General features: G+C 39.9%; 64 protein-coding genes, 9 tRNA genes and 3 pseudogenes. 35 read left to right on the forward strand and 41 right to left on the reverse strand.

The window, feature by feature from the left end:
* Positions 1-600: 600 nt before the first annotated feature.
* A pseudogene (locus ONT18_RS04820) lies at positions 601-880 on the forward strand (hypothetical protein); the annotation flags it as partial.
* A gap of 241 nt (positions 881-1,121) precedes the next feature.
* Here ONT18_RS04820 and ONT18_RS04825 read toward each other — a convergent pair.
* Positions 1,122-1,196 (reverse strand) — tRNA-Thr (locus tag ONT18_RS04825).
* A gap of 5 nt (positions 1,197-1,201) precedes the next feature.
* Positions 1,202-1,274, reverse strand: a tRNA-His gene (locus ONT18_RS04830).
* A gap of 222 nt (positions 1,275-1,496) precedes the next feature.
* On the opposite strand from ONT18_RS04830, the gene ONT18_RS04835 reads away from it, so the two are divergent.
* Entirely contained in the window at positions 1,497-2,660 is a 1,164-nt protein-coding gene (locus tag ONT18_RS04835) for an IS4 family transposase (RefSeq protein WP_118192664.1), read from the forward strand.
* Positions 2,661-2,738: 78 nt separating this feature from the next.
* Here the strand turns inward: ONT18_RS04835 and tet(Q) are convergent, their stop codons facing one another.
* Positions 2,739-4,664 (reverse strand): tetracycline resistance ribosomal protection protein Tet(Q), encoded by a 1,926-nt coding sequence (tet(Q), locus tag ONT18_RS04840; protein WP_004291466.1) that lies wholly within the window; start codon positions 4,662-4,664, stop codon positions 2,739-2,741.
* A gap of 153 nt (positions 4,665-4,817) precedes the next feature.
* Between tet(Q) and ONT18_RS04845 the strand changes: the two genes are divergently transcribed.
* The gene (locus ONT18_RS04845; protein ID WP_118192664.1) at positions 4,818-5,981 is read left to right on the forward strand and encodes an IS4 family transposase; all 1,164 of its coding nucleotides are present in this window, start codon (positions 4,818-4,820) and stop codon (positions 5,979-5,981) included.
* Positions 5,982-6,020: 39 nt separating this feature from the next.
* Here the strand turns inward: ONT18_RS04845 and ONT18_RS04850 are convergent.
* From ONT18_RS04850 to ONT18_RS04930, 16 genes are all read right to left on the reverse strand, one after another.
* Positions 6,021-6,091: transfer RNA gene (locus tag ONT18_RS04850), tRNA-Gln, on the reverse strand.
* Positions 6,092-6,098: 7 nt separating this feature from the next.
* Positions 6,099-6,180: transfer RNA gene (locus tag ONT18_RS04855), tRNA-Tyr, on the reverse strand.
* Positions 6,181-6,189: 9 nt separating this feature from the next.
* Positions 6,190-6,262, reverse strand: a tRNA-Phe gene (locus ONT18_RS04860).
* 9 nt (positions 6,263-6,271) lie between these two features.
* Positions 6,272-6,342 (reverse strand) — tRNA-Gln (locus ONT18_RS04865).
* Positions 6,343-6,348: 6 nt separating this feature from the next.
* Positions 6,349-6,434: transfer RNA gene (locus ONT18_RS04870), tRNA-Ser, on the reverse strand.
* A gap of 7 nt (positions 6,435-6,441) precedes the next feature.
* A tRNA-Arg gene (locus tag ONT18_RS04875) sits at positions 6,442-6,516 on the reverse strand.
* Between the two features lie 6 nt (positions 6,517-6,522).
* Positions 6,523-6,607, reverse strand: a tRNA-Ser gene (locus ONT18_RS04880).
* A gap of 345 nt (positions 6,608-6,952) precedes the next feature.
* Positions 6,953-7,627 carry a hypothetical protein gene (locus ONT18_RS04885; protein ID WP_264904396.1) on the reverse strand — a complete coding sequence of 225 codons (675 nt, stop codon included), beginning with the start codon at positions 7,625-7,627 and terminating at the stop codon, positions 6,953-6,955.
* 461 nt (positions 7,628-8,088) lie between these two features.
* Positions 8,089-8,418: a helix-turn-helix transcriptional regulator gene (locus ONT18_RS04895; protein WP_264904397.1), complete on the reverse strand. Its 330-nt coding sequence runs from the start codon at positions 8,416-8,418 to the stop codon at positions 8,089-8,091.
* 2 nt (positions 8,419-8,420) lie between these two features.
* A complete protein-coding gene (locus tag ONT18_RS04900; RefSeq protein ID WP_264904398.1) occupies positions 8,421-8,759 on the reverse strand; it encodes a type II toxin-antitoxin system RelE/ParE family toxin in 339 nt (112 codons plus the stop codon).
* 290 nt (positions 8,760-9,049) lie between these two features.
* Positions 9,050-9,556, reverse strand: a complete 507-nt coding sequence (locus ONT18_RS04905; RefSeq protein ID WP_264904399.1) for a hypothetical protein — start codon at positions 9,554-9,556, stop codon at positions 9,050-9,052.
* A gap of 140 nt (positions 9,557-9,696) precedes the next feature.
* The gene (locus ONT18_RS04910) at positions 9,697-10,041 is read right to left on the reverse strand and encodes a hypothetical protein (protein ID WP_264904400.1); all 345 of its coding nucleotides are present in this window, start codon (positions 10,039-10,041) and stop codon (positions 9,697-9,699) included.
* 5 nt (positions 10,042-10,046) lie between these two features.
* A complete protein-coding gene (locus ONT18_RS04915; RefSeq protein WP_264904401.1) occupies positions 10,047-10,799 on the reverse strand; it encodes a ParA family protein in 753 nt (250 codons plus the stop codon).
* 172 nt (positions 10,800-10,971) lie between these two features.
* A complete protein-coding gene (locus ONT18_RS04920) occupies positions 10,972-11,553 on the reverse strand; it encodes a hypothetical protein (protein WP_218413442.1) in 582 nt (193 codons plus the stop codon).
* A gap of 20 nt (positions 11,554-11,573) precedes the next feature.
* The gene (locus ONT18_RS04925) at positions 11,574-11,924 is read right to left on the reverse strand and encodes a hypothetical protein (RefSeq protein WP_264904402.1); all 351 of its coding nucleotides are present in this window, start codon (positions 11,922-11,924) and stop codon (positions 11,574-11,576) included.
* 432 nt (positions 11,925-12,356) lie between these two features.
* The gene (locus ONT18_RS04930) at positions 12,357-12,734 is read right to left on the reverse strand and encodes a single-stranded DNA-binding protein (RefSeq protein WP_006846538.1); all 378 of its coding nucleotides are present in this window, start codon (positions 12,732-12,734) and stop codon (positions 12,357-12,359) included.
* 1,155 nt (positions 12,735-13,889) lie between these two features.
* On the opposite strand from ONT18_RS04930, the gene ONT18_RS04935 reads away from it, so the two are divergent.
* From ONT18_RS04935 to ONT18_RS04990, 12 genes are all read left to right on the forward strand, one after another.
* Entirely contained in the window at positions 13,890-15,215 is a 1,326-nt protein-coding gene (locus tag ONT18_RS04935) for an AAA family ATPase (protein WP_264904403.1), read from the forward strand.
* Between the two features lie 5 nt (positions 15,216-15,220).
* Positions 15,221-15,862, forward strand: a complete 642-nt coding sequence (locus ONT18_RS04940; protein WP_176452280.1) for an RloB family protein — start codon at positions 15,221-15,223, stop codon at positions 15,860-15,862.
* A 1,020-nt stretch (positions 15,863-16,882) separates the two neighbouring features.
* Positions 16,883-17,815 (forward strand): helix-turn-helix domain-containing protein, encoded by a 933-nt coding sequence (locus ONT18_RS04945; RefSeq protein ID WP_153082826.1) that lies wholly within the window; start codon positions 16,883-16,885, stop codon positions 17,813-17,815.
* Positions 17,816-17,939: 124 nt separating this feature from the next.
* The gene (locus ONT18_RS04950) at positions 17,940-19,022 is read left to right on the forward strand and encodes a site-specific integrase (RefSeq protein ID WP_118119345.1); all 1,083 of its coding nucleotides are present in this window, start codon (positions 17,940-17,942) and stop codon (positions 19,020-19,022) included.
* Positions 19,023-19,350: 328 nt separating this feature from the next.
* Entirely contained in the window at positions 19,351-19,563 is a 213-nt protein-coding gene (locus ONT18_RS04955) for a helix-turn-helix domain-containing protein (protein ID WP_118119347.1), read from the forward strand.
* Between the two features lie 42 nt (positions 19,564-19,605).
* Positions 19,606-20,454: a hypothetical protein gene (locus ONT18_RS04960; protein ID WP_264904404.1), complete on the forward strand. Its 849-nt coding sequence runs from the start codon at positions 19,606-19,608 to the stop codon at positions 20,452-20,454.
* Between the two features lie 34 nt (positions 20,455-20,488).
* Entirely contained in the window at positions 20,489-20,983 is a 495-nt protein-coding gene (locus ONT18_RS04965; RefSeq protein WP_264904405.1) for a hypothetical protein, read from the forward strand.
* A gap of 621 nt (positions 20,984-21,604) precedes the next feature.
* Positions 21,605-22,045 (forward strand): hypothetical protein, encoded by a 441-nt coding sequence (locus ONT18_RS04970; protein ID WP_217762295.1) that lies wholly within the window; start codon positions 21,605-21,607, stop codon positions 22,043-22,045.
* Positions 22,046-22,075: 30 nt separating this feature from the next.
* Positions 22,076-22,471 (forward strand): hypothetical protein, encoded by a 396-nt coding sequence (locus ONT18_RS04975; RefSeq protein ID WP_264904406.1) that lies wholly within the window; start codon positions 22,076-22,078, stop codon positions 22,469-22,471.
* A 160-nt stretch (positions 22,472-22,631) separates the two neighbouring features.
* Complete coding sequence (locus tag ONT18_RS04980; RefSeq protein WP_153085949.1) at positions 22,632-23,270, forward strand: hypothetical protein; 639 nt, start codon at positions 22,632-22,634, stop codon at positions 23,268-23,270.
* Positions 23,271-23,347: 77 nt separating this feature from the next.
* On the forward strand, positions 23,348-23,518 hold the full coding sequence (locus ONT18_RS04985) for a hypothetical protein (protein WP_264904407.1): 171 nt from the start codon (positions 23,348-23,350) through the stop codon (positions 23,516-23,518).
* Positions 23,519-23,551: 33 nt separating this feature from the next.
* On the forward strand, positions 23,552-24,172 hold the full coding sequence (locus tag ONT18_RS04990) for a CatA-like O-acetyltransferase, family 2 (RefSeq protein ID WP_117678571.1): 621 nt from the start codon (positions 23,552-23,554) through the stop codon (positions 24,170-24,172).
* Between the two features lie 718 nt (positions 24,173-24,890).
* Here ONT18_RS04990 and ONT18_RS05000 read toward each other — a convergent pair.
* The 4 genes from ONT18_RS05000 to ONT18_RS05015 form a co-directional block, all read right to left on the reverse strand.
* Positions 24,891-25,637: a hypothetical protein gene (locus ONT18_RS05000; protein ID WP_264904408.1), complete on the reverse strand. Its 747-nt coding sequence runs from the start codon at positions 25,635-25,637 to the stop codon at positions 24,891-24,893.
* A 32-nt stretch (positions 25,638-25,669) separates the two neighbouring features.
* Positions 25,670-26,620: a relaxase/mobilization nuclease domain-containing protein gene (locus ONT18_RS05005; RefSeq protein ID WP_264904409.1), complete on the reverse strand. Its 951-nt coding sequence runs from the start codon at positions 26,618-26,620 to the stop codon at positions 25,670-25,672.
* The gene (locus ONT18_RS05010; RefSeq protein WP_264904410.1) at positions 26,617-27,030 is read right to left on the reverse strand and encodes a MobC family plasmid mobilization relaxosome protein; all 414 of its coding nucleotides are present in this window, start codon (positions 27,028-27,030) and stop codon (positions 26,617-26,619) included. Before ONT18_RS05010 ends, ONT18_RS05005 begins: the two co-directional genes overlap by 4 nt.
* Before the next feature lie 184 nt (positions 27,031-27,214).
* Positions 27,215-27,697 carry a DUF3408 domain-containing protein gene (locus ONT18_RS05015; RefSeq protein WP_153085319.1) on the reverse strand — a complete coding sequence of 161 codons (483 nt, stop codon included), beginning with the start codon at positions 27,695-27,697 and terminating at the stop codon, positions 27,215-27,217.
* A 397-nt stretch (positions 27,698-28,094) separates the two neighbouring features.
* Between ONT18_RS05015 and ONT18_RS05020 the strand changes: the two genes are divergently transcribed.
* Both ONT18_RS05020 and ONT18_RS05025 read left to right on the forward strand, forming a co-directional pair.
* On the forward strand, positions 28,095-28,406 hold the full coding sequence (locus tag ONT18_RS05020) for a helix-turn-helix domain-containing protein (RefSeq protein ID WP_008656559.1): 312 nt from the start codon (positions 28,095-28,097) through the stop codon (positions 28,404-28,406).
* An 82-nt stretch (positions 28,407-28,488) separates the two neighbouring features.
* Positions 28,489-28,797, forward strand: a complete 309-nt coding sequence (locus tag ONT18_RS05025) for a helix-turn-helix domain-containing protein (RefSeq protein WP_008145366.1) — start codon at positions 28,489-28,491, stop codon at positions 28,795-28,797.
* 241 nt (positions 28,798-29,038) lie between these two features.
* Here the strand turns inward: ONT18_RS05025 and ONT18_RS05030 are convergent, their stop codons facing one another.
* The 3 genes from ONT18_RS05030 to ONT18_RS05040 are packed head-to-tail and all read right to left on the reverse strand — an operon-like array spanning position 29,039 to position 31,882.
* The gene (locus tag ONT18_RS05030) at positions 29,039-29,401 is read right to left on the reverse strand and encodes a hypothetical protein (protein WP_264904411.1); all 363 of its coding nucleotides are present in this window, start codon (positions 29,399-29,401) and stop codon (positions 29,039-29,041) included.
* Entirely contained in the window at positions 29,398-30,621 is a 1,224-nt protein-coding gene (locus ONT18_RS05035) for a site-specific integrase (RefSeq protein ID WP_153133674.1), read from the reverse strand. The genes ONT18_RS05030 and ONT18_RS05035 overlap by 4 nt, the downstream gene beginning before the upstream one ends.
* Before the next feature lie 31 nt (positions 30,622-30,652).
* Positions 30,653-31,882, reverse strand: a complete 1,230-nt coding sequence (locus tag ONT18_RS05040) for a site-specific integrase (protein WP_218413639.1) — start codon at positions 31,880-31,882, stop codon at positions 30,653-30,655.
* Positions 31,883-32,172: 290 nt separating this feature from the next.
* Here ONT18_RS05040 and ONT18_RS05045 point away from each other — a divergent pair.
* The 5 genes and pseudogenes from ONT18_RS05045 to ONT18_RS05065 all read left to right on the forward strand — a co-directional run.
* Positions 32,173-32,337, forward strand: a pseudogene (locus ONT18_RS05045) (tyrosine-type recombinase/integrase); the annotation flags it as partial.
* A gap of 163 nt (positions 32,338-32,500) precedes the next feature.
* Positions 32,501-33,295, forward strand: coding sequence for a hypothetical protein (locus tag ONT18_RS05050; RefSeq protein WP_264904254.1), 795 nt, complete (start codon positions 32,501-32,503; stop codon positions 33,293-33,295).
* 98 nt (positions 33,296-33,393) lie between these two features.
* Positions 33,394-33,762 (forward strand): helix-turn-helix domain-containing protein, encoded by a 369-nt coding sequence (locus ONT18_RS05055; RefSeq protein WP_153139956.1) that lies wholly within the window; start codon positions 33,394-33,396, stop codon positions 33,760-33,762.
* Positions 33,763-33,773: 11 nt separating this feature from the next.
* Positions 33,774-35,168, forward strand: a complete 1,395-nt coding sequence (locus ONT18_RS05060; protein ID WP_118120312.1) for a YfjI family protein — start codon at positions 33,774-33,776, stop codon at positions 35,166-35,168.
* An 85-nt stretch (positions 35,169-35,253) separates the two neighbouring features.
* On the forward strand, positions 35,254-36,324 hold the full coding sequence (locus tag ONT18_RS05065; protein WP_264904412.1) for a DUF6371 domain-containing protein: 1,071 nt from the start codon (positions 35,254-35,256) through the stop codon (positions 36,322-36,324).
* A gap of 294 nt (positions 36,325-36,618) precedes the next feature.
* Here ONT18_RS05065 and ONT18_RS05070 read toward each other — a convergent pair whose 3' ends face one another.
* The 4 genes from ONT18_RS05070 to ONT18_RS05085 all read right to left on the reverse strand — a co-directional run bounded on the left by ONT18_RS05070 (position 36,619) and on the right by ONT18_RS05085 (position 39,700).
* Positions 36,619-37,650 carry a hypothetical protein gene (locus ONT18_RS05070; protein WP_142990522.1) on the reverse strand — a complete coding sequence of 344 codons (1,032 nt, stop codon included), beginning with the start codon at positions 37,648-37,650 and terminating at the stop codon, positions 36,619-36,621.
* 61 nt (positions 37,651-37,711) lie between these two features.
* Complete coding sequence (locus tag ONT18_RS05075; protein WP_233400592.1) at positions 37,712-38,200, reverse strand: ORF6N domain-containing protein; 489 nt, start codon at positions 38,198-38,200, stop codon at positions 37,712-37,714.
* 638 nt (positions 38,201-38,838) lie between these two features.
* Positions 38,839-39,234, reverse strand: a complete 396-nt coding sequence (locus ONT18_RS05080; RefSeq protein ID WP_264904413.1) for a hypothetical protein — start codon at positions 39,232-39,234, stop codon at positions 38,839-38,841.
* Between the two features lie 253 nt (positions 39,235-39,487).
* Positions 39,488-39,700, reverse strand: a complete 213-nt coding sequence (locus ONT18_RS05085; protein WP_264904414.1) for a DUF4248 domain-containing protein — start codon at positions 39,698-39,700, stop codon at positions 39,488-39,490.
* A gap of 26 nt (positions 39,701-39,726) precedes the next feature.
* On the opposite strand from ONT18_RS05085, the gene ONT18_RS05090 reads away from it, so the two are divergent.
* The gene (locus tag ONT18_RS05090) at positions 39,727-39,858 is read left to right on the forward strand and encodes a hypothetical protein (protein WP_264904415.1); all 132 of its coding nucleotides are present in this window, start codon (positions 39,727-39,729) and stop codon (positions 39,856-39,858) included.
* Positions 39,859-40,473: 615 nt separating this feature from the next.
* On the opposite strand, the gene ONT18_RS05095 is transcribed toward ONT18_RS05090, so the two are convergent.
* On the reverse strand, positions 40,474-40,938 hold the full coding sequence (locus ONT18_RS05095) for a hypothetical protein (protein ID WP_264904416.1): 465 nt from the start codon (positions 40,936-40,938) through the stop codon (positions 40,474-40,476).
* A 212-nt stretch (positions 40,939-41,150) separates the two neighbouring features.
* Between ONT18_RS05095 and ONT18_RS05100 the strand changes: the two genes are divergently transcribed.
* Together ONT18_RS05100 and ONT18_RS05105 are read left to right on the forward strand one after the other, a co-directional pair.
* Positions 41,151-41,300 (forward strand): hypothetical protein, encoded by a 150-nt coding sequence (locus tag ONT18_RS05100; RefSeq protein WP_264904417.1) that lies wholly within the window; start codon positions 41,151-41,153, stop codon positions 41,298-41,300.
* A gap of 190 nt (positions 41,301-41,490) precedes the next feature.
* Positions 41,491-41,649, forward strand: coding sequence for a hypothetical protein (locus ONT18_RS05105; RefSeq protein WP_233906044.1), 159 nt, complete (start codon positions 41,491-41,493; stop codon positions 41,647-41,649).
* 87 nt (positions 41,650-41,736) lie between these two features.
* Here the strand turns inward: ONT18_RS05105 and ONT18_RS05110 are convergent, their stop codons facing one another.
* From ONT18_RS05110 to ONT18_RS05140, 7 genes and pseudogenes are all read right to left on the reverse strand, one after another.
* Complete coding sequence (locus ONT18_RS05110; protein WP_117664305.1) at positions 41,737-42,117, reverse strand: hypothetical protein; 381 nt, start codon at positions 42,115-42,117, stop codon at positions 41,737-41,739.
* 70 nt (positions 42,118-42,187) lie between these two features.
* Positions 42,188-42,556 carry a hypothetical protein gene (locus ONT18_RS05115; protein ID WP_264904418.1) on the reverse strand — a complete coding sequence of 123 codons (369 nt, stop codon included), beginning with the start codon at positions 42,554-42,556 and terminating at the stop codon, positions 42,188-42,190.
* A gap of 81 nt (positions 42,557-42,637) precedes the next feature.
* Entirely contained in the window at positions 42,638-43,120 is a 483-nt protein-coding gene (locus ONT18_RS05120) for an energy transducer TonB (RefSeq protein ID WP_194252904.1), read from the reverse strand.
* A 766-nt stretch (positions 43,121-43,886) separates the two neighbouring features.
* Positions 43,887-44,579: an XAC2610-related protein gene (locus tag ONT18_RS05125; RefSeq protein WP_264904419.1), complete on the reverse strand. Its 693-nt coding sequence runs from the start codon at positions 44,577-44,579 to the stop codon at positions 43,887-43,889.
* Between the two features lie 29 nt (positions 44,580-44,608).
* Positions 44,609-44,782 (reverse strand): annotated as a pseudogene (locus tag ONT18_RS05130) (recombinase family protein); the annotation flags it as partial.
* Positions 44,783-44,817: 35 nt separating this feature from the next.
* Complete coding sequence (locus ONT18_RS05135; RefSeq protein WP_264904420.1) at positions 44,818-45,618, reverse strand: pilus assembly protein N-terminal domain-containing protein; 801 nt, start codon at positions 45,616-45,618, stop codon at positions 44,818-44,820.
* A 304-nt stretch (positions 45,619-45,922) separates the two neighbouring features.
* The gene (locus tag ONT18_RS05140; protein ID WP_245403052.1) at positions 45,923-46,048 is read right to left on the reverse strand and encodes an Abi family protein; all 126 of its coding nucleotides are present in this window, start codon (positions 46,046-46,048) and stop codon (positions 45,923-45,925) included.
* 443 nt (positions 46,049-46,491) lie between these two features.
* Between ONT18_RS05140 and ONT18_RS05145 the strand changes: the two genes are divergently transcribed.
* Positions 46,492-46,932, forward strand: coding sequence for a hypothetical protein (locus ONT18_RS05145; RefSeq protein WP_235305293.1), 441 nt, complete (start codon positions 46,492-46,494; stop codon positions 46,930-46,932).
* A gap of 101 nt (positions 46,933-47,033) precedes the next feature.
* On the opposite strand, the gene ONT18_RS05150 is transcribed toward ONT18_RS05145, so the two are convergent.
* Both ONT18_RS05150 and ONT18_RS05155 read right to left on the reverse strand, forming a co-directional pair.
* Positions 47,034-47,834 carry a KilA-N domain-containing protein gene (locus ONT18_RS05150; protein WP_006846641.1) on the reverse strand — a complete coding sequence of 267 codons (801 nt, stop codon included), beginning with the start codon at positions 47,832-47,834 and terminating at the stop codon, positions 47,034-47,036.
* Positions 47,835-48,100: 266 nt separating this feature from the next.
* A complete protein-coding gene (locus ONT18_RS05155) occupies positions 48,101-48,241 on the reverse strand; it encodes an N-acetylmuramoyl-L-alanine amidase (protein WP_118082056.1) in 141 nt (46 codons plus the stop codon).
* Between the two features lie 1,136 nt (positions 48,242-49,377).
* Between ONT18_RS05155 and ONT18_RS05160 the strand changes: the two genes are divergently transcribed.
* Both ONT18_RS05160 and ONT18_RS05165 read left to right on the forward strand, forming a co-directional pair.
* Complete coding sequence (locus tag ONT18_RS05160) at positions 49,378-50,052, forward strand: DNA-binding protein (RefSeq protein ID WP_218435473.1); 675 nt, start codon at positions 49,378-49,380, stop codon at positions 50,050-50,052.
* Between the two features lie 95 nt (positions 50,053-50,147).
* The gene (locus tag ONT18_RS05165; protein ID WP_153072405.1) at positions 50,148-50,243 is read left to right on the forward strand and encodes a smalltalk protein; all 96 of its coding nucleotides are present in this window, start codon (positions 50,148-50,150) and stop codon (positions 50,241-50,243) included.
* Between the two features lie 182 nt (positions 50,244-50,425).
* Here the strand turns inward: ONT18_RS05165 and ONT18_RS05170 are convergent, their stop codons facing one another.
* Positions 50,426-50,845, reverse strand: a complete 420-nt coding sequence (locus ONT18_RS05170) for an HTH domain-containing protein (protein WP_147350880.1) — start codon at positions 50,843-50,845, stop codon at positions 50,426-50,428.
* Positions 50,846-51,169: 324 nt separating this feature from the next.
* Between ONT18_RS05170 and ONT18_RS05175 the strand changes: the two genes are divergently transcribed.
* The 7 genes from ONT18_RS05175 to ONT18_RS05205 all read left to right on the forward strand — a co-directional run bounded on the left by ONT18_RS05175 (position 51,170) and on the right by ONT18_RS05205 (position 55,420).
* A complete protein-coding gene (locus ONT18_RS05175) occupies positions 51,170-51,970 on the forward strand; it encodes a YqiA/YcfP family alpha/beta fold hydrolase (RefSeq protein WP_218459052.1) in 801 nt (266 codons plus the stop codon).
* 2 nt (positions 51,971-51,972) lie between these two features.
* On the forward strand, positions 51,973-52,272 hold the full coding sequence (gene trxA / locus ONT18_RS05180) for a thioredoxin (protein ID WP_022121765.1): 300 nt from the start codon (positions 51,973-51,975) through the stop codon (positions 52,270-52,272).
* A gap of 39 nt (positions 52,273-52,311) precedes the next feature.
* Positions 52,312-52,605 carry a DUF1294 domain-containing protein gene (locus ONT18_RS05185; RefSeq protein WP_218459053.1) on the forward strand — a complete coding sequence of 98 codons (294 nt, stop codon included), beginning with the start codon at positions 52,312-52,314 and terminating at the stop codon, positions 52,603-52,605.
* 14 nt (positions 52,606-52,619) lie between these two features.
* Positions 52,620-52,859, forward strand: a complete 240-nt coding sequence (locus ONT18_RS05190; protein WP_153126210.1) for a hypothetical protein — start codon at positions 52,620-52,622, stop codon at positions 52,857-52,859.
* Positions 52,860-53,600 carry a YczE/YyaS/YitT family protein gene (locus ONT18_RS05195; RefSeq protein WP_264904421.1) on the forward strand — a complete coding sequence of 247 codons (741 nt, stop codon included), beginning with the start codon at positions 52,860-52,862 and terminating at the stop codon, positions 53,598-53,600.
* 366 nt (positions 53,601-53,966) lie between these two features.
* Positions 53,967-54,593 (forward strand): type IV toxin-antitoxin system AbiEi family antitoxin domain-containing protein, encoded by a 627-nt coding sequence (locus ONT18_RS05200; RefSeq protein WP_117728316.1) that lies wholly within the window; start codon positions 53,967-53,969, stop codon positions 54,591-54,593.
* Positions 54,590-55,420, forward strand: a complete 831-nt coding sequence (locus ONT18_RS05205; RefSeq protein ID WP_238405716.1) for a nucleotidyl transferase AbiEii/AbiGii toxin family protein — start codon at positions 54,590-54,592, stop codon at positions 55,418-55,420. The genes ONT18_RS05200 and ONT18_RS05205 overlap by 4 nt, the downstream gene beginning before the upstream one ends.
* The last annotated feature ends 136 nt before the right edge of the window (positions 55,421-55,556 follow it).

A 55,556-nucleotide genomic window follows, 5' to 3' on the forward strand; every position in this document is an offset into this window, starting at 1 on the left:
TCGTGGGCACCTTCCGACTGAAGGACTATGCACTTACGTTAAGCTCTGCTGACATAACTGCATAGTCTATCAGGTGGAACTCCAGTAGCGTCCTTCATGGTGTGGGGCGAAGCATTATCAGAGAAAATCAGCCGATTATCACCATGAGAACAGCTCATTTTGGTTAAAATCCGCATGTTTATACCATTTTTTTGCTGCTACGCAAAAAGATTTCGCACTATTTTTGTATCTTTGCACCCGAATTAGACAAATAAAAAGTAAAAATATAAAAATCCTATACGGAAATGAATTTAAATATGCACATAACATCACAATCATTCGTTCAGAGCTATCGACGCTTTGAACGGAATAGTTATGTACATACATCAAGTACATCAGATACAGCCGGTATAGGATTCCCACATCATTATTCGCATAGTTATTTCTATCGGGCATCGTAGCAGCGTGCCCCACAGAGAACAAAGATAATACGAAAGAGTTGGAGTTTCCTTGCCGGGAGAATCCAACTTTTTCTTTTAGTCAACTGCTTGCATCTGCTCTGACATGACGAGAAAAAGTTGGATGAAATCCAACCATTTTTTACGTTTAAATGAAAGAACTATGCCAGCAAATAAGAATGCCTTAATAAGGTACAAAACTATAGACAACTGTTTAAGAAACAGATACAGAAGATGGACTCTCGATGATCTCGTGGAAGCATGCAGCGATGCTCTCTACGACATGGAGGGAATCACCAAAGGAGTATGCGCCAGAACTGTACAGATGGACATACAGATTATGAGATCTGACAAACTGGGCTACAATGCTCCTATCGAGGTTTATGATAGAATATACTACAGATACGCTGATCCAGACTACTCTATCACTGAAATGCCTTTATCCATAGAGGACTGCAAGCTGATAAAGAAGGCTATCATTCTTCTTGAAAACAAGAAGGATAAGAACAACGAAGACACCATCCAGGTGCTCAACAAGGTACAGGACAGACTCAAATCTATTCTGAACTTTGTGTAAGGATAAAGGAGGAAAAATATGAATGAACATCAACGAGACATCGTCTTACAAGAAAGCTAAAAGGCTTCTTTTCAAGCAAAACTGCCTGAAGAGAAGCCTTTTTTATGTGGAGCTTCAAGTAGGATTCGAACCTACGACCTGCTCATTACAAGGGAGCTGCACTACCACTGTGCTATTGAAGCATTTGGGAGTTTGATGGGGATCGAACCCATGACCACCAGAGCCACAACCTGGCACTCTACCAACTGAGCTACAAACTCCATATAAACTCCAGATGGATTCGAACCACCACCTCCAGATCTGAAATCTGGTATGCTACCAATTACACCATGGAGTTGTTTTTTTAACTTGTCGCCCCACTACTGTCCCGTTAAAGTGGACTAATCGCTCTTTGAATTAATTGAAATACAGTCTATTAGGTGGTGTTTGGGAATGAAACGGACTTGATTTCGTAACTTTGCAGTCAAATTAAAATGACTGCTATGTTCCAAGACAAATACGTTTTTGCCCAGCTCACCGCTTTTTTGAACAGAACTCAGTTTAACAACTATGTTCGCAAGTATGATGGAAACCGCTATGTGAAGCATTTCACATGTTGGAATCAGTTGCTTGCTATGATGTTTGGTCAACTGAGTAATCGAGAGAGTTTGCGAGATTTGATTGTTGCTTTTGAAGCACATAGAGCAAAGCAATACCATCTTGGATTAGGGCGTAAGCCTATTGCGAAAACGACATTTGCTTCTGCCAATCAGAATCGTGACTACCGTATCTTTGAAGACTTTGCTTTCTATATGATGGAGCAAGCCAGGAAGAAACGAGTAACGGATATCTTCAAGTTGAAAGGCAATGTATATGCTTTCGACTCAACGACCATTCCATTGTGTTTGTCGGTCTTCTGGTGGGCAAAGTTCCGTAAGAAGAAGGGAGGAATAAAAGCACATGTGCTATATGACCTCGAATCTCAGGTTCCAGCTTTCTTCCATATCTCTACAGCATCAGTTTACGACTCAAAGGCTATGAAGGAAATTCCTTATGAATCAGGTTCTTACTATGTTTTCGACCGTGGATACAATGCATTCAAGGAGCTTTTCAAAATACATCAGCATGAATCGTTCTTTGTTGTGCGAGCCAAGAAGAATCTGCAATACAAATGCTGTAAATGGAGGCGCAGGTTGCCAAAGAATATATTGACAGATGCTGTGATTGAATTCACTGAATACAATTCATACCGGAAGTATCCAGAGAAACTCAGACTCGTCAATTTCTATGATGAAGAACAAGGTAGGGAGTTTGCCTTCCTGACAAATGCTTTTCATCTAACAGCTCCTGAAATCGCCAACCTTTACAAGAACAGATGGCAGATAGAGCTGTTCTTCAAATGGCTAAAGCAGCACCTCAAGATCAAGAAGTTTTGGGGTACTACAGAGAATGCTGTGAGAATCCAAATCTCATCGGCAATCATAGCCTATTGCCTTGTTGCTATCGTACAACATGATTTGCAACTTAAGCGATCAACTTATGAGGTTCTTCAGATTCTAAGCATTTCTCTTATGGATAAGACACCACTCGTAGATCTCTTCGAAAGGACTGATTTCAATAATTTCAAAGAACTCGATTGTCCCCTCTTTCCGGGGTTATTTGATTAATATTTAACTGGTCCCGATTTTAACGGGACACTAATGATCCCAACCGTATTGCCTTATAGAAATTTCCTGACCGCTCCATTATTTTAATGACATTGATTTTTGGAACATGAATAAAAGTTTATCTTTTTCGTTCATGCGGATATTATCAGAATAACCGTCTTTTGTTATTTGATACCCACATGGCTTAACCATAAAAATGCCTAAGCCCTTAGTGTACGAACTTACTTCTGAGGCATAGTCTTTACTTGTATTTAATGGAACTTTCCCTTTAATATGACACCACTCATTATTACAACTGATGTCTTCAATCTCAGACATCAGTTTTTGCAAATCTGTAATAGCTTTGGAACTCGCTACTTGGGGTATCTGCAACTCAAAACAGAGCATCGGTTCGAGAATGTCCACACCTGACTGTTGCAAAGCCAGCCTGAAGACATAAGGGGTCAGCTGTCTGAAATCAGCAGGTGTACTTACCGGGCTATAATACTCGGCTTGAGTAAAAGTTACTTTCAGATCTGTCACTTCCCATCCATGTAAACCAGATTGGCAAGACATACGAATCCCTTCAAAAACGGCATTTTGAAAAGAATGGTTCAGATAACCATAGGAGATGTCACTTTCGATTTGCAACCCTGCCCCTAACGGTAAGGGTTCAAGAGTCAGCCCTATTGTGGCCCAGTAAGGGTTGGGTGGTACTTCGATCTGAATAATCTTATTGACCTTTTTTATAGGTCGTTCTTTGTAGATAGTCTTGATCTCATCAAAATGGACCTTTACGGAAAATCGTTCTTCCAGCAATGTCTGTATGATTTCCTTTTGGGTCAAACCATATAACGAGATTTCCAATTCATCACTATATGAGTTTATGGAAAAGGACAAAGACGGGTCTTCAATCCACAATGTATTCAGAGCGGATATCACCTTGCTTCTCTCTTCGGGCTTATTTGGCCGGACGGAGGATTTGAGAGCGGGATGCTGATGAGATAATCCTTGAATCAAACAAGGTTTAGCACCTAAATAATCTCCGATTCGAAAATCTTCTATATCTTCTACAATCGCGATATCATTGGCACCCACTTCATCAACATTTATCTCTCTGCCCTGATAAATAGTCTTTAGATTTTTAATCTTGATGAATTTTTCCGAATCGTTGATTCTTACAACGTCTCGAAGTCTCAGACTTCCGTCAATTATTTTAAGAAAACTTCTTTTATGCCCTTTGGGGTCATGCTCTATCTTATAGAGATAAGCTGAAAGTCTGTTTGAGACTGATGCCGGAGGAAGTATAAAAGAAGAAATGGCGTCCAACAACTCATTGATACCGATATTGAACATTGCTGATCCATGTAGCACCGGATAGACTTTGGCTTTTGCCACAAGAGCGATTATCGTATTCCAATAATCAGCCGGTGAAATTTCGCTATCCGCCAAATATCGTTCTAATATATCGTCGTCATGGTTGCATACAAATTCTTTGTATTCTTCCTTTATATATGTTTGGGAGCAAACCGGATAAACCGATCCATCGACAACAGTTTGCATAAACAGGACATCTTGCGACAGATTTGTTTTTATATCCATATACAAACGCTCCAAATTCACACCGGCACGGTCAATCTTATTGATAAATATAATTGTCGGGATTTGCAGCTTTTGTAAAGTACTGAACAGCAACTTTGTCTGCGCTTGTATGCCTTCCTTTGCGGATAAGATGAGGACTGCTCCATCAAGCATTTTGAATGTCCGCTCCACTTCCGCAATAAAATCCATGTGTCCCGGAGTGTCAATGATATTGCATTTCACTCCATTCCAGATAATAGATGTCGTAGAAGCCCGGACAGTAATTCCTCTACGTTTCTCTATATCCATAGAGTCCGTTATGGTGTCACCATTATCCACACGGCCGCACTTTTCCGTTGCTCCACTGGCAAACAGCAGATTCTCGGTTACGGAAGTTTTTCCTGCATCAATGTGAGCAAGAATTCCTAAATTTATAATATTCATTTGCACTACAATTTATAATATTCATTTGCACTACTGTCCCGTTAAAGTGGACTAATCGCTCTTTGAATTAATTGAAATACAGTCTATTAGGTGGTGTTTGGGAATGAAACGGACTTGATTTCGTAACTTTGCAGTCAAATTAAAATGACTGCTATGTTCCAAGACAAATACGTTTTTGCCCAGCTCACCGCTTTTTTGAACAGAACTCAGTTTAACAACTATGTTCGCAAGTATGATGGAAACCGCTATGTGAAGCATTTCACATGTTGGAATCAGTTGCTTGCTATGATGTTTGGTCAACTGAGTAATCGAGAGAGTTTGCGAGATTTGATTGTTGCTTTTGAAGCACATAGAGCAAAGCAATACCATCTTGGATTAGGGCGTAAGCCTATTGCGAAAACGACATTTGCTTCTGCCAATCAGAATCGTGACTACCGTATCTTTGAAGACTTTGCTTTCTATATGATGGAGCAAGCCAGGAAGAAACGAGTAACGGATATCTTCAAGTTGAAAGGCAATGTATATGCTTTCGACTCAACGACCATTCCATTGTGTTTGTCGGTCTTCTGGTGGGCAAAGTTCCGTAAGAAGAAGGGAGGAATAAAAGCACATGTGCTATATGACCTCGAATCTCAGGTTCCAGCTTTCTTCCATATCTCTACAGCATCAGTTTACGACTCAAAGGCTATGAAGGAAATTCCTTATGAATCAGGTTCTTACTATGTTTTCGACCGTGGATACAATGCATTCAAGGAGCTTTTCAAAATACATCAGCATGAATCGTTCTTTGTTGTGCGAGCCAAGAAGAATCTGCAATACAAATGCTGTAAATGGAGGCGCAGGTTGCCAAAGAATATATTGACAGATGCTGTGATTGAATTCACTGAATACAATTCATACCGGAAGTATCCAGAGAAACTCAGACTCGTCAATTTCTATGATGAAGAACAAGGTAGGGAGTTTGCCTTCCTGACAAATGCTTTTCATCTAACAGCTCCTGAAATCGCCAACCTTTACAAGAACAGATGGCAGATAGAGCTGTTCTTCAAATGGCTAAAGCAGCACCTCAAGATCAAGAAGTTTTGGGGTACTACAGAGAATGCTGTGAGAATCCAAATCTCATCGGCAATCATAGCCTATTGCCTTGTTGCTATCGTACAACATGATTTGCAACTTAAGCGATCAACTTATGAGGTTCTTCAGATTCTAAGCATTTCTCTTATGGATAAGACACCACTCGTAGATCTCTTCGAAAGGACTGATTTCAATAATTTCAAAGAACTCGATTGTCCCCTCTTTCCGGGGTTATTTGATTAATATTTAACTGGTCCCGATTTTAACGGGACACTAATGTTGTCGCCCCAGAAGGAATCGAACCTTCGCTAACAGGACCAAAACCCGTTGTGCTACCATTATACCATAGGGCAAGTTGAGTTCGGGAGGTAGGACTCGAACCTACGAAGTCATCAGACAGCGAATTTACAGTCCGCCCTCGTTGCCACTGGAGCACTCCCGAATTTTCAAGTGGAGCCTCGTGGAGTCGAACCACGTTTTCGGGATTTTCAGTCCCGCGCATACACCAAGTCTGCCAAAGCTCCTTACTGATGTTGCCCCAGATGGAATCGAACCACCACTTGCAGATCCAGAATCTGCCGCACTACCGTTATGCGATAGGGCAAGTTTGCGGAGGCTAAAGGATTCGAACCTTTGAGACGTTGCCGCCTGCCGGTTTTCAAGACCGGTGCAATAGACCAACTCTGCCAAACCTCCAATATTGTGACTCGTGAGAGACTCGAACTCCCGACACCGACGTTCGTAGCGTCGTGCTCTGATCCAACTGAGCTAACGAGCCAATGTGCGGAAGCAGAAGGATTCGAACCTTCGGAACCTTTCGGTTCGGCACGTTAGCAGTGTGCTGGTTTAAGCCGCTCACCCATACTTCCTTGTTTTGACGATGCAAAGGTAGTAAGGGAGAGTGAAGTCTTTTTTCGTAGCAAGAAAAAAGTTTCAAAAAAGTTGTTTTTTGAGTGATTTTTCCAGAAAAAATGAATCCGAACAGAAGAAAACGGGGTGTTCTGTTCGGATTTTTATGTTTTAAACAATTTCTTACGCAGTCTTTACGTTGTTCACGTATCTTATCTTTAGTGTCCTGTTAAAATTGGGACAAGTTAAACATAAATCAAGTAACCCCGGAAAGATAAGACTATCAAATCCTTTGATATATATTCTCCGTAAGAAGTATTCTGTATATCTATCTATAATTCAAGGACGTAGTGTTAAGTAGTAACTTATTTCAAATCATGAAAATCATCCATTACTACATCAAGGTAAACGTCTGGTAATCCTTCATAATCTTTAGGCTTAGATAAAAAATCCGGAAGATTTAAAACTAAAGTTTTTTTCGGACGTTCTTTATCTTTACATTTCTTCAAGTACTTTCTTTTGCGTATGTACTCTATCAATTCGTCATAATCAAGACCCTTTTGAGATTCATCCCAAAGAAATTCAGTATATCCTTGGTCTGGAATATATAAACACTTTGTACATCCCAAAATATTGCTGATTTTTTTTATATAGTTTCTGTATTTTATCAAGATTTCAAGATAATCTGGGGTATCTTTATTCCAAATACAAGTCTCAAAACCATGCCATCTAAAGGGTGATTCTGTAAGATGCAGATCAACATGATAGGGGTATACGTCAAAGGAAGTATCTTGTTTATTATCAATACTAACTTCATATAACCTCTTATATTCATCAGTAATTACTTTCATTATAATTGAAATATCATGTTGGGCATTTTCGTGATGCAATCTAAACATCTCTATGATATTGTAATCTTCATCTTCCTTTTTCATAATGATATTAGCAGAAAATCGCTTGCTTATATCTTTGGCAAAAGCTTTTGGCGAAGATATGTCCAATTTATGCTTGTATGCCAACGGAACTATGTCTATTCCCATAACATTATATTGTTTGATTATTAACTATTTTACTTCATAAGTGTCCAGTTAAAAGCAGGACCTGTTAAACATAAATCAAATAACCTCGGAAAGATGAGACTATCAAGTCCTTTGATATTATTGAAATCTGTCCTTTCGAAGAAATCTGTGAGTGGAATCTTATCCATGAGCAAAATGTTTAGAATCTGAAGTACCTCATAAGTCGATCGCTTAATTCATTGTGCAATATCATTAATAACTGCAAAAGTACAAATTCAAATCGTCGTCCCCTTTGAACCACTTGCAAAAGACAGAATTTCGATTAATTCAAAGAGCGATTAGTTCACTTTATCGAGACAGTAGTGATATCATATAAATAATATGTACCACATAGCACCCCGATATGAAGGTTCAACACCGGAGGATTAAATGTTAAAAGTCCTCTCTGTTTTTAATACCAAAGAGGACTTCGCTATGAAGTTTTACCACAATGCCACTTTTCCTGCAATACCTAAATCAACAGTTGCAGTTACTACACCAAGAGCCTTGAATACTCTTCTCATAGTAGGTATAGTTATGCTGTAACCTTTTTCTAATCGAGAGATTTGTGCTCTTTTCACACCTATACGCTCACCCAGTTGTTCTTGGGTCAAGTTCTGCTCTAAACGAGCTTTTTTAATGGCTTCTCCCAAACGGTAAGCATGTAAAGCTTCGTCCACATCACTTTCAAAAGCGTCACGTTTTGGAGTGCCAACTTTTCCAAAGTGCTTGTCAAGCACATCGTCCAATGGAGTAAGATTCATCTGTGCCATAATCATTTGTTTTTAAAATATTCTTTTCTAATAGCTTCTGCTTTCGCAATTTCTTTGTTTGGTGTTTTTTGAGTTTTCTTGATGATGCCATGTGTGGCAATTACCAATGTATCTTTGTCTTTGTCCCAAAAAGCAAACAAACGATAAGCAGTTTTGTTGTACAATGTACGAAATTCCCATATCTCCGAATTTTCCAACTTCTTGAAAAGTTCCTTGTTGCGTTCTCCACCTGCAACACGCTTGATGTTGTAGTAGATTTTATAGGATACCGCTTCGGGTAAACTTTCAATAAAGTTCTGTGCCTCGTCAGTCAAGACAAGTCGAAAAATATTATGTGCCATACATATTCAATTTATTTGCAAAGATAAGCAAAATGTTTCATAATCAAGAAACAAATTGCGTTTAAATGAGTTATATATCCCATTTTTAACATTTCCATAGCAAGTAATTACGCATAGGAAACTTATATAATGGGTAAATTGGAATGAAGAAAATAATTCTAAAGTCTTAGAGTCGACATAAAAAGTTTAGCACAACAAAGTGCTGGATGCTCCTTCAAGCACATAAAGACATCTAAAACTACCACCACCAGAGCACGAAGTTCTGATGGTGGAAATATTATTTTTCTCAATCAATAAACCAATGAATAGTTCACATTGAAATAGGTGTCTGAAACCTTCATGGTTGTAATCACCATGGATTTGTCCTGGTTGGTGAAACAGTACTGCAGGCTGGCTTCATCGGCTGAAACAAGCGTGTAATGCTTCTTCAGATAGTCAATGACAAGCCCACGGTTCACACTTCGCTCCGTATCAATGACAGAATAAAGAGAACCGTCAAGACGGGAGAAACTGTAAAGAACGCCTTCACTACCCTGCCCTGTCATATAGGTCAACTGGATGTTGTCGCCGGAAGTCTCAGCTACCTGGCGGTAACGCTTCATGGATTGAGCCATATAGCTCTTGATCTCATCCACATTTGCACCCATGATATGGTAAGGCTCTGTCCAAACGTCCAGTTTTGTTTCCGGACTCTCGACCTCCTCCATCGGGTCATCATTGCCGCAAGAGGTGAATACTACAGGTGAAGCCATCATCATCAGAAGGATGGCGATTGAAAGATACTTTTTCATTTTCATGACTTTTCATTTTTGATGTTATTTAATTTCATTGTATTCATATCCACATGTGGACATGTATCAACGTCTATATGTATATATGTATCAACGTACATGTGTATCAATGTATTCATGTGTACATGGCTACACATCCACATTTTCTACATGACTTCCCGGATGGTTTTAGTCCTGATTTTCTTGACCTTACCATATTTCGACTCATACGCTTCAACGCCTTGTTTCATGACGTATTCCATGAAGGAGCGGATGGTGAAACCTTCCTTTCGGGCGATGCTCTGAACCTTGTCAACGAGTTCCTTTGAGCAGATAAAGGAGAAATGTCGCCAGGGTTCATCATTGGGCGAATCGCTCTCTGTCTGAGGGCTGGGAGCAGAAATCTGTTGCTCCTGAGGATTCCCAGGAGACTTGTCAAATCTGTCCTGCGGATGAATAGCAGCCTTTCCGAGAATGTTGCCAAGCAGGATGTCCATATTCTTCTTTGCCATAGTCTTTACTGATTACGTGAGATAATTTCTTCTGTCAATGCCTGATAGTCCTTCGCTCCGTTCGACTGAGGGTCGTATTCAAAGATGCTCTGACCGCTGCCTGCCGATTCTGCCAGGGCGATGTTTTCACGGATGCGAGTCTGCATGGTAATAGTCTCATAACGGGACTTCACGGCTTGCTCAACCACCTTGTTCAATTTGCGATGGTTGAATCTGGCGATAAAGACTCCTCCCAATCTGAGGTTCGGCTTCACTCGCTGCAAGGTCGAGACAAAGGAATCGAGCATTCGCATTCCTTTCAGAGGAAGAAGCTCTGGAGTCATTGGAACGATGATTTCATCTGCAGCAAGGAAAGCGTTTGTGGTAACGATTCCCAAAGATGGAGGACAGTCTATGAGAATGTAGTCATAGTTCTGCTTCACGGGTTCGAGCAGTCGGCTCAGCAGCTGTTCTCTTGCCAGGAGATTGGTCAAGGCAATCTCTGCGCTTGCCATTTCGAGGGAGGAAGGAACGAGGTCGAGGTTCTCCCTGACGTGCTTCACTGGCAGGGGTGCGCCATCAACCAGAGAGTCAAAGATACTTGCCTGCACCTCATTTTCATTTAGGATGAAATACAGGGTAAGATTTGCCTGACCGTCAAGGTCTATGAGCAGGACTTTCTTGCCCATACGTGCCATACAAGCCCCGATGGAGGCTGTAGAGGTGGTCTTCGAAACGCCACCTTTATGATTGGCGAATGTAATGATTTTCAATGACATAATATAAAATCTTTTGTATATATGTATTAACGTATTCATGTGTACATGGCTCCACGTGTACGTGGCTACATGTATTAACGTGTACAAAGGTACGGGTATCTGGCGAAAGTTCCTTCACGCTTCCCCTAACAACCCAAAGTGTCAGGGGAAACGTCAGGATTTGAGGTATCATTTATTCAAAAGTGAAGGTGCGGATGTAGAAATAGGTGTCATCGTCCTCATACTCATATTCATTGATGAAGTCCATCATCTGCTCATCGGTTCGCTCTCCCTGCTCAATGCCGGTCTTGGAAGTCCATTCCCTGATGGCTTCTCCGATAGTGCCGTAAACATCATCACAACAATCCTCGAATGGTTCGCCGGATGCGCTGACACAACATTCTTCGGGAAAATAATCGCCTTCATCGTGGGTGTAATAGACCTCACATCCACACTCGCAGCATCTGTAGGAAATGCTCAGTTCATCATCCAGGAGTCGGTTTATCTCAAAGAAGAGGTCATTGCAAGCATCCCAGGCAGTTTCGGTCTCGAAGGAAAGCAGACTGGTGTCTTCATCCTCCTCATACTCTGCCCAGTAGATGTGACCACGCACACAGATGTGCTTCTTCTGATAGTCGATTCCATAGTGCTTTGCAAGGTCATCCAGCCAGATGTTCCTGCTGTTCACCTCCATGCGCTGAAGGGTGTTCCAAAGGTTGCTTACTGCCTTTTGGGTTCCTGTAACCTTATAGGTTGTTGTTGCCTGATTAGCCATTGTCTTGTATATTTATTTGATTACCATTCTGTATAATAACTCTGGTCGTTGGATTCACATTCCTCTGCCCATTCCTCATCTGTGAAGTCGCTATGCAGACAGTCCTTGCTGCAATAGTAGGCTACTCCCATGTCTGCACAATAACCCTCACGCATCAGCTTGCCGCATTCAGAGCATCGTCTGCAAGCCCTGTCGGTGTTCCACCAATAGTCCACGAAAGACTCTGCCACCACGTCCTCGCTTGTGTTCTCATCCCATTTGTCAAGATGGGATGAAGCAAACTGGTTCAACTCCTGCTCACTGAAGAGTTCCTTGTCTGTGCCGTTCACCGCCTGGGTTAGTCGGCTGAGAATTGATTTCATTGTTGTCATAATGCCATCTGATTTTATCTCCCTTTCGTAGATCAACTACTTCGGGGATGGTTAAAAATTATGTTGCATCCAGAAGGTGTTATGGCTATCCATACAAGGTTTTGTCTGCAAAATACTACCCGAATGGTGTGGAGATTTTTCAGCAAAGCAGCGCCCTGACCTTGTAAAGATAAGACAGAACCGTTACCTTCGCAACAGAATTCTTACCGATTCCCAGAAGTCGATGAATGAAATCCTCCTATAACTGGCTATCCTTTCAGCAAGGAAAAGTATAAGCATAAAATAGAAAAACCTGTTGTATATCTGTTGGTTATTGACGGTTTTGCATCGTTTTAATAGGGTATTAAAATGAAGCAGAATGATTAAAATGACAAGAAGTATAAGCACAAAAAAAGCGACCCGAAGGCCGCTCTTTTATCTGGAGAGAAGGATTTACTTATCCTTCTGGGTCTTGCCCTGCTGAGAATCAGGAGCATTCTCCTTCTCAACAGCTTCGTAGAACTTGGTGGCTACGAGAATCACTCGGTTGTGCTTGACTCCCTCGGCATCCTGCCATTCCTCTGGCTTGAAGTAGCCCTCTACAGTGAGGAGTGCTCCCTTGACCAGGCGGTCGAATGAAGAGGTATTCTCGTTCTTGCGCCAAGCCTCTACATTCATGAAGGCAGAAGTACGAGAGTTTTCATCGCCATTCTTCTCATTGCGGCTGATGGCCAGTGAGAAGCGAGCTACGCTTGCGGTTGTAAACTGATGGATGCTTGCATCCTTACCTACGAAACCAGTTACTGCGAAAGAATTTTCCATCTTTTTCATAATTCAATATTTTTAGAAGTGAAACATTTATTTTTTACGATGCTATCAGAGTTGGCAAGGAAAACATAGGAAGCAAGGAATTATAGAATTATTTCACCCTTGGGCAAGAAAAGTTTTTTGGATGAGCAGCAGACGGAAAAGTTTTTGAAAAAATTCAGAGAATAAGGCACCTGGTACTTGCAGAAATGTGGCTTGCACTAACTTTGCAGCGGAAAAAGTAAGTGTGGATGCTTCGTCCAAAAATATGAATGAAAAGGATGAGTAGAAAATATCTGCAGTTGGTTGGGTAAAGGAAAGCTGCATCCTCCTCGATGTTTGTTCAAGCAAACTGGTTGCGCAAGATGGCTTATAAGTTCAAGAGACTGGCAGGAAAACTCAAACTTCATCATGAACATGAATAAGACTAAGCGAAGGACAGAACGATCTGACCTACGACTGCCAAGGGTAAGCATCAGCATGTAGAGGGAAGCAGTTCTGAGAAGCATGATGCCTGAGACAAGAGGCAAGCTCAACCAATATCTCTTGGCAACAAGCGAAACTGAAGAGAAGGACTACGGAATTTCAGCAAGGAGAAGAAGGCAAAGCCTTGAACCAGCTAAAGAGCAGCCAAGGCAAAGCTTACGGCGCATACAAGTTTAAGGTTTAAGTTTACCCATGTATTATACATGTTCTTTCAAACTCAAATAGTAAACCACTACCCTCTTACAACCACTCAAACCAGGAAGTTTACAAGTTTAAAAAAAACATATATGTATATATGCCGAAATAAACTTGTTTATAACATATAATCAAGGATTTTGGGAGAATCTATTTTTCCTTGCTGAAATGCAAGAATAGTTATTCGAAATGGAGAGGAAAACTCATCCATATTAGGATAAAAATCGCAAAAACATGCCGATAAGTCGTGGAAATCTATCGTTTTTCAATAGATTTCCACGACTTATCGATACATTTTGGAGTTTTTGCAGGATAAATGCATTTTTATACAACCAGTAACTTCCACAAATAGCGACAGCTTTTGACAAGCAAAAGGTCTTAAATCAGCTAATTTGTGTTAATTATGCAATATTTTTGCAAGTATTCGACATCAAACTATACATTTTTCGAAGAAAAAGCTTATCTTTGCATCAGTATTAATAAGAAAATGACATTGTTATGATACTTAGAGCTACATTTGAAAATATATATTCCATCAAGGATGAGACTCAAATCAGCTTTGTGGCTGGTAAGAGCAATGCCCATCCGTCTCACGTTTCCCGTGCAGAGAAGCGTGATGACATTTCTGTTCTGAAGGCTGGTATCGTTTATGGTGCCAATGCTTCCGGAAAGAGCAACGTCATCAAGGCCATTGCCCTGCTCCAGCAGATAGCCAATGGAAGCTTTCCGCAAAGCAAGGTGGAACCTTTCAAGCTTGCTGATACCGAAGAGAAAAACTCTAAGGTCGAAATCGAGTTCAAGACCAAGGGTAAGTGCTTCGCCTATGGCATGGAGTTCAACATCGGAGGAATCAAGGAGGAATGGCTGTTTGAAATCAACAGCCGTACCGACAAGGAAGTTTTCACCAGAAAGGTTACTGCAGACGGCAACGAGTTCACGTTTGGCAAGGTGGATGGAAACGAAGAAACATCCATGCTGCTGAAGTTCATCGCCCACAGTACTCCTTCTGATTTCAGCTTCCTTTCAGAGTATGTGCGCAGAAACGGCAAGGGACTTGAAACCATACGCATGGCCAAGAACTGGTTTGCAGACGGCTTGAAGATCATCTTCCCAAGCACACGCCTGCAGGGAATTTCTTTCCTTACTGAAAACAATGACGAGCTGCAGGAAACGACTCGCTCGCTTCTTGCCTACTTCAACACGGGCATTTCAGACGTGCGCCTGTACAAAATCAAGAAAGAGGATGTAAACTTATCTTCCGATTTACTTGACAACATACTCAGCAAGGCCAAGAACGGCAAGGCGTACAGCATGGCTGCCACAGTTGGAGGCGAAATGCTTCTTTTCGAGGTAAATGCCAACGGAGGATATGAGATTTACAAGCAAAAGGCTGTTCACCGGAATCTTACTTCCGGCACAGAAGTTGTTTTTGATCTGAGCGAAGAATCTGATGGCAGCATCCGATTGCTCGACTTCATCCCAATGCTCATCGATTTGAAGCAAAATGAAGTTGACTATCTCATCGACGAGATTGACCGCAGTATGCACCCGATGCTCTCGCAGAAAATCTTAGAGTGCTATTTCTCAGGACTGGAGTCAGGAAGAGACACTCAGTTCATCTTCTCCACCCATGAATGTAACCTGCTCAACCTCGACCTTATCAGAGCTGATGAAGTCTGGTTTGTCGAGAAGGGAAAGGATGGAGCGTCTCATCTTACATCCTTGGCAGAATTCAAGCCTCGTGAAGATGTCCGCAAGGGTTATCTTTTAGGACGCTATGGAGCCATTCCGTTCTTTGCGCCTATAAGTCAATTAAAATGGTAACAGCTATGAGACAAAGAAAAGACTTTCAACGAATAGAAGGAGTTAAATCTTCTCGACTCATTGTCATAGCTGCCGAAGGAAGAGCAACCGAGAACATTTACTTCGAGGCTATGCGCCAGGAACTATGTGCAACTAATGTACAGCTGGTTGTTCTTAACCGAGAAGATGACAACTCTAATCCAGCCAATGTTCATCGTCAGATTAAGGATTTCATGGATGAATACAACATCTTGGACGATGATCAACTATGGATTGTAATTGACCGTGACGACTGGAAGGAAAAGATGCTTGCCGACATTGCACAGCTATGTCAGCAAAACAGCAATCTCAGATTTTGCATGAGCAATCCATGTTTCGAACTTTGGTTGATATTGCACCTTGAAGACATCGAAGATTATTCGGAAGAGGACAAGAAAAACCTCTTTGAAAATCCTCGCTTGTCAACTCATGGTACATGGACGAAATATCATCTTCGAAAACTGATGGGACATTATCAGGAATCAGACTATGATCCATCCATCTTACTTCCACATGTCGAAGAGGCTATATGTAGAGCAGAAAAGCTGGATATAAACCCAAAAGACAGATGGCCACAGACTACTGGAACCAGAGTATATTTACTCGCAAAAAGCATCATGGACAGATAATGACCGTACAGATAAGTCGTGAGATACATTCCAAGACGATGCAATAATCCAGCGTCCCTTACGTTATTACAGAAGAAGAGGACAACCGCATCCGCAACCGAAGGGAGACCTTCATCAGGGAAACAGGCACCGAAAAAACGGTACTCATCACGATGATCACCTCCTATGGACTTGCGCCAGGCGGCTATTCTGATGACATCCAATGCCAGCTGACGATGGCAGATTTATTCAGATAAAAGCCGACCTCTCAAAAATGATAAAAAACCACGTTTTAGCACGAAAATGCAGATTTTGAGTGTTTACAAAGGTTAAATATGTTAAATCTTCAACCCCTAAAAATGGTTGTTTGTAAAGATATATGACATACAAAATGAATGAAATCAAGTGAAACCAAGTGAAAATACGAAAATCGTAAGTAGCTGATAATCAACATTCTTTTCATTCAGAAGGAAAGCGGCTCGCAAATAGCACGTCAGTACTTAACCGATTGGAAATCAACGACATTCATTATTTGCGTGGGAAAGTGAAAGGCGTAGAAAAGGGCTTAAAAAGATACTTGAAAAAAGTAGGAAAGTAGGACTAAAAAGCACTGAATATCAGATAATTAAAGAGATAAAAATCCTTACATTTTAGCCCGGCTTTCATATGGCTCAACCATATACTAAACAACTGTTATTCAGTTGGTTACGTATGGTGCATCGGAAAATAAGTCGTGATAAACAACGATTAATATCGACAACAAATGATAGTTAAGGTGCTCAAAATGAGCACCTTTCTTTTTAGCCTTACTATTGGTTATAATCAATGGTAAGGCTTTTTTTAGCACCTTTTTGTACCGCTCTTGTACCTCCACTTTTCAAAAGTAATAATTTGAGACTCCATTTTTGGCAAATGAGTGCAAGATTGCCGAGAGTTTTGGACAATGATGGACGATGATATAAGACTATTGAAAATAAACGGAGTAATGACAGACGACTTTTTCTACAATAAATTAAGTAAAAAAGTATAAAAAGCGTACAAATGACAGCAAGCAAAGAAAGAATTCTAAAAATTTGCGAGTATTGTGGGAAGAGCTTCTATGCATCAAAATCCACAACTCGTTATTGCTCCAAGCAATGCAACAGTTATGCCTATAAGGCAGCAAGACGTGAGGAGAAAGTAAAGATGGCTGAGACAATGAGCCACCGAAAAGCTTCCGAGAAATCCATGTCTGAAATCCTCGTTAAAGAATACCTCACTATTCAAGAGGTCGCTATACTTTTGGGACTAAGCAGACAGACCATATATAATATGGTGTATAGTGGTAAGTTGCGAGCATCCAAGATTACTTCTCGTTTATCTTTAATCAGAAAGCGAGATATAGATTATCTTGTTGATAGTTTGCCATACACCACAAAAAAAAGTGCTTCAAAAGAAGCAGTTCATGCAAACCGAGAGCTACCTGTTCCAGAATATTACTCTGCCAAGGAAATTGCAGAAGTCCACAACACTTATGAGACCGCCATCTATGAGATAGTCAAGAAAGTCAAGATTTCAAGAATATCCATACAAGGAAGAGTATATTGGAACAAGAAAGAGGTGGATGATTATTTTGCACACCTGTCTCCAGATCCAACCATCAGTGAATGGATGACTGTTATGGACATTCAACAGAAATATTGTATGACGAAAACAGCCGTATATAGTTTCGTTAGTCACAATGCTATTCCAAGAAAAATGGAAGGTAACAATGTCCTGTATTCCAAACGTCATGTACAAATGGCAAAAGGTGAATCCGTAGAAGACCAGCTTTATTATACAATACCGGAGGCCATGAAGTTGTATGGTTTAAGTCAGGACCAGATTTATAAGCGTATCAAGAAATACGCTATTGAAAAGGTGAAGATTGGCAAGTATATCAAGATTTCCAAGCGAGATTTAGAGAAAGCTATCGGCAAGCCTAAGGTTATTTAGCGGTTATCAAAAGGTTAAGTTGTACCCCATTACATAACTCTATTATTTTGCAATCGATTTCAAAGATCTCTTAATACGGGATCATATATGAAACATAAGTATCACATTATAAAAAGTAAACATCATGGTAAATACATGTACAAGAGTTTCTCTTCGCCAAAGAGCGATTAAAAACGACCGTATTTCTCTTTATTTGGATTTCTATCCACCAGTACGCAACCCTGAGACTATGCAAATGAGTCGCAGGGAATATTTAGGTATCTATATCTATGCTCATCCAAAGAATGAGATGGAACGTGAGTTTAATACAGATATGCTCAACAAAGCAGAGGCCATCCGTTGTATCAGAACCCAATCACTCATCAATGAAGAATTTGGTTTTTTGGACAAAACACGACAGAAAGCTGATTTTTTGGCATACTTTGAGAAGATGACACATAAGAAAGATGACAAGTGGACATGTGTCTACAAGCATTTCTTCAAATTTGTTCAAGGTCATTGTACATTTGGGGATGTGACAGTGGAACTTTGCAAAAAGTTCAGAGAGTATCTTCTGAATGCAAATCAGTTGAATCGAACAAAACAAAAGGTATCTCTCAACTCTGCAGCAGGTTACTACTCTACTTTCCGTGGTCTCTTAAAAATCGCCTATCGTGACAAGTGGCTGCGTGAGAACATCAATGACTATCTGGACAAGATTGAGCCACAAGATGTAAAGAAGGAGTTTCTTACCCTCGATGAAGTAAAGCAGTTGGCAGCTACTCCTTGCGATATACCTGTACTGAAGTCTGCCTCCCTCTTTGCTTGCCTCACAGGATTGCGAATCAGCGACATTTTAAAATTGCGTTGGGAAGACTTCGAGATAGCTCCCGACCAAGGCTATTGCTTGCGTATTCGTACCCAGAAGACTCAGACCGAGGCAACCTTGCCTATCAGCAACGAGGCATACGAACTATGTGGTGAACCAAGCACGGGTATCGTGTTCAAGGGATTGAAGCGCAGCATGATTAACCATCCCCTTAAAGCATGGTTGAAGAAGGCTGGAATCACTAAGCCATTTTCATTCCATTGCTTGAGTCACAGTAAATTCTTTTATTTATTGAATATCAGCGAGTTGAGTATTTTAAAGAATGTGACTGCTAACGATTTAGAAACGAGCTATATTCTTTTTCTTTCACAACTTTGCAATATACAAAGAACGCTTTGATTTCGAGTGCAAAGTTAAATCTAATTTCTGAAAAACAACATTTTATGCTGTGATTTTACAAAATATTAAGATTAGTCTTTGCAAAGGTAAAAGAGTAGTTACCAACAGTAATTTTCATGTAACGTCATTTTAAGAGTATGGCAAAAAGAACATATTCATAAACGCATATATGTATCTTGCCATATTGGGAAATCAATTGCTTAGTTCCATTTTTGCAGATTATATTTCTATTTTGTCTAAATTACGGAAGAATATAGCAGATATTCAATGGATTCGGATGGATTATCAAAATAAAACGTTATTTTTGTAGCGTAAAAACGATAAAAACATGAAGTTAAATCGCATAAGAGCAGTCTTAGAGGACAAAGGGATAAGCCAAACATGGCTTGCAAAGAAGTTGGGAAGAAGTTTCAGTACGGTCAATGCTTATGTATGCAACCGCTCTCAACCCAACCTTACCACACTTCTTGAAATTGCGCAGTTATTGTCTGTGGATATGAAAGAACTAATTACGGATGAGACGGAGCGTACCACTATATAGGAAATGAAAGACAATGTCAAACAATAGTTAGTGAATTGCCTTATGATAATCAAAAAACTTGGCTTATTCGTATTATGGTGCATTTGCATCATATTGGGGCTAAAAGCTCTTACTCATGCATTTTCGGAAACTGTCGGAATAGTTATAATAGTTTGTGTCGTGGTTGTTGCTGATATTGTTCAGAGATATTTCAATCGACATGAACGATGGTTCCGAAAGAGAGTTAATATGCTGAGAACCATTTGTCCGAATTCTCCAAATGATTTTCGGATGATTGGTGACCCATTGTTTGAGTCTTTTTCTTTGGGAAATTTCTTCATTCAATACAAGCCTGAAATCAAGGAGTTTCACCTCTGTTGCTGTATTTATATGGTTCTCCCCAATATTGTAGAGACTTGGAACAAAGCAATAGAAGACATAAATACAATTATTGCCCAGAAAGCGCCTTACGTAAAAATTGTAATAGATAGGCATGGTGAATTAGGGCAGGGTTTCAGTCTGATAATCCCTGCTAAGAAAGCAAAGAAAACACTTTTGTTGGCATTTGCTCACATACTCCTTGAACTCAAGAAGTCGCTCCCATATAGAACTAACGAGAATGGCATTTTAGTATGTGAAGTCTATTTTAAAATCAAGGTGTTCAACACGATTTGCTATGGCGAATACGATGGCGTGAGAGTGCTGAAAGCGGTTACCATATCTTCAGATGGAAATTATACCTTCGTCAATGTCGAGGAAGATGAATGTGTGCCAGAAGACTTTACTAAGTCCAATCCTCCGATGTCCATCATCCTGCAATATGACTTGTATTCGATAGAAACCAATATGTTGATTAGCAAAGAGGAATTTGATGTCCATTGGGAGAAATGCAAAGACTTGTGTGAATCATAATCATTGGAGTACGGATTACAAATTCGATAGCACTATGAATTTTACAACTATAATGTTAGGACATAAGAAAAGGCAAGTTAGGCTACAAGCTGATGTTAGTTACGACCCTTTTCAAATTTTTCCTGATTTACAACATGTAAAAGACAACAATCTCTTCCACATCGATGAAGGAGATGTATTTTATGACTTCATAGGTGACCAAGGACCATTAAGATTTATTTCCGATAACTTCAAAGATTTGTTGGAAAATAATGGAGTAAAGGGAGTTTCTTTTATCCCCATAAAAATATATGGTTCAAGGTTGCAATACTATGCTCTGTTAAAAGCGCAAATAGATTCTATCTGTGAACATGATTCTGACGGAGACCATATTTATGGGACTTTCCAAATAGATTTCACCTCGTGGAATGGAGAAGAACTCTTTTATTTGAAAGATAGTGGGGCTATAGTTTGTTCTTTACGAGTTAAAGAACTCATTGAAAGCCACAATATTTCAAATGTTTCTTTTGAAGGTTTAGATAAATATTAAGAATTGACTATGATGAAATTTATAACTATCAGCATATATATATCATTATGTATTTTGTTCGTTGGTTGCAAAAAAACGAATTCCTCCACAAACGAAATGTGTAATTGTTCTGTGGAGAGCATAGAGGATGAATTAGAAATGCTATGTTTAAAATCGAAAAATGATTCTATGACGCTCTCCATGGAGATAACTTCTGACAACATGGTCAATGATTACAACTACAGATATTTGGGCTCATTACAAGTAAGCAGCAGAATGTTTGAGGTGTTACAAAAAACAGTATTGTCTGGTCAGTATAAAGATGCTCAACGAGCATTAGTTTCTATTAGGTTCTTCACAAATGGAAATTTATTCGGAGAATATACTGGATTGAACAACTTTTATTCCGTAAAGATTTCCTCTAACAATATTTGCATCTATAATGTAGAAACAAGAAGTAGCAAAAAAATCAATATGAAGGATTCGATACCACAACTATTATTCTTCCATTATAACGATAAGGATAGTTCTTCATGCGGAGACCTGTTCTACTTTCGCAAGAATTAGTTTTTTTGTATTATACTATAATAAACATTCACTTTCTGTGGAATTGTAAATCTGCAAGTTCAATTTTACACAACTATGGAAGAAAAAATAAAGTTAAGAGATAAACTGGTAGATATTGCGTTACAATGGCAAGCAAGTTTTGGGGTTGCACCGTCTATTACAAGTTCCATTTCTGAATATGATGCTGCAATGTTGGTTGGTATGTCTGAAAAAGAATATTCTGACTACATGAAAGATAAAACTGCTGTTGCCAAAGGGACGGATTTCGTTTATAGAAATATAAGGTATCAAGTAAAAGCCAATCGTCCAAGCGGTAAAAAAGGAAGTAAAGTAACGATGGTTCCCAAAGCCTCGAACTACGAATGGGACAGGTTAATTTGGATATTATATGACAAAAATTATGTAATGCAAGAAGCATGGGAATGGTATATGAGAGACTATAAAATGGCGTTTGAAAACAAAAAAAGATTATCTCCCCAAGACTACAGGAGGGGGTATTGCTTGTATCATAGGTAACTGGAAATCGTGGATTCAAAAACAAAGATTATGGAAGAACAGAAAATACAACAACTCAATCGGTTCAAAATAGAGAAGGAAAACACCATACAGTATCCCATAAAAGAATTATTGAAAGATTCCATTAACGACTGGATATTGTCTGACATCCAACAGATAAATGTTAAATTGGTGAAAGAACTGAGACTCATTTCAAAAGTACAAAACAAGGATGATATAAAAAGGCTAAAGTGCTTAGTAAAAAATAACAAAAGCAACTTACCCTCTATGCTTTATGATGAACTAAAATCCGCAGTGAAAGAAATTGCAGAAGACTTCCAATGGGTATGTAGCAAAGACGGACAGATAATCATGAAGATTGAGGACTGGATAAAAATGCCAGATTGCGCCTCGGCAAAGAATATCCTGATGTCCTCATATACATAGGACGTAGCTTTGTGAATCCCAAGGAACTAATTATAGGGGTGTCGTCAATGATGATGATGAGCAAAAGTTATTTGAAAACTATTTCAATAACCAAAATCCACCAGTTCCTATTCATTTCAAAATAATTGTTCAAAACGAAGAATAAACCAAGTAAGAAATCATGAACAACGATATTTTGCTTTCTACGAAATTTAAATCCATAGGAGAGGACGCTACTGTCAGTATGCCTTCCCAAATAAAGGCATTGTTTGGCATGAACCCACAAATTGACGTTCGCTTGATAGACTATGACTATATAGGAGATGCAAAAGATGATGATTACACCTCCTTTGCAGAGAAATTATATAAGGCAAATCCTAATGCTCATTACATATTGGTTACGCATTCCAATGAACTTAAAGACAGTTTGTTGGTAAGAAAAACTTTTCATTTTGATTTGACTGGATTTTATTTCAGTGAAGAAATCCAAACTTGGAGTGTTCCCATAAGCAACAATACCATCGTGTTCTTGGGCGTTATAGAAATAGAAACTTTTGAAGATTTAAAGACTGCAATTAGATTCTTGTTTTCAGGAATATATGATTTCCAAAACTTCCTAATACAACATGGTAGTACCTTTGCAAAAAGCGAGATTGTGAACCTCTTGGAAAGGGCTTTGCTTCCCATAAAGAATAGGTATGGGGAAAATCAAGACGTAATTATATCTATGGCCTCAGTATGCCAGCATAAAAAAGATATAATGGTTTTATATCCTTATGGTGGTACAGATTTCGGAAGTTTTATGCTATTTGTTGTGTAGGTTGGATATAATCGGCATAACAGCATTGTTATTTTCCACAACTCTGTGCAATTATCCGGTTTTGTCATTTCAAGAGTATGGCAAAAGAACATATATTCATTGCAAACATGCATCTTTCGTGGGTGGAAAATCAATTGCTTAGTTCCATTTTTGCAGATTATATTTCTATTTTGTCTAAATTACGACGGAATACAGCAGATATTCAAGGGATTTGGATGGATTATCAAAATAAAACGTTATTTTTGTAGTATAAAAACGATAAAAATATGAAGTTAAGCACTATGAGAGAAATAAATCCCAAAGAAACCACCCGTGCATATGCATTTGAGCTTTGGATGAAAGCCCCGATGCCAATGGTTACGTTTTTCAAGATTTTGGATGTCAGTCGTCTTGTTAAAATCAGCAAAAAGTCAGGTATGAAATTCAATATGCTGATGTGCTGGTGCATCGGCAAAGCGGCAAGCAGTATCAAGGAATTTTATATGCTGCCTGTCGGAGACAAATTGATGCAATATGATGCTATTGCGGTTAATACCATTGTTATGAACAAGGACAATGAGGTCAGTTCATGTGATGTGCCGTTTTCTGATGATTTGCAGCTATTCAATGAAGATTATCTGAAATTGACAACGGAAGTAGCCCGAAGCTGTGAGAACCACGATTTGACAGAAAGCATGGTAATAGGGACTTCCGCACTGGCCCAATATGAAATTGACGGTGCGGTAGGTATGTACAGCGGTATCTTCAACAATCCGTTTATGATATGGGGCAAGTACCATAAAGGTTTCTTCAGAACGACACTAACGGTTTCATTCCAATTCCACCACACTCAAATGGACGGGGCACATGCTGCAAAGTTCCTGGATCGCCTGCAGCAGGAAATCAATAAATTACTTGTGTAGCGATGAATATGGAAAAACAAAGATTGATACTTCGTTCCTGGACAGAACACGATGCAGAGTCTCTTTATAATTATGCCAAAGTTCTAGCTATCGGCCCTATTGCAGGATGGCCTTCTCATACATCTGTGGAAAACAAAAACAAAAAAATATACAGGAAAAATTAGACAAAAATCCGGATTATGTAATGTGTAAAAAATAACTTCCGCAGTTTTCTGCGGTTAAGAGCAACATTTGACGAGATAGTTCCATTTGGAGAGCTTATCATCAAAAATGATACGTTTGCTCTTGTTTGATTCGTAAGATTCTTCAATGGGTCTTTTCGTTTCATACGTTCTTTGATTTATTGTAGCGATAATGGAGAGTCCTTTCTTTGTGACGGTAGCCTCTGCTCTGAGAGTGTAAGCTAAACTGTGTCATGCTATCACTGTTATAGTTTAATGCAGTTTATTTGCATTTTGTTCAGTATAGTTTTCCCAATAATGAAGATTTATACTATTTTCTCCATTTAAATAAAAATCCGTGGATAAGCCTATGATTACCCACGTTTTTTTTGTTGGTATGCTCGGCATGAGCTTATCTAATGGGGCAAGTCCCTAATAAGCCTGGTGTGGGAGGTCGGTAAATGTGAAAATAGGAGGCAACTGCCTTTTATGATTAGCATTTACCTCCTACCCGATTCGAAGCGAAGAATGTGCTTGTACCCGTTGGTCGTTGTCTATTATTTCTGATTAATTTTCTTTTTAATTTCATTCACCTCTTTAAATAGGCTATTAGCAATGCTATCTTTAATTGCTGCCATCTGTATCATTTCGTTATGATAGCGAATTGAGTCCTCGTAAATATTTACATGAGTTCTCACTTTCTCAATAACTTCTTTATTTGGGCATACAGAAAAGTTCTTTTCGATGTATCGAACATTGGGATCGTCGGATGGAAGCACCATCTTCAATGCCCTATACTTCAAATCTGCCTCCTCCCAATCTTGGTGCTCTCGCCATTGGGTGAGATTGCCCCAAATGGAAATGACAAGAGATAGAGCCAAGCCACCTATGAAAAGAAGAATATTCTTTGAGGTTGGCTCGAAGCGATGGGTTACAACCTTCTTTTGAGGTGAATTGTTCAACACTTCAAGTTTGTCCTGCAATGCCTTCGAGGAAACATCATTCCCTTGTCTCATCTGCTTGACTGCATCAACCAAGAACTTGCTTCGCTGCTCATTTTTGCCAAGTTCAACCTTAATAAGGTCGGCAAAAACGATAATGGCATCTCTTAATTTGGATATTTTACCTCTGACTTCCTCTTCTTTGATAAACATCGCATTGATTGACTTATCCAACTTGGTTATGTCATTACTTGCAGGAACGGTTTCCGCTCCTGCGTTCTTTGTGGAGACAGAAAGTTCATCAACTTTCTGCTCCAATCTCTCAACTGTGCCGTAGATGGCTTCCAATAGTTCTTCTTTCATGTTCGATTCTAATTTTAAGTTTGTAACTTGCATCAAAGGCTGAAGCCCTTTCTGCGTTTTCTCTTTTTCTTCTTGGCGGATTCATCCTCTGGGAATGGCTCATAAGTTTGGGCATTAGACGGAGCGAACAAGCCGATGGAAGAAATACCACTCCAAGGGTCTTGGGTATGTTCTGCCGTTGGTTGAGTCTGTTCTACTTGGTGACAACTTGGTTGTCCTCCCTGCATAGATTCGACTCTTGGCGATACACGATTATACTCTGTGCCAAGTCTTGCATCCAACTTGACAAAGCTGTATTCTCGGCTAATCTGCGTACCCTTGAAGCTATATCCATCCTTGCAGAAACGGATGCCTTGAAGCTTGGTTCGCTCCTTGTCCTTATAGACAAACTCCAAGAGAACACCTCGTTTTGCAAGTTCATTCTTGAACTTCTGCCAACTACCAGTGACTTTCAAGGCATCTTTGACTGCATTGTGAATCTCGTATTTTGCACGCTCCGCATTGCGCAATTTGCGAGTGTTAGTCTTGCTCTTGTCAGTTCCGTAAGTCAATCCATACTTGAATTTTAGAGCCTTGGTCACTTGCTCGTTACGCCTGTAATCGTGGGCGTCTGATATGAGTTTGCCCTCGTTATTAATGCGGTTGTACACGATATGACAATGTGGATTGTCCGTATTGTGATGCCTTACGATGATGAATTGGGTATCGGTGATGCCCATCATCTGCATGTATTCAAGGGCTATCTTAGCCATGAACTCATCCGTCAAACGTGGCTTGTCCTCGGGTTTGAAGCTCAATGCAATGTGTCCCACAGGCTTCTTAATCCTTGGATTTAGCTGCCTCTGTAGCTCGAAACTTTGCGTTATCTCGGCATTCGTGCCGAGTAACACACCATCCGAGGCGATGATTTTCGCCTCGTCCTTGCCTGTAACATAGCGGATGCAACCACCAAATGAGCTGCCCTTCTTTAGCTTGCCTATCATGTGGTATCCTCCTTTCTGCCCATACTACTTGGCTTCGGTTTATAACTTGCTTGGCGATACTCGCCAAGGATTGCTTTCAATCTTCTCAACAAGTCCACCAAATACACATGAGTTTCATGGAAACCTCTCTGATGCGACAGCTTGGTAAGTTGGTTGAGGTTGTTCGCCATGCCAATGAGGTTCTTGGCGATGGCTACCGTCTCTGCGTTGTGTCCGCTGACCACCTCGCCGTTCAAGGCGGACTCACGGATGTACTCTGCCAACTTGCGGTTGGCTTTTCTCGCCCTCAGCCTCAGTGCCTCGTAGCTTGGCTTCGAGAACTTCACCGTGACAGACTTCGACAGCTTGCGAACCCTGCCTGTGGGCGGTCTTCCGCCCTTTTTCTTGTCCTGTTCATGTATGCTTGTCATTCTATACACTGTTTACAGTTGGTACACTCACTTTCTGCGACCGTTGGGAGCAAAAAATCTCCGCCCTCATGGTGGAGCGAGGCGTTTTGGGGTTCCCAAAACATAACCTCGCTCTCTCTCAGAACACGTTAGTTGGAACTACAGCCTTTCAGCTATCCACGTCCAAAGTCGCAGACCTTAATTCTCACAATTTGCGCCAAGCCTCGAAGTCCTCTTCATAAAGGCTTAGGTGGTGGCGCACGATGTTCTCGATGATGCCCGATACGCTCATGCGTCTCCCTCCGAGGATGCGGACGACACGATCAAGACGGTCTCGTACATCGGAACTGACGAAGACTGGCTTGCGGTCGTCAATCCTTGGAACTTGGAGGAAGGTCTGCTGATACTCCTCTAATGTCGCCTTGCGCTGCTTGCCGCTGATGCGCTTCTGCGGATTCGGTGGCGATTGAGCCTCGTTCGTTGATGTTTCCTCTCTATAGGGAGTTGTTGCAGCAACTTTCTCTACAATTGCTCTCAACTCTGGGTTCTCTACATCATCATAGAGAGAATTACAACTACTTGGATTGGCTTTGTTGCCATACGTAGATGGTTTAACAAAATCCAAATACTCTTTTTCCATCAGCTCCTTTTGCTCAGGAGTCAAGACTGCATCTTTTGTTCTTGCCATAGCTTATGCTGTTTTATTTGTTAGTATAGTGGTCACGGTTTGCACCATTGACCGATTGTCGGGTGCAAAGTAAGTGTACTGAGTGCAGCCATGCAACTGATTGGGTGTAACGTGGCAATTTAGTTGTGGCTTGCTTATTTGCATACCGAGATAGTTGTGAGAACTTCAACGTATTTCTCAACTCATCATTGTTCATGTATTCGTTGCAGTCGTGCAAGTTTTTCTTGTTGTTTTTGGCGTTGAAGTCGGCAAACCCCGGCAACATACTGCCACAGAAATTGAAAACGCTTGTTTTTAGATTGCCGTGCCTTATCTTTGCACTCACAAACGTGGAGCACAGCATATGCGTGGAGCTTTGCGACATATAACATAGTATTAACTTAGAAAAAAGAAAAGTATGGGATTCATCGTATTCGAGGAAGAGGCATTCAACTATCTTGATGCCCAGTTGGAGAACTTCGTGAAGCGCATGGACAGAATCCGTGAGCGCAGTGAGGACAAGACCATGAACAAGTGGCTCGACACGCAGGACGTGTGTCAGACGCTCAACATCTGCCCACGGACAGTGCAGACGCTTCGGGACAACGGAACTTTGGCTTATACGCAAATCAGCCACAAGACCTACTACAAGCCGGAGGACGTGATGGCTATCGTAGCAGTAGTGGAGGACAAGAAAAAGGACATGCGCTTTCGCAAGCGCACAGGTTAGGCTGTCAATATACAACAGCCACTTAATCCAATGCAGCAAGTAAACCGAGTAACGTAAGTATCAACAATAAAACGAGACAACTATGAGCAATGAAGTAATGACAAGAAACAGCGAGTGGATGAACCACATCGTGAACCACCTCAACCGAATGGTTGACAATTTTGAACGTGCCGTGATGAACTACCGCCCCATGCTTGGCGGTGAGCGCTTCATGACGGACAAGGAGCTTTGTGCCAGGCTGCAACTGAGCCGAAGAACCCTGCAGGACTACCGAAACAACGGTGTCATCCCGTATATCCAGCTTGGCGGAAAGATACTCTACCGCGAGTCCGACATTCAGAAGATTCTGATGGCTAACTATCGTGAGGCGTACAGAATGAAGGGCTTGTAGGAGAAATACATGTCCTTGATGAGTGGGGTGAAATGAACAAGGCGACAACGTATAACTTACCGAGCGTGGTTGTTATAGGTTGTCGCCTCATTTTATTGGCTATACCGAGTTGGTCGTGTTTGCCGGGTGTTCTCCGTATGGTCTGTATAAAATCTAATACCATGCTAAAACACACTGCGGTGGTTCGCCCAAGTGGCTGGAGGCGCAAAGCCTCCAAGAAACGTTGCTTTATATGGCTGTTCTATGCCATTGCGTTCTCTGTAAAGATACAGACCAGTTTAGTGCGGTTGGTCTGCTTTTTGATGATGGCTTGCATAATGAACTCCCGAAAGGCTCTGCTCTCAATGCTGTCAATACGGAAGGCTACCGCAATGACGAGTTCAAGACTATACACATCATAGCTGATGCGGTCGTTCTTCCTGACATGACGGCGTACACCCTGCTCTTTCAGAATGCCGTCCTTGAATATAGCCTTAACAGCCTTGCGCACATAGCAGCCGAATACATTATACATGTCGGCAATCTCCTGCATGGTCATCCATACAGTATCGGTCGGCATGGATACCGTTCCGCTCTCGCTGATAGTTATTATCCCTCTGTTCATTTCCCGTCCTCCTTATTTTTATTCTGGTCAGTTTCTTTTGTTTCTCTGCGCTGCATCAGCTTGTCCATGTCCTTGGATATCTTGTCATCGGTGATGACGGCATAGACCTGGGTGCTTCGCAGGTTGGAATGCCCCATCATCTTGGCGATGCTTTCCATTGATATGCCCGAAGTAACCATGTTTACTCCGAATGTATGTCTTGCAACGTGTGCGGTAAGGTTCTCATTTATACCCAAAGCCACACCGAGTGAATGAAATTCAAACCACATGGAATCACGTGAAGAAAGAGGGAAAACAGGTTTGCTATCATCCGCTGTATTGTATAGCGACATTATTTGTTCAGCTATCGGGTGCAAGGGAATGAACGCTTCGTTGTTGGTCTTTGCTCTTTTCTCACGGATGTATTTTCTACCGTCTGCCGTCATCCCGATATGGTGTGGATACAGGTTACGTAAATCGACATAAGCCAAACCTGTAAGGCTGGAGAAAACAAACATTCTTCGTGCCAACTCCAAAGCCTTATCCTCCATAGGAGTCTCCATAATGAGCAGCAAGTCATTTCTGGATATATGTCTACGCTTTGGTGAGCCTTTCTTTTCATATCCGACATCTTCCAATGGATTGAATTTCAGCAGACCTCTGTCAACAGCGATATAAACCAAGCGTTGCAGCCAACAAAGATTATGGTTCGTATTGGATGCACTATACCCTTTGCCAATCAAGAACAACTTATAAGATTTGCCAAATTCCTCAGTCAAATCTTCAAATGCAATGTCATTCATTCCTCGTAACCCGATGAACTCTCGCAAGTTTAGCTGCGATGTCTTAGATTGGCGATAAGAAGATGTTGAGTTAATACGGATAGAGCGCAGCCTAAGGCGTTCACGCTCCTCCTCGCCAGTGGCAAGCAATGTCATCGGGATAGTATTTGCATCAACAATAACATTCTTCAGAATCTCGGCGGTAACGATGCCCTTTTCCTTTGTTGCCTGCTCGTAGGCTTCGTCAATTCTTAGTCTGAACGCTTGCAGTTGTCCGTTCACTCTTGCATTCTTGGCTTCACCTTTTTTCGTGTCCCATTCTTCGGGAGCACAGTAAAGACCTGTTGCTATGGCTGACACTTTGCCGTCAATCGTGATACGGCAAAATATAGATGTGGTTCCGTCTGCCTTTACTCTGCCACGGTTGATATAATAAAACTGCTTGTATGTACTTCTCATTGTTATGTTCCTTTCTTATTTTGTGATAATATTACAGGACAAACTTGAAGTCCTTGTTAGCTTCGATGAACTTGTCCATATCCTCAAATAGCTTTTTCGGGGTGACACGTGCATAGATTTGCGTGGTCTGAATGTTGTTGTGACCAAGCATTCTGCTGATAGTCTCTATCGGAACACCTTCTTCGAGCGTAACGAGCGATGCGAAACTGTGCCGTCCAACATGATAGACCAAATCCATACTTATGCCAGATAGTACTCGGAGACTTTTCATGTTACCTCTCAGCACTCGAAATTCCTGTGGCGGTAAAAGAGTAGGTCTTGTCGGGTCTTTGTATTTCTCCAACATGGCAAGCGCCTCTGGCAGTAACTTCACACGTGCAAGCATCTTGTTCTTCTTTCTGTGGTATTTCAGCCAAAGGCTGCCCTCCTCATCACGAAAGAGGTTTTCTTCCGTGATAGAAACAGTATCGGCATAAGCCGTGCCTGTATAGCAGGCGAAAAGAAAAAGGTCACGGGTCAAAGCCAACGATTTTCTTCGCTCTGGTATTTCGAGGTCACGAATTTTCAGGAAGTCCTCACGTGTCAATGCCTTTGGTGGATTCTCTTTCTTTTGAGGTAGCTTGAAGTGCATGAAATGATAACGCTCGGAGTGTCCTGCCTTGAAAGCTATTCGGCAGGTCTTCTTCAAGATGGCGAGATAGTGGCGGACTGTATCAAGTGCAAGACCTCTCTCGTCCAAGCAAAAGTCCATGTACTCACGGATAAACTGCTCGTCAAGCTCACCGAATGCCACATCGTCAGTTCCATAACGCTTCTTGACGAACAATACCAATGTCAGGCGAGTGTACTGGTAGTTTGGCAGCGTGCCTTTCTTGTAGTCGATGCCGATTCTTGACTCAATGTCCGCAATGATGGCGTCAAGCTGCTTCAACAAGGTCATCTGAGTGTCTGCACTGCATTGAAACAGATCCTTTATCGCCTTTGCGTCAAAATCCGTCTTGCGCTCCACAAGTGACTCGTAGGCTGAGTTTATTGCCAGCAACAGCTTGTCAATCTTGGCGTTCACTTCCACAGCCTCCTTGCTCTTGCCGTCAAGTCTGCTCTCACGTGGATTCCATAACTTTGGCGTACATGACAACTTGCAACCGAACTGCGCCATTGTTCGGTTGAGGGTGATGCGTCCCATGATGGGAGCCTTACCGTTCTTGTCCAATCCGCTCTTTTTGAGGTAGAGCAGCACCTTGAATTTTTCAACTTTCATCTGCTTACTTTTTTAGTTTGCAAAAATAATCAATCAGTAAGCATTCTCCGTCATTGAAAGTTGTGCAGAACAGTGCAACAAACACTGGTGACAAACTATTTGTTTTTTACCTCGTTAGCAGTGTTGGTTTCGGTAACTGACCGCTAACGGTTTGGTAACTGAAATAACTCAATATCCTGCTCGGCTTTGCTTTGCAGCCAATTGGCAGAATTATGAAATATTGCTCATTCTCAACCACTTGCAGTTCATTTCTCTCATCTTCACTTTCCGTTGCTTTTGCTTAATTTGTGCATGTCTCCCGGCACTCGTATGCAACAATCCAAATCGCCTTAGGCACAGACATTTACACGGTTTCAAAGATGCTTACCCATAAGAATGTAAGCACAACACAGATATATGCCGACCTCGTGAACGCAAAGAAAAGAGAGACAGCAAATAAGATTTCTCTTAAATAAATCCATTGCATTCATTTCATGGTGCCCGATATTGAAAAAATGTTCAATATCGGGCTTTTTAGTTAAAGGCTCCTAAAAGTTTTACGTGAGTCACGCGTGACTCACGTGTCTGTTTCTGCAGTTTTTCCTATTTTTGCACCACAAATGATTAATAATACGCAATATGAAACAGTTTAAAAAAGAATTTTTGACACAGCATTTATTGGTTTTGTGTGCAATGTCTATCATTGGTGCACTTGTTCGCAACGAAGCTATGCAATATGGTGTAGACACCTTTAGCTGCAACTTGACGTTCGTTATCTCAACCACCGTACTGATGGTTGTTTATCTCCATGCATTAGATAGTATCGTACGATTGCTTGCCCCATGGTTTAAGCATATCTTTTGTAATACAGTAAACAATACAGAAAGAAAGCGTCTGTCTTCTATTGTCATCAATGAAACAAATACATATGATGAGGGAGAAAAGCTAAATCTGGAAGATGTAACTTTCGTCTATGCAGACGAAGCCTCTTCTTGTATTACAAGCTATGAACAGTTGAGACAGGAAGCATTGGAAGACAAAGCCAAAAAGGAAAAGGTCTTGTTAAACTCAGCTATCGATTATACCAGAAGAACTTTTGCTGCCTACATGAAAGAGGAGCATTTGAACCAACTTTGTGACAACATCGCTATTTTCCAATGTTGTGCCTCTACACACATGAGACATCATTCATTGATTGTTGATAAGGCTATTCGTACTATAGACTTAATGCATTATGCTTGGAATATAGGAAACCTTTTCAAGAAGAAAGGCATTGATACAGCAACCTTTATAAAACAAGTTTTTGCTGATGCGCTGGTTGATGTGGAAATATCCACTATTATAAGGAAGTTAAGAATGGAAGGTACCTGCATCATAGAATTACTACCAAGCTTAGATGTTCAAGGCGGAATCAAGACACATTATTGTTACTGATAAGCATTGAGCGGTTTTTCAGAGGTTATATCTCAGTGATATTTATCTCCATTACATAACTCATTTACTTTGTACCCGAATAATAAAAATGAACAGATATGATAAATGAAAGTATCACCTTTGATAAGTTACCACAAGCGGTATCTTATTTAACAGAACAAGTTATCGAGTTGAAGCAAATGGTATCAGCACTTCAACCTATATCATCAGCAAATAACCATATATTGGTTGAGATTGATGAGGCTGCTATTATTATTATGAAGTCGAAGCCAACCATTTATCGATTGGTTAACCAAGGCATTCTGCCATCCTATAAAAAAGGTAAGAAGCTATATTTCTATAAGGATGAGCTGCTTGCATGGATTGAGAATGGTCGAAAAGCTACCAAGGAGCAGAACCATTCTGAAATGCTAAAAGCCATGCAAGGAGGAATGAAGCGCAAACCCAAGTCAATGTATAATTTTTAACTCTATGCCAAATGACAGCTTTAAATAACAATAAGGAAACTTCCATCAATCCAATGATTATCATGGATAAGGCTATTGATATGAGTACTCGCCTATCAGGAAGCCAGTTTCCCGTAAGCATCTTTCCTGCCAAGATTCAGAGAATCATCAAGGAGGTACACGAATGCCACAGTTTTCCTACCGACTATATATCAGCAGCCATACTCACTGCATTGGCTGTTGGTATCGGCAACACGCACTTGGCACAGATGAAACAAGGTTGGCTTGAAAGTCCTATCTTATACATGGCTCTTATCGGAAGACCAGGAGCCAACAAGAGCCACCCACTTAGCTTCGCTATGAAGCCATTCCTCGATTACGACTATGAGCAAAACAAGTTGTTCGAGGAGCAATACAGTAAGTTTGAGGAAAAAATGTGCATGTCTCGCAAGGAACGCATTGAAAATGGAGAGGATGGATTTCCGCAAGAACCTGTACGCAAACGTTTCTTGGTCTCTGATGTCACACCAGAAGGCTTGAGCTATATTCATGCGCAGAACAAGAGGGGTTTGTGCCTATGGACAGACGAGCTATCTGCATGGTTCAAGAACTTCAACCGCTATAACAATGGTTCAGAGGAACAGTTCTGGCTATCAGTCTTTAGCGCCAAGACAACCATATCAGACAGAAGAAGTTCCAAGAGTTCCATTTTCATTAAACGCCCCTATATCTCAGTAATCGGAACCATCCAAAAGAAAATACTTAGTGAGTTGGCGAAAGGCGAACGCTCCAGCAACGGCTTCATCGATCGCATTTTGTTCGTCATGCCTAACCTTCAGCAGAAAGCGAGATGGAGTGACCGAGAGTTGCCCGATAATATAGAGCGAGATTGGCAAGCCATCATTCAACACCTTATTGATATGGAGTGCCCAATAAATGAGCAACAGGAAATCGAGCCTCATGTCTTATCATTCACTGAAGAAGCTAAGGCAAGGCTCTATGAATGGCAGCATCACTTCTCCGAGCAATGTGACAATGAAACAAATGATACCATTGTCAGCATCTATTGCAAGTTGGAGATATACATCATCCGTTTCTGTCTGATTATTCAATTGGCACGATGGACGTGTGGAGAATGTGATAAGGAAGCCATCGACCTGCTGAGTGTAGAGCGAGCCATCCGATTGACAGATTATTTCAAGAACTCTGCCATATCAGTACAAAATATCCTCAACGAGAATATGCTCACCGCTCAACAACAAGCAATCGTCAACCATCTTCCTGCAACATTCACCACGGCCCAGGCTCATGATGTCGCCAAAGAGAACGACATGAAGTCAAGGACATTGGAAAGATTTCTGAATGATAACATCGGAGTCCTATTTCGCAAAGAGAAGCATGGGGAATATTCAAAGATTAACTCGTGACGGTATTGTCGGTTTTGTCGCTTTTGGCGGTTTTAATACCAAAAGCGACAAAACCGACAGAACCGCCACATAAAAAAGAAATGAAATGAGTACACATAGATTCATATTAGAGCCATACAAAGGCATCGCTACCCGACATACATGTCCAGAATGTCATAAGAAACGTAGCTTCGCCCGATATATTGACACTGAAGGGAAGATTGAGTTTCCTCCTTACGTGGGGCGCTGCAACCATGAGCAAAGTTGTGGTTATCACTTCACTCCCAAGGATTTTTTTGAGAAGAATCCTGAGAAGAATGAGACATTCACAAAGGATGATACTATTTCATATAAGAAGAGAGAAATGCCGAAGCCATTACCCACTTCTTATATAGACGAGAACATCATGCGAAGTTCTCAGAAATGTTATGAGGCAAACAACCTTTTCTTGTTTCTATCTTCTCAATTCGGTGAAACAGCTACTCTTTCTTTGATGGAGAAATATCATGTCGGAACTTCCAAACACTGGACTGGTGCCACGGTATTTTGGCAAGTTGACAATCAAGGCAAGGTGAGAACAGGTAAGGTAATGCTCTATAATCCTGAGACAGGTAAGCGAGTAAAAGAACCATACAGCCATGTTTCATGGGTACACTCGCTTATCCCCCACAAGGATTTCAATCTCTGTCAATGCTTCTTTGGTGAGCATCTTATCAATGTAGCCAAGACCAAGCCTATAGCATTGGTTGAAAGTGAGAAGACAGCCTTGATAGCCTCCTACTATCTTCCTCAATTCTTATGGATAGCAAGTGGTGGTAAGAATGGTTGCTTTAACACGAAGTCGTTATCTGTTCTGAAAAACAGAGATGTGGTCTTATTCCCTGATTTGGGAGCGACAACAGTTTGGCAAGATAAGCTGCCAATGATGCAAGCTCTCGGCATCCGTGCAACGCTTTTCGACTTTTTAGAGCATCAAGCCTGTGAAGAAGATAAAGCTAAAGGCTTGGACATTGCTGATTATTTGCTCAAAATCAAGCCTGCAGAAGCAAAACTTCAAGCCCTCATCAAACAGAATCCTGCCATTCGGAAGTTGATAGATGTCTTCAAACTCGAAATTGTTGACGAGCCTCAACCACGTTTCCGCACTCCTAAAAGTCAACGTGGTTTCAGACTCTGAGATGATTTGAAAAATCGAGGTATCTGACGATAGCAAGTTATGTTTTGAGTTACTCAAAACCTTTCGAGTTACTCTCGAAAGCACTTGCCTATCGGTAGATACCTCTCCAAAGTCGAGTATCTGAATCAACCTATCGGTAAGCAGAGAATTGCATATATGATGACTTACTGTCGTATAGATTCATTGATTTACTGTCGTATATATATGCATGTCATATGATAAAACGTTTTACATGGAATGAGTAGAAAAAGCCAATTTTTTCTTTCTACTATATATGTCATCGATTAATGATTCCTATTCTTGCGACAACTCCCAAGGCATACACCTACTATATGAAGATAAAGGCATTTGCTTGCCATCATACTCTTGTACGATTTGTTTGCGAAATAAAAGTCCAGAGTCATGTTCTTCCCACTTTATGCCCGTCACATAAGCCTTACCTTCTATCATTTTGATACCTATTGTATAATAAATCTTGTACCCATTACCATCACCATATGAAAGAATGAAGTCACTGCGTTCTACAAAATCCGTAGTTTTGTCTTTCCATGGTTTAACCAGCATTTCATATGGTAACCACCCTCCAGTAGGCTCTCCATTGCCTATCACATTATCATAAACCTCCTGTTTATTTTTATACTCAACAAGCAAGAGACGATCAGAGCAAATCGGAGGTATAGGAGCATCTTTCCAACTATCAAAATTAGGAGACAAAATTGCCACCCTAAAATCTTTAGCGAGCTTTAAGCTATCAACTACATCATAATTGGTTGAGATAGCAACTCCATGCCATTTATTAAATTCATCAATACATTGAGGACAATCCTTTATCCATAATGTGTCATTACAAAATACCATGGGAAGTTTGCGTTTGCCAATGGCAGAGATTTTCATTTTTCCACCCTGTTTGGTAAGTGTATATGGTCTTTGAATATGTAGGGAATCTGTTTGCAGATGCACTATATAAACATTCTTGTCATATTTCATCTTTTCCACATACAAAGAACCAAATACACTATCATTAAGGGTATCTATATCGCACCCATATATATCAAAATTCATCCTATTAACGTCAGCAACAATATCATCACAGCAGAAGTTTTTGAGGAATGATACAAAATCGTCTTGCAAAGCTTGACAGTAGGCTTTGCCTTTAGAATCATCGACATTAACTCTTTGAGCATAATAGTCATTACAGCCAACATAAAACTTCCTGAAAAATTCCGCTATGCTGTCATTCTCAGAGGTTTCTGTGCATTGGACTTTTTGATTGCAACCACAAAGGTGCAAAATGACCACCAATAATAAAATTATCTTTTTTACCATATTTTCCACCAAATAATGATTATACACAAATAAATTTCGTGCCATTAAAAGGCACATAAAGTCAAAAATAGATATGTTGCATTTCCAATTGATGGTATTCCAAGAGGAAGAGACGCTGAAACACTTCGGCATTGTTCTGTAGAAAGTGACGCATTGAAGTGAAAGCTCGCATTATTCGAATATTCACCTCAATCGCAGTGTCAGAACGTAAAACACTACTAAGCATAGCGACTCCGTTTTCAGTAAATACGTAAGGCATGTATTTCAAATGTTGTCCGCGTCCTTCGTTTAAGGTCGCAATTTGCGACCTTAAACATTCGTCCTTGGTCAATTGAAACATGAAATCTTCAGGAAATCGTTTAATATTACGTTTTACTTGCTCATTAAGACGCTTTGTTTCAACGCCATAAAGTGTGGCAAGGTCACGGTCAAGCATAACTTGTTGTCCTCTAATGATTTTTATTAGAGGCTCTATATTGTCAACACCAACCAACTGGTCACTTTTTGTGGTCAGTTCGCTGCTCTCCTTTTTTTCTATTTTATCTGTCATATTTATATTCATTTTTCCAATATCACAAATTGTGACTTTGAACATTACCATATTTAACAGCATTCAAAGGTAGTGCTTTTAGCCTTTAAGCTACTATTGCACAAACCCTTTCTTTGAAAAGAACGTAAAATCAATAGTATTATTGCGGTGATTGTAGTTTTATTCACATAAAGCTCTAAAGCAGCCAAAGGAGAACAAGAGCAAGGAAGCAGTGGAGACCAACAAGGACATCGAGCAGTTGTTGCTTTCCATCCAAAAGGCTTTCGATGCGCTTGTGGAAAAGAGAACAGACTTACCTATTCCTACCATTCGGGACGACACTCGTTCGCCAGCCTCATTACGCTGGAGGCAGGTGTGCTGATAAGCTTGAAGAATATACGGCAGTTTTGGGAAATAGAGCCAGCTTGAATTCCATAGCTGGGACATATTGCGGTATGTTACCACCTGATGTTGAAACAACACTCACGTTAAATGCTGATGGTACTTATTGATACAGACATTCAAAGAAAAGCAGAACGAGCAGGAAAGGTTAAAAGGTTCTTTCCAAGTACTTGACGGCAACATATTGATGCTTGTGTATCCCTTTGAGTAAAGACAATATTTTACAAGGAGAAGGATGCTATTTTTGTAAATATCATTTATTTTACCTCTTTAACGGATTTTACGGTTCCTCTTGGATTGGTCTTAAACTCAAGGGCATGGCTTTTTGCGTCTGGTATAGAATAATTACATATAATATATGTCGCATCGGGTTGTAGATGAAACTTCTCATTTTCAATAATACTGTTTCCATAAGTAATAACATAAGCGTCATTAATTCTATTTAGATTTATTGATGATAGACCTACATATCCATCTTTTAATGAAATCTGATATGTAAATAACAAAGAATCATTTTCTAATGTTAAACTTCTTAAGGGCTGATTATCAGAGGATGAAATTAATGCACTTTCAACTCTAATAGAAATTATATTATTTCCACAAGAGATACATAGAAAAATCATTAACAAAAGAAATAATTTATATTTTCCCATATTATTTTGCTTTTATGTTATAACTAAAGAACGAAGATTGATAAAGTTTATTGCTTAGGATTACATCATTTTACAAATAAAAACACTATATGCTTGTGTCGGAAAGTTATATATTCATTTTATGATGGGGTTATGTTCACAAGTTTGAGATTTCATGTAAAAAAGTCCAATTTAGAGCGAGTTATAATATTAAACTCACCCTGAAAGGGATATGCATAGTGTGTTGTATGCATTCCCTTCCAGGGTGATTTTTTTATGGTTCATCCAGAAATTCGATGATTTCTGCTACTTGTTGCCGGGTGTAGAAGTGGGAAAACTTGCCGACGTAGCCCGAACAGAGGCTCTGCTTGAGCTCGGGGCACCGGTTGATCCATCTCACCAGCCGGTTGAGCGCTACCCTGGGGGTAGCGGTGGGAAAGTAGAGCATGGCGAGCTCTGCCTTCCCGTAACTTCTGTCTTCTATCATAGCTTGACAACAATGTCCTGATGCTTGTGCGTCCTTCAAGCGGTGAGCATACTTTTTATAAGGTGAAGGATGCCAACAGCATTGTCATGACAGACTCGGTTGGCAACGAGCCAGAGGGTGAGACTGCAAAGTTCTATGTGTTGAAGAAGAAATCGTAAGATACACACTACGTATAAAAATTCGTGGATAAGCAGATTCTTGTCCACGGATTTTTTATTTATAGGCTGTGACAATTTGAATACAGCTATTCTATTTTATCAATTTATATTGAGATGAAATAGGTTTTTCATTTCCCATAAATTCTGGATATATTTGGCGATAATCAGTAATATCGAGTAATATATCTCCTTTTATTAGAAACCGTGGAGTATTGATGTCACTGTTTTTATAGAATCATTTAAATTCTCTATGTTCAGCTTTCCTTTTTCAACAGTACAATCTAAAGAAGGAGTAAACATAAGAGTATCACCTTTTGTTTCCCATATACCAATGGTGATTATATGCATTACTGGTGAATAAATCTCAAATGTTTTACCGATTTTTTTTGTGTAATAAACATTGGACTAGACACGCCATTATCTATACTTTCATATATGCTAAAGAAAGCATTACTTTGGTGCGTTGTTGAGCAACTACAGACGATAATAATCGTTATGATGATAAAAATCACCCTAATATATATTTTTTTCATTATTTATTTGGATTATATTTCGATTTTCTATGTATTTTATGCGAATCAACTTCATGGATAGTTTTCTATCCATGAAGTTGTATTAGTGAATATAGTTCATTTTTACAAAATATATCTTATATACATCAGATTTGTTTATTTGAGAATATTGTGGAGTGGCAGAATTTATATATATAATCGTATCCCCATCGTCAAATTTCCCAAATTGATCTATAATGTCATTATGATAGACAATTTCATTCCATTCATTCATTCCTCCAACCTTCCATGTTCCTACAGTATCAGCCATAAAAGGTACAGAAATATTCAGTGAAAAAGTTTTATCGGCATTAAATGTTAATATTAAGCCTTTATACTTTTCAACTTTCTTTTTGTATATCCCCAAATTCGTGCGATGTATATCTAATTTATATTTCCCTACAATACATCTCTCCCTACCCTTTTTATAATAATAATCAGATATGCACCAATACAGTGCATATCCAACTATTAAAGATATAAATATAATTACAAACCTCTTCATTTTGGATTCTTTATTATCTGTCATATTTATATTCATTTTCAAAATCACAAATTGTGACCTTAAACGTGTTGTTACTTATTATTGCATTCAAAGGTAGTGCTTTGAGCCTTTAAGCCACTATTGCACAACCCTTTTTTTTTGAAAAGAACGTAAAATTAATAGTTTTATTGCTATGATTGTAGTTTTATTAACATAAAGCTCTAAAGCAGCCAAAGGAGAACAAGAGCAAGGAAGCCGTGGAGACCAACAAGGACATCGAGCAGTTGTTGCTTTCCATCCAAAAGGCTTTCGATGTGCTTGTGGAAAAGAGAACGGGCTTACCTGTTCCTACCATTCGTGACGACACTCGTTCGCCAGCCTCATTACGCTGGAGGCAGGTGTGCTGATAAGCTTGAAGAATATACGGCAGTTTTGGGAAATAGAGCCAGCTTGGATTCTATTACTGGAACATATTACGGTGTATTACCGTCTGATGTTGAAACAACACTCACGGTAAATGCTGATGGTACCTATTTGTTGATACAGTCATACAATGAAAAGTAGAACAAACAGGAAAGGTTAAGAGGAACTTTCCAAGTGCTTGACTACAACATCCTGATGCTTGTGCATCCTTCAAGTGGTGAGCATACCTTCTACAAGGTGAAGGATGCCAACCATATTATTCTGATAGATTCGTTTGGCAATGAACCCCAAATAGAGGAAAGAAAGAATTACATTCTGAGGAAGGAAAGATAAAATGCAAATAAACTGTGTTAAACTATAATGTTATAGCCTAACCCAGTTTATATTACACTACCTCAAAAATGGGCTATGTTTTTACGTTTACCCAATTAAATCCTTGATATTTTTTGATTGTTTTGTTAATCTAATCAGAACTGACTTAGCTAAATTATCATCTAATGAATTGTATCTATTGATTAAAAAATCCTTCAATACAGAGAAGCTAATAGTCTCACCACAATCCTCAAATATCAGTTCTTTTTTATTAAAATGGATTATTGAATTTATAAAATTTGATTTTCTTTTTCCTATTATTTTAAATATATGCCCACTTTGGTCAACATATTTTTGATTATTGTAGTATTCTTCAAAGATACTATTATCGCCAGGATAATCCCATAAGTCTCCAATATGGGTTTCTTCCAAATCCTGTGAACTTAAATTACTTAAGGAAATATTAAGTATAGGGAATTGTATTGACATAATTAAAATATTATTATGAGGGTGTGTCATAAGTCTGTGACGCACCCTTTTTTATTTTAGCTTTTACAACTTAATCATCATAATAACTTAATGGTCTGTTAAAAGATGGGAAATTTTTAAAATAGTAAATTTTAATTTTTGTTCCTATTTTATCACTCTCCCCCTCTTTGATTAAAGAATTTCCTGTATAAAATTTTCCATTTAAACTAAATTCATACATATAACAACTTTCAGTCCATCTATGAACCCATGATGATGTGTTTGATGTTATTATCGCTTCAGTTTGTTCACCGCAATGTTCTAAAACAACAGACAAAATAGGAGATGCAAGCGCATAAATAAAAACACATACACAAATTGTAAAATAGACATTTGCAACAGTAATTTTACTGCAAATACCTTTTTTCCTATTTTGGGATCTATTTCTTCTTCTGTTCATTTCGACTATTATTGTTTTTATAATATTCTATAATTTGAATTGCCTTTTTTATTGGACAGTAGTGAATTATGATAAATCGAGTTACTTCATTAAAATTGATTTATTATTGCTGCCATAGCCGATAATCTTGACATCTACTTTTGAATGGATTAAAGTTGGTGAACCTTGTATCTTGTATTGGAAGTAGATTGTATCTATTTTCTCTGTTGTGGCTATTTTAAGAGTTTTAACTTCGTCGAATATATCCAATGTTATCTTTTTGAATTTTTTATTGTCGCAAGCAACCACTTTTTTTTTAACAATATATCCTCGTTGGTCTGTCGTGTATTCAACAGCAACGTATGCCTCCAAATTATTTTTTTGAAACTCAATAGGATATTTACACTTTTTTTCCAATTCGTTTATGAACAACTCTCTATTTCTATAGCCAGGATTACCTGAGCTTACTTGGCGTACACCAAATAGTTGCGGAGATGTTCCCACAAGAGACACATTAGTATTGGAGTTGCATGAACCAAATACTACCAAAACTGTCAATAATATAATACCTACTAATTCCTTCATCTTTATTCTATATGATTTTATCTATGACTCCACTTTAAAAGTGGATTAAATTTGAATTAAACATATGCCTTGGAAAGCCTTTATGCAATCCTCGGCGTTAACTAACTCTGACAACCAGTTGGCGAACGAGTTGTTTATGCAACGTGAAAATGCCTCCTGTAGCCCAAATATAGCCCCAAAGTGGGGCGATTCGCTCTTTGAACTATTTTGTTGCCATCTTGGAGAAACCAAACCACTTTTTGCCTAAGTCCTTAATGGATGCACCTATGTGATATACACAGTTCGCTGCTCTCTTTTTTTTCGATTTTATCTGTCATATTTATATTCATTTTTCCAAAATCACAAATTGTGACTTTGAACATTACCATATTTAACAGCATTCAAAGGTAGTGCTTTTAGCCTTTAAGCTACTATTGCACAACCCCTTTCTTTGAAAAGAACGTAAAATCAATAGTTTTATTGCTATGATTGTACTTTTATTAATCGCTTCACTCGTTGTACGGTATTTACCCCTTAAACAGATGATTTCCCGACAACAGGAGTCGATAACATTACAATAAGCCCACAAAAGGAAGACCAGATATATGATTTGTCTGGAAAAAAGGTAACAAGCATAGAGAACGGACGCATATATATTATTAATGAGAAAAAGGTAATATCTACAACTCATTAAAAAGAAAAATATTAGAAAGGAATTATGGAAAGCGATATTTGCCCATAATTCCTTTTATTTTTATATGCCCCCACCAACTCCAATTGGATATAATCAAAACGGTACGACCGGTTTCCAGAAATCGCTAATTTGATTTAGTTTCAAGTTTCTCTTCCAAACATTAGCTTTAATAAAATGCTCTTCATAAACAGCCCTGTCTCGCTCTGGATAAATGTTCCCTTTCCAATATTGTCTCAATTCGGCAACCTTAATGAGATGTCCATTGGTGCATACATATTTTGCATATTCGTTCTCTGCGGAAGAAACATACACTCTTGAAAGAATACACTTGTATTTGTCGCTGATTTTGGGGTTTGGAATATCTTTGAATTCTTCAATTTTGTCATAATGTTCAGTATTAGGATTCCAAACACATGCATCAAAATGTTTAGTGCCAGAAGCACCAAAGCTACCCAAATAAAACAGCACATCTTCTTTTATACCGTCAAAATTCAAGTCAGTCAACAGACAACTATCAATACGTTCTTCATTTGGTACAAGATCATCATCTTCAGGATATTTGTATCCGAAGCGATGAATGGTCTTGTCGCCACGTTTTATAATCACTCCATAATCAACATCGTCAACCTCATGCTCAATCATAAGGCTTAGAGTGTCGTCATTACTTCTCATAGAAGAATCAGAAGTTGCTTCTTTCTGTGGAACACATTTCGTTTTATTCTTATTGCATCCCCATACTACAAAAAAACTACAAAAAATGAGTAGAATAAAAACTATCTTTTTCATACTTCTTTTTATTTTTATTGCGACAAAGATATAAACCGCTTCCTTCCTGACTGTAATCGGAATGAGATATTATCACGTTCCAATTGCGCACAGGTCGAAAGTGTGGCTATCATTATCGGGGCAAAGAGGGACGGATGTCCCTCTTCGTCCAATAATATAAGCTGTTCATTTTGAATGTAGAGGTTAATGCCACAATGTTGCAATTTATTCAGATATAAATGTAACTTACTTCTATCAATTATTTGTCCGGCTCCAATTCCTCTATTGCGCAAATGGCATGTAGCTCAACTTTCTTAATCTTAGGATATGCCGTTTTATAATAACCTGTCACATCTTTGACTATACTTTTTTGGTCATAGTAAAATGTAGCCAAAACGACTTCCGTATAATTACCAATAGGTAATAAATGCCAAACTTCGGAGTTATCAGCATTTGGTTGAATCTTAAGAATTCCATCCATGCGGACATTTCCTTTATCATCTGTAATGGTTAGTCTCTTGGTTGCATAAGGGCCAGAAGGAATATAAACACGAGTACGTATTGTATAATATTTATTGTATGAGTCTTTCTCTATGGCATCAGCTGCAATAGTTGCAGAATCCTCAGAAGAAACACCTTCAACAAAACATTTTCTATCTACCACATACATTGTTCTACTAAGTTCCCAAAGAGTCGTCCAATCTTTTACTTCAACCTTTAATACAGCAGTATTTCCATCGGAATCGGTTATGGTGATAGTGGTATTTCCTACAGAAACACCACTTACATAGATTTCTTTCTCTGCTTCATTTGTTGAGCACGAGACTTTGGCTATACTTTCATCGGAAGATGTTGCTGATATTTTGCCTTTAGCTCCATTTACATTAACTTTGCTGCTACTTTCCGTATAGGTGGTAAGAGAGGTAATCACAATCTTTTTACCAGTATTTATGTCACCAATGATTTCGTCTTGTGTGAGTTGAATACCACAGTCATCATCACCACAGCTTGCCAAAGATAGCAAAGCGGTTAATGCAATAAGAATCATTTTAATTTTCATACATTTCTTCAATATTAAAGGGTTATAACTATTCAATAAACGCAAAAGTAATCAAAAACTTGCATGAGATTTCAAGATTATTTTATTCCTTGTGTTATTTCATCAATACAGGCTTATTATCGTAGCCGTTCATCTTGTTTGTCACTATTGTCGTTCCAAATAACCTCTGGTTCATGTACAGTTTGCAATGGTACTTTAACAATAGAGTCAGAAGCCACTTTCTCATAGTCATTTGGTGAGTGATTGGTTTGCTCTACAAAGGTTTTCTTCTTGGAGAGACAGGCATGACGGAGCTTACTTTGTTCTACACTCTTGAATGGTGGCAGTAGGCATTTCGTAACAGTGTCAAAGACGTTATCCAAGATTCTAAGACAATTGGTTGCAAGCCTAAGTAATGCGATATGCGCTTGCGTATCTTGTCTGCTTTCAGATTATGTAAACCATGTTCACATTGCCCATTGTCTGCAACTCATTGACTGTGATACATGAAGTGGTGCGATTAAAATTATCGAAAAAAGCAACTGTGGAATAATATTTTTTAAGATAATAGTTTGCTCTAATCCAATATAAATCTGTATCTTTGCAACCAGATAAGCGTTCTGTAACACAAGAAACGGAAGAGGCTGAGAAACAATGCATTGCATTTGTTTCCAGAATCTTACAAAAAAAGGCTAAAAGGAACGGTACAACTTTATCGCTAACAGACTGAGAATAAGCATATTACATTTGTTGTTCATTTTCTCTGCACTTGTAAAAAGGGTAGTTGTACCGTTTAAAAGATAAAAGCTTAACTATCAGCAACATCCACATGTTGCATCGGGAAATAATTTTGCTGTTTTTTAATATATAGCAAATATCAAGAAATGGATTATTATGTTAAGAGATAAACTTGTTGAGATTGCCTTGCAATGGCAATCAAAATATGGTGTTGCGCCACAGATTACTTCTGTTATATCTGAATTTGATGCAGCGATGTTAGTTGGAATGTCAGAAAGTGATTATTCTGATTACATGCAGGATAAAACCGCAGTAAGTAAAGGTGCAGATTTTGTTTTTAATCATCAAAGATACCAGGTAAAAGCAAATAGACCAAGTGGTAAGCCCGGAAGTAAAGTCACAATGGTTCCTAAAGCAACGAATTATCTTTGGGATAAACTCATTTGGATTCTATATGACCAACATTATGTAATGCTAGAAGCTTGGGAATGGGATGTTGAAGACTATAAATTAGAATTTGATGACAAAAAAAGAATTTCTCCCAACGATTATAGAAAAGGGAAATGCCTATTCACAAAGATAGAAGACAAAGTTTAAAGCCGCTACAAGAAATATATGGATTTACATAGGGGGATGCATCTGATAAAAAATGCATCCCACCGTATTTCCATCCTTATCCTTTATTGCCAAATTAATCTTTATTTTAATAAGTTTCTTCCTCCTGTATCTTCAAGAATTTTCATCTGCTGAATGGCAATCTGATTGAGTTTGATAAGTCGCTCAGACTGCGCCATACCATCATTGATAAATACAGCGTTGAGATTCTCCATATTTGAGAGACAGATAAGTTCATTAATACTGGCATAGTCACGAATGTTGCCTTTCTTGTCGGGATTCTGCTCACGCCATTGTTTCGCAGTCATGCCGAACATGGCTATGTTGAGTACATCCGCTTCATCAGCATATTTCATGGCAGCTTGCTCACGAGTCACTTCCGCAGGAATGAGATTTACTTTGATAGCATCCGTGTGAATGCGATAGTTTATCTTTGATAGTTCCCGCTTGGCAGACCATGACAATTGTTTCTGCTCATCAGCTTTAAGACGTTGATACTCTTTTACCAACAAAAGTTGGAAACGAGGACTAATCCACATTCCAAAGTGGTACGCAATGTCTCGATGAGCATAAGTTCCACCATATCGGCCAGCTTTTGCCATGATGCCTATTGCACCTGTTCTTTGAATCCATGCCTTTACAGAAAGTACGAAGTTGTTGCTTCCTGCTGCATTTTTAATTGTATCGAATTCGGTACAATTAAAATTCGGATTATATAGCTTTTCCCATTCACCGAGGTATTCTATTGTACTTTTGAGGCTCATCCATCTGAAAATAATATGCTCTTGCATTTGGCTATGTGCCATATCTGTCAGAGAGATATAATCCTCATTTTGAACATTAACAACAGATATTTCTGTATTTTCAACTTTTATCTTTGCCATAATCCTTAGTTTTTAGATAATACAAATCGGTGGTTACATATTGATAACCAACACGACTTTTATTCGATTAATATCTTTTATCTATTTTAATTGCTATCAGCAAAGATAATTGAAAATTTTGAAAACAGACTTACTTTGCAGCAATTTTATTATTATTTAGCATATCATTTAGCCAAAAATCCAAGAGAGAGCTATACTATCAGCAACATTCACATGTTGCATCGGAAAATAAGTATAAATAGGGAACGCAGCGCGTTCCCTATCTGTTAGCCCCACTCCTTCTTCACATTAAAGCAGGGACAGGCTTTGTTGGCAAATTCATTATGACCATGAATCGTGGCTAATGGATATTCCTCCTTCAGCTGCTCGATGAGGGCATGAATTAAAGAGCAAAATCGGCTATTCATGGGCTAAAAACGCGTTTTGGTAATCGGGAAACTCAGATTTTTCCGTTTTTCATCGCTGAAAACAGGTATTGGAAAAATGCATAAAAAGCGGATTCAAGTATCTTAAATGTAAATATATATTTTATTCATAATCCAACATGCGGACTTCTCTTCACATACGAAATATACATACTAAATAGTTGTATAACAACAAGTTACCACTTTTCGCCTCAGTATTGTTATTATGTAGTTTCTAGCTTTTCGGACTATTGCTACGTCAATATTTTGTTAATTGATAGCAAAGATAATAAAAAGTTGGCAAACCAAAGAATTTTATCACGTTATTTAACGGAAAAATGCAAAATATGGGGGTTAGGAAGGTATTTTACCCCCTCTAGTATGGGCAAAAAATGCCCCTCCTCGGACTCGAAATCATGCTCCAAAGGTAGGTATTTTTGACAAAAATAGAAGAAATGACAGGTAGAAAAAGGGCAAAAGAAGAACAATAAGGTACAAATATGAGCCTGATGAATGTAGATTATTTTATACATACACAATTATAGCAAGACTACACACAAATCATATATAACATTAATAGCCAACACTTTAGCGCATCTAACAATTTATTATCTCCCATCACTATGAAGATTATATTCCGGTCATTTTCGGTCATGGTCATTTCCGGTCATTTTCGTTTCGGGGGAGAAAAGGTCATCTATAGTATAATATAAATAATATTTATATTTACTATAGCTCAAAATGACCCAACTCATTTTGAAAATGACCGAAAATGACCATGACCGGAAATGACCGCTTTTGCCTTTCTTTGTTCTCCATTGTATTTTTTCTGCGTTTTTCTGTTATTTGCAATAAAGTTCAGATAGAAAATCAATAGAACTTATTGTATTACAGCTACTTATAGCCTTTCTCGCATAGAAAGTTAGGGTGAAAGCTTGTATTCTGCCCAAAAATGTTGTATCTTTGCACCGGCAATCGAAAGAACAGCCTTTTATGCCTTGCTCGGGTCTTCTATTAAGACCAACACGGGTCATAAATGATGGCAGGCGCCGGTCATCAATGAAGACCCCGAAAACGGCAAGAACGGGGCGTTCTGGGGAGTTGCAAAACAAAGGACTCTAAACATACTACAAACAACTATGATTAATTACAGCATCGTAATGCGTAGCGTGAACGCAAATCTTCTGGAAATCAACCAGGCGAAGTCACGCATCAACCAGGCAAAGAAGGAGGGTACAACCCCTGACCCAAAGGACCTGGAACTCGTGAAGACTGAGAAGCAGAATGCTTTCGCCATCTCACAGTACACTGACATCATGACCATCGAGAAGTTTGCCAAGCACATCACTTCACATGGTAGCGTTTATTCGAGAGCTGACATCAGCGCCATCCTCTACATCGCCGTAGACTGCATGCGTGAGATGTTGCTCGAGGGCAAGAAAATCCGTCTGGGCGATCTTGGTGATTTCTCTCTCCTTCTCACCTCAAAGGGTGCCGAGGATGCCGACAAGTTCACCTCGCAGAACATCACCGGCGTGAAGGTTCAGTGGGAGCCTGGTCAGGAGTTCAAGAACCTTCGCGATGACGCCGAGTTTAACCTCGTAGCCAGCCGCAGTGCTCAGGCAGCCGTTATCAAGGCGATTAAGGAGGGTAAGACCAACGTTGACCTCAACGCGCCAACTACTCCGGATAATACGCCAGGCGGTTCTACCCCAGGTGGTTCAAACACCGGTCAGACCGGCAGCGATGGTCAAGGCTCTGAATCAGGCGGCGGTACTACCGGCAAGGACGATACTGGCGACGGCCTTGAATAGCCCAAGGATAGACTGGCTAGGGTGCTAGCCCCTAGCCCAGCCTATCCGCCCACAAAAAGTAAACATGAAACACTAAACATTAAACACTAAAAAAGATGAAAGCGAACACTTGGAAAACAATTCTTCAGATAGCCATCAGCATACTGACCGCTATCGCTACTACGCTCGGAGTTACGAGCTGCATGGGATAAAGAACATGGAGTCCACCTTTTATAATAAGCAGACTCATCCATAAAAATGAAAATCGACCGCTCACCTCAGAGATATTCCCCGAGGAGAGCGGTCTTTTTCGTTTCTGCCGAGAATTGTATCACCAGCTTCTTCATAACCATTTACACCAACAGCTAAAACTTCCTTATAAGACTCTGCATAGTTAAGTATGGCAGATGTTTACAACTATCCATTTACCACTTTTTCTACCGCCTTCACGTTTCAAGATTCCCTTGGCTTGAAGAGCAGCAATATCTCTTTCAATAGTACGTGTCGTTACAGTTTTCTTTCCCGACATTCTCTGCGCCAATTCCGGAATCGTTATTTCCGGATGAAGTTTAACAACTGAAATGATATTCTGCTGACGTTCAGAAAGTTCAATCAGTTTTTCTTTCCCGACATTTTTTAAGTTTTTCCCGACATTTATCACGACATCATCATCCATAGATCTTTCATACTGTTCTATCTCAGCCTTAAGATTTTTGATATGTTCTTGAAGCATGAAAGACTGGAATGGTAACATCGACTCTTCTTCTCGAGATGCATTAAGAGCTTCAATATAAGCTGCCTTATCATCAGTCATTACCTTTGTCGGAACAAGATTAAATTCAAACTGAAGGTGGTTCATGATGAGACGCGACATTCTGCCATTTCCATTTTCCAATACCTAAATCCGGTCATTTTCGGTCACGGTCATTAAGGTCATTAAGGATTTCAGATTATCAAAATAGCCCTCTATCTTATAAAATAAGGTTAAATCAAGTTCGTGCAGCGAACAAAATCCATCCATAAAATCACTTTTCTGAATATTTTTTGTATTTTTGCAGAAATAAAATGCGCCAACATGGGGTTTGAGCATGGCTTATCTCCCTAGATTACAGGCGCATCATTATCAAATGATTAGAGCATGAAGAAGATATTATTCCTACACGGATTCTTCGCCACGGGCAGCTGTCCGATGGCGAGGGCCTTGAAAGAGGCGTTTGAGGGGACGGCGGTGGTGTTGACTCCCGACCTCCCTTTACACCCCAAGGAGGCACTGAAGGAGATTCGCTCCATCATCGACCGGGAACAGCCCGACTTGCTTCTGGGCAACAGTTGCGGCTCTTTCCTCGCCCAGATGCTGGCTCCGGTGGTGGGCATTCCTGCCCTGCTGGGCAATCCGTATTTCATGATGACGGAGTTTCTGAAGGAGCGAATCGGCGAGCATGAATACAAGGCGCCGAGAAGGGACGGCAATCAGCGGCTGGTGATTGACGAGGCGCTGATTGAGGAGTTTGCGGAACTGGAAGCCGTGCAGTTCGATCATTGCAACCCCTATTATAAGGATCGTGTGTGGGGACTTTTTGGTGAGCAGGACACCCTGGCTCACTTCTCCCCTCTCTTCCTGCAGCATTACAATCAAGCCTTCCATTTCCCTGGCGGTCATACGCCTACAGAGCAGGAGGTGAAGACCTGGTACGCTCCCCTTGCCCAGAAAATGCTGATGGAGTTTTCTACAAAGGAAGAAAGATATTTCCAGCACTTTAAGGGCGGCAAATATAAATTCATCCATTCTGCCTTCGACTCCGAGACTCAGGAGCGCATGGTGGTTTATCAGGCTCTCTATGGAGACCAAGCCTATTGGGTAAGACCAGAAAAGATGTTCTTCGGGAAAGTTACAAGGGACGGCAGAACTTTCAATCGTTTCACGGAAATAGACAGATAATTATGGAGACATTCAATAATGTAATAAACAGTGGCCAGCTTGTTCTGGTCGATTTCTTTGCTACTTGGTGCCAACCTTGCAAGGCGATGCACCCCATTCTGGAGCAGGTGAAGAGTGTGTTGGGCGACCGCATCCGAATCATCAAGGTGGATGTGGACAAGTACGGCGTAACAGCAAGCCAATACCGTATCCAATCCGTGCCTACGCTGATGCTCTTCCGCAACGGAGAAGTATTGTGGCGCACAAGCGGTGTGGTAGATAAAGCCGAACTTCTGGCTACGCTTGATCCATTCTTGATATAACAGATGAAAAGAATAAAGGAGTAAAATAGGAAAATGAGCATGAATACATTACATAGTTACCTCGCCTACTATCTCCTTGCTATCAATGCAGTTGCATTCATCGTGTATGGCATTGATAAGTACAAGGCAAAGAAAGCCAAATGGCGCATTCCGGAAGTAACGCTTTTATTGCTGGCTGTCATTGGAGGAAGCGTCGGGGCATGGATGGGAATGAAAGTCTGGCACCATAAGACGATGCACAAGAAATTCAAATACGGCATTCCTGCCATTCTGCTGATACAGATTGCGCTGATGGCGTATTTGCACATGAATCTTTGGAAACAAATAGTTTGAAGAAAATTATGGCAATGACAATTGATACAACAAACCTCTGTTCGCATCTTCAAAAGAAGTTGTTTGAACCTGAGGGAGTATATTATCCTATCTGGCAAGCCATGCAGAATGATGAGGAGTTGACTGCCGTGGTTCGCTCACGACAGCTTCATATTTATCGTAATGGTAAAAAGATTCTCATTCTCGCTGGCAAGGCTCAGCCGAAGATTATCAGAGAGGATAAACTGAACGAATTGATTAAGAAAATAATATAAATGATTAAGAAAGAAGAAGTTATATCTTTTGTATGGCAGCATATTCTGCTGCTCGTTTCGCTCTATGTAATGACTTTCGGAGTCGCAGCATGTGTGCGAAGTCAGTTAGGTTCAAGCGTTATTTCCACCATCCCTTACGTGATGGCTTCGGCAGGTAAGATGCTTGATTACATCCCAGGATGGACTATCGGCGGCTACACCATCATGATGAATGCGATCTTCGTGGTGCTGCAGATTCTGATTCTGAGAAGAAACTTCGAGTGGGTGCAACTCTTCCAGCTCGCAATCGGCTTTATCTTCGGAATGTTCATAGACCTCAATATGGTGCTTACACAGTGGATGATTTCAGAAAATATCCTGGTCAATGCCCTTGTGCAGATTGCCGGTTGCACCATCCTCGGTTTCGGAATTGCCATGGAGGTGAAGTGCGGCTCAGTAACCATGCCTGGCGAGGGCATTTCCATCGCCATTCACAAGGTTACCGGCTGGCCTTTCCCTAAAGCCAAGATTCGGGTGGACATCACGCTCGTGGTCTTGGCCGTCTTGTTCTGTTTCCTGCTTCTCGGTTCATGGAAATGGGAGATCGTGGGCATCGGAACGCTCTTCGCCATGGTCTATGTAGGTGTTACAGTTCGCCTATTCAACAAACATCTTGCATGGTTCGACCGCCTGCTCCACTATCGTCCAGGTTGCCGAAGATATGTTTACGGACTTGCCCGATACATAAAAAGACAGATGTAAGTTTTTCTAAATATGAATAAAAATGGAAACAGAAAGAATTTTAGCTTGTGGGTGGTGACAAGGATATGGTTAAAGTGTTTAAGTACAAAGGATAAAAATAAATCTCTGTTCACATCTTCAAAAGAAGTTGTTTGAACCAGATGGAGTACATTATCCTATCTGGCAAGGCTCAGCCGAAGATGCAATTCTGATGTGGGCAATGAGAAAGCTATGGAATAGGAGCACTATTCAGACTCGGAGTATGTAGTCTGATTTCTGCATCAATGTTTAACGGTCTGACTAAGCGACTTGTTAAAATAGTCAAAAATAGAACAGAAAAACAAATAAAAGTTCGTTTTCTATTCCAATTTTTACTATTTTTGCACCATGATAATGGATTTAGAACATATAGGTAACATACCAGTCAGTACTTCAGCTATAGCTTCATTGTTTACAAATATTGAAGCAGGGAATCAGAAAGTACGCAGTCTTGAGGCGGCTCATAAAATTATCCGACTCAAGAAGGGGCTTTATGTGGTAGCCCCAAATGTGTCTCGTGTTGCTCTATCCACAGAACTGATAGCCAATCATCTTTATGCCCCTTCGTATGTGTCAATGCAGACAGCATTACGTTATTATGGATTAATACCAGAAGCTGTTTACACTACTCAGTCTATGACACTAAAGCACTCCCGTAGTTTTGATACTCCTGTCGGGCGTTTTGAGTATAAGAACATGTCAAGAGAAGCCTTTTCAATAGGGATTACAAGCATCAACATGCAGAGTTACGCCTTTCTGATGGCAACACCAGAAAAAGCGCTCTGTGACTTAATCGCAAATTCTCCGAAGGTTAATTTACGTTACCAGAAGGATGTAGAGAACTATCTGGAGGAGGACATCCGAATGGAAATAGATGATTTCAGAAATATGGACATAAGTATATTTGAACGATATGCTCAGGTTGGAAAAAAGTCTAAATCCATAGAAACTCTAATTAAATATTTAAGGAAATGAACACAAACGAGATATTCAATCAAATGCTTTCGAGCTATGACATAACGACCGAGCTGCAAAAGCGCAATGCTATCTTTGAAGTCAACCAGCAGATTATTCTTTCTGGTCTTTACAATGGTGGCTTTTTCAACGAGGCAGCTTTCTATGGTGGAACATGTCTACGTATATTCCATGGATTGCATCGTTTCTCTGAGGATATGGATTTTTCCCTGCTTGCTCCGAATGAAAACTTTGATTTTACACATTATTTTCAGCCCATCATTGACCAATTCGCTATGGTAGGTAGAGAGGTTGAAATCAGAAAGAAGGACAAAAAGAACTTTGGAAAAGTGGAGTCTGCCTTTCTGAAAGACAACACAGATGTATATGACATTACATTCCAAACTGAGAAATCTGTCAAGATCAAGATTGAAGTTGATACTCAACCTCCTTTGAAATTCCAAACAGAACAGAAGTTGCTTCTGCTCCCCCAATCTTTCATGACACGATGTTTCACTTTGCCAGCCCTCTTTGCAGGAAAGATGCATGCACTGGTGTATCGTGCCTGGAAGAACAGAGTCAAGGGACGTGATTGGTATGACTTCGAATGGTATGTTCGCCACAATGTTCCTCTTGACTTTACTCACTTGTGCGAAAGAGCCTTACAGTTCAATCACGAAGAGCTTGACAAGGAGACGTTCCTTCAAAAACTGAATGAAAGACTTGCCACGGCAGACATGAATCAAATAAAGGCAGACGTATTGCCTTTTGTCAGGAATCCCAAAGAGTTGGATATTTGGTCGAATGACTATTTTATGGAACTTGCAAAAATGATCAGATTTGAATGAAAGAAACATTTAGAAAACATCTGGGTAGACCATTTTACAGGCAATCCTGCATCGGGAAGAGTCATGGAGAAATGCGGTTTCTCTGACACCGGAATGCTGAACAGATGCAGCCAGCTTGTGGGTGGCGACAAGGATA

The organism is Segatella copri (assembly GCF_026015295.1).
GTDB classification, from domain to species: Bacteria; Bacteroidota; Bacteroidia; order Bacteroidales; family Bacteroidaceae; genus Prevotella; species Prevotella copri_C.

Bases quoted from the DNA above. Each gene is read 5' to 3' on its own strand.
- ONT18_RS04835 (WP_118192664.1), top strand. From the start codon at position 1,497: ATGTTCCAAGACAAATACGTTTTTGCCCAGCTCACCGCTTTTTTGAAC.
- ONT18_RS04845 (WP_118192664.1), top strand. From the start codon at position 4,818: ATGTTCCAAGACAAATACGTTTTTGCCCAGCTCACCGCTTTTTTGAAC.
- ONT18_RS04885 (WP_264904396.1), bottom strand. From the start codon at position 7,627: ATGGGAATAGACATAGTTCCGTTGGCATACAAGCATAAATTGGACATA.
- ONT18_RS04895 (WP_264904397.1), bottom strand. From the start codon at position 8,418: ATGGCACAGATGAATCTTACTCCATTGGACGATGTGCTTGACAAGCAC.
- ONT18_RS04900 (WP_264904398.1), bottom strand. From the start codon at position 8,759: ATGGCACATAATATTTTTCGACTTGTCTTGACTGACGAGGCACAGAAC.
- ONT18_RS04905 (WP_264904399.1), bottom strand. From the start codon at position 9,556: ATGAAAATGAAAAAGTATCTTTCAATCGCCATCCTTCTGATGATGATG.
- ONT18_RS04910 (WP_264904400.1), bottom strand. From the start codon at position 10,041: ATGGCAAAGAAGAATATGGACATCCTGCTTGGCAACATTCTCGGAAAG.
- ONT18_RS04915 (WP_264904401.1), bottom strand. From the start codon at position 10,799: ATGTCATTGAAAATCATTACATTCGCCAATCATAAAGGTGGCGTTTCG.
- ONT18_RS04920 (WP_218413442.1), bottom strand. From the start codon at position 11,553: ATGGCTAATCAGGCAACAACAACCTATAAGGTTACAGGAACCCAAAAG.
- ONT18_RS04925 (WP_264904402.1), bottom strand. From the start codon at position 11,924: ATGACAACAATGAAATCAATTCTCAGCCGACTAACCCAGGCGGTGAAC.
- ONT18_RS04930 (WP_006846538.1), bottom strand. From the start codon at position 12,734: ATGAAAAAGATGGAAAATTCTTTCGCAGTAACTGGTTTCGTAGGTAAG.
- ONT18_RS04935 (WP_264904403.1), top strand. From the start codon at position 13,890: ATGATACTTAGAGCTACATTTGAAAATATATATTCCATCAAGGATGAG.
- ONT18_RS04940 (WP_176452280.1), top strand. From the start codon at position 15,221: ATGAGACAAAGAAAAGACTTTCAACGAATAGAAGGAGTTAAATCTTCT.
- ONT18_RS04945 (WP_153082826.1), top strand. From the start codon at position 16,883: ATGACAGCAAGCAAAGAAAGAATTCTAAAAATTTGCGAGTATTGTGGG.
- ONT18_RS04950 (WP_118119345.1), top strand. From the start codon at position 17,940: ATGGTAAATACATGTACAAGAGTTTCTCTTCGCCAAAGAGCGATTAAA.
- ONT18_RS04955 (WP_118119347.1), top strand. From the start codon at position 19,351: ATGAAGTTAAATCGCATAAGAGCAGTCTTAGAGGACAAAGGGATAAGC.
- ONT18_RS04960 (WP_264904404.1), top strand. From the start codon at position 19,606: ATGATAATCAAAAAACTTGGCTTATTCGTATTATGGTGCATTTGCATC.
- ONT18_RS04965 (WP_264904405.1), top strand. From the start codon at position 20,489: ATGAATTTTACAACTATAATGTTAGGACATAAGAAAAGGCAAGTTAGG.
- ONT18_RS04970 (WP_217762295.1), top strand. From the start codon at position 21,605: ATGGAAGAAAAAATAAAGTTAAGAGATAAACTGGTAGATATTGCGTTA.
- ONT18_RS04975 (WP_264904406.1), top strand. From the start codon at position 22,076: ATGGAAGAACAGAAAATACAACAACTCAATCGGTTCAAAATAGAGAAG.
- ONT18_RS04980 (WP_153085949.1), top strand. From the start codon at position 22,632: ATGAACAACGATATTTTGCTTTCTACGAAATTTAAATCCATAGGAGAG.
- ONT18_RS04985 (WP_264904407.1), top strand. From the start codon at position 23,348: ATGGCAAAAGAACATATATTCATTGCAAACATGCATCTTTCGTGGGTG.
- ONT18_RS04990 (WP_117678571.1), top strand. From the start codon at position 23,552: ATGAGAGAAATAAATCCCAAAGAAACCACCCGTGCATATGCATTTGAG.
- ONT18_RS05000 (WP_264904408.1), bottom strand. From the start codon at position 25,637: ATGAAAGAAGAACTATTGGAAGCCATCTACGGCACAGTTGAGAGATTG.
- ONT18_RS05005 (WP_264904409.1), bottom strand. From the start codon at position 26,620: ATGATAGGCAAGCTAAAGAAGGGCAGCTCATTTGGTGGTTGCATCCGC.
- ONT18_RS05010 (WP_264904410.1), bottom strand. From the start codon at position 27,030: ATGACAAGCATACATGAACAGGACAAGAAAAAGGGCGGAAGACCGCCC.
- ONT18_RS05015 (WP_153085319.1), bottom strand. From the start codon at position 27,697: ATGGCAAGAACAAAAGATGCAGTCTTGACTCCTGAGCAAAAGGAGCTG.
- ONT18_RS05020 (WP_008656559.1), top strand. From the start codon at position 28,095: ATGGGATTCATCGTATTCGAGGAAGAGGCATTCAACTATCTTGATGCC.
- ONT18_RS05025 (WP_008145366.1), top strand. From the start codon at position 28,489: ATGAGCAATGAAGTAATGACAAGAAACAGCGAGTGGATGAACCACATC.
- ONT18_RS05030 (WP_264904411.1), bottom strand. From the start codon at position 29,401: ATGAACAGAGGGATAATAACTATCAGCGAGAGCGGAACGGTATCCATG.
- ONT18_RS05035 (WP_153133674.1), bottom strand. From the start codon at position 30,621: ATGAGAAGTACATACAAGCAGTTTTATTATATCAACCGTGGCAGAGTA.
- ONT18_RS05040 (WP_218413639.1), bottom strand. From the start codon at position 31,882: ATGAAAGTTGAAAAATTCAAGGTGCTGCTCTACCTCAAAAAGAGCGGA.
- ONT18_RS05050 (WP_264904254.1), top strand. From the start codon at position 32,501: ATGAAACAGTTTAAAAAAGAATTTTTGACACAGCATTTATTGGTTTTG.
- ONT18_RS05055 (WP_153139956.1), top strand. From the start codon at position 33,394: ATGATAAATGAAAGTATCACCTTTGATAAGTTACCACAAGCGGTATCT.
- ONT18_RS05060 (WP_118120312.1), top strand. From the start codon at position 33,774: ATGACAGCTTTAAATAACAATAAGGAAACTTCCATCAATCCAATGATT.
- ONT18_RS05065 (WP_264904412.1), top strand. From the start codon at position 35,254: ATGAGTACACATAGATTCATATTAGAGCCATACAAAGGCATCGCTACC.
- ONT18_RS05070 (WP_142990522.1), bottom strand. From the start codon at position 37,650: ATGGTAAAAAAGATAATTTTATTATTGGTGGTCATTTTGCACCTTTGT.
- ONT18_RS05075 (WP_233400592.1), bottom strand. From the start codon at position 38,200: ATGACAGATAAAATAGAAAAAAAGGAGAGCAGCGAACTGACCACAAAA.
- ONT18_RS05080 (WP_264904413.1), bottom strand. From the start codon at position 39,234: ATGGGAAAATATAAATTATTTCTTTTGTTAATGATTTTTCTATGTATC.
- ONT18_RS05085 (WP_264904414.1), bottom strand. From the start codon at position 39,700: ATGATAGAAGACAGAAGTTACGGGAAGGCAGAGCTCGCCATGCTCTAC.
- ONT18_RS05095 (WP_264904416.1), bottom strand. From the start codon at position 40,938: ATGACAGATAATAAAGAATCCAAAATGAAGAGGTTTGTAATTATATTT.
- ONT18_RS05110 (WP_117664305.1), bottom strand. From the start codon at position 42,117: ATGTCAATACAATTCCCTATACTTAATATTTCCTTAAGTAATTTAAGT.
- ONT18_RS05115 (WP_264904418.1), bottom strand. From the start codon at position 42,556: ATGAACAGAAGAAGAAATAGATCCCAAAATAGGAAAAAAGGTATTTGC.
- ONT18_RS05120 (WP_194252904.1), bottom strand. From the start codon at position 43,120: ATGAAGGAATTAGTAGGTATTATATTATTGACAGTTTTGGTAGTATTT.
- ONT18_RS05125 (WP_264904419.1), bottom strand. From the start codon at position 44,579: ATGAAAAAGATAGTTTTTATTCTACTCATTTTTTGTAGTTTTTTTGTA.
- ONT18_RS05135 (WP_264904420.1), bottom strand. From the start codon at position 45,618: ATGAAAATTAAAATGATTCTTATTGCATTAACCGCTTTGCTATCTTTG.
- ONT18_RS05145 (WP_235305293.1), top strand. From the start codon at position 46,492: ATGTTAAGAGATAAACTTGTTGAGATTGCCTTGCAATGGCAATCAAAA.
- ONT18_RS05150 (WP_006846641.1), bottom strand. From the start codon at position 47,834: ATGGCAAAGATAAAAGTTGAAAATACAGAAATATCTGTTGTTAATGTT.
- ONT18_RS05155 (WP_118082056.1), bottom strand. From the start codon at position 48,241: ATGAATAGCCGATTTTGCTCTTTAATTCATGCCCTCATCGAGCAGCTG.
- ONT18_RS05160 (WP_218435473.1), top strand. From the start codon at position 49,378: ATGATTAATTACAGCATCGTAATGCGTAGCGTGAACGCAAATCTTCTG.
- ONT18_RS05165 (WP_153072405.1), top strand. From the start codon at position 50,148: ATGAAAGCGAACACTTGGAAAACAATTCTTCAGATAGCCATCAGCATA.
- ONT18_RS05170 (WP_147350880.1), bottom strand. From the start codon at position 50,845: ATGACTGATGATAAGGCAGCTTATATTGAAGCTCTTAATGCATCTCGA.
- ONT18_RS05175 (WP_218459052.1), top strand. From the start codon at position 51,170: ATGAAGAAGATATTATTCCTACACGGATTCTTCGCCACGGGCAGCTGT.
- trxA (WP_022121765.1), top strand. From the start codon at position 51,973: ATGGAGACATTCAATAATGTAATAAACAGTGGCCAGCTTGTTCTGGTC.
- ONT18_RS05185 (WP_218459053.1), top strand. From the start codon at position 52,312: ATGAATACATTACATAGTTACCTCGCCTACTATCTCCTTGCTATCAAT.
- ONT18_RS05190 (WP_153126210.1), top strand. From the start codon at position 52,620: ATGACAATTGATACAACAAACCTCTGTTCGCATCTTCAAAAGAAGTTG.
- ONT18_RS05195 (WP_264904421.1), top strand. From the start codon at position 52,860: ATGATTAAGAAAGAAGAAGTTATATCTTTTGTATGGCAGCATATTCTG.
- ONT18_RS05200 (WP_117728316.1), top strand. From the start codon at position 53,967: ATGATAATGGATTTAGAACATATAGGTAACATACCAGTCAGTACTTCA.
- ONT18_RS05205 (WP_238405716.1), top strand. From the start codon at position 54,590: ATGAACACAAACGAGATATTCAATCAAATGCTTTCGAGCTATGACATA.